The organism is Streptomyces sp. NPDC003247 (assembly GCF_042888135.1).
Classification (GTDB): domain Bacteria; phylum Actinomycetota; class Actinomycetes; order Streptomycetales; family Streptomycetaceae; genus Streptomyces.
The window spans coordinates 393,451-442,166 of sequence record NZ_JBIAPF010000006.1 but is presented as its reverse complement, the minus strand read 5'-3'; the positions used below and the strand labels follow the sequence as shown (position 1 = coordinate 442,166).

Here is a 48,716-nt window from a genome sequence, read left to right as displayed (position 1 = left end):
GGGGCGGACGGCACCGTGTGGGGTGTCAACTCCGCCGGGAACATCTACCGCTACACCGGCGACCAGGACGCCGGCCACTGGAAGCAGATCAGCGGGGCGCTGGTTCGGATCGCCGTGGGGTCCCGGACGAACGTGTGGGGCGTGAACGCGGGCGGGAACATCTACCGTTACACCAACAACGACGCCAGTCCGTGGGTGCAGATCCCCGGTGCGCTGACCGACATCGGTGCGGGGGCGGACGGCACCGTGTGGGGTGTCAACTCCGCCGGGAACATCTACCGCTACACCGGCGACCAGGACGCCGGCCACTGGAAGCAGATCAGCGGCGGGCTCAAGGCCATCTCGGCCGGGTCCCGCACGTCGGTGTGGGGCGTGAACGCGGGCGGGAACATCTACCGCTTCACCAACAACGACGGCAACCCGTGGGTGCAGATTCCCGGTGCGCTGACCGACATCGGTGCGGGGGCGGACGGCACCGTGTGGGGTGTCAACTCCGCCGGGAACATCTACCGCTACACCGGCGACCTGCCCGGCTGACCCGGCCCGCTCACGCAGTCACGCGTGCGCCGCGCAGCGCCGTCAGCGGCACCGCGGCGCACGCTCCGTACCGGCGGACGGCCGGCTGACGGAGGGTCACCCCGTGCGCCGGCCGGAGGGCGGTCCGGTGGCCGTGTCCGCGAAGTCGGTCGACCGCCGGCCGGTTCGGGGTGTGGTGTCGTGAGCCGGCCGGTCAGGCGCTGCCCGTCGGGCGGCGCCGTCGCGGCTCGGGCAGCGCGGCAGGGTGACGGTGACGGTGAGCCCTCCGCCGGGACGGGGCCGGGCGTCCACGCGCGCCTGATGCGCGTCGGCGACGGCGGCGACGATGGACAGTCCGAGTCCCGCGCCCTGCGCGGGCCCGGTCCGCGGCGGGTGCAGACGGCGGAACGGCTCGAAGAGCTCGGGTACGCGGTCGGCGGGGATGCGGGGGCCGGTGTTGCTCACCGACAGGCCGGCAGCCGGTGAGGTGCGGATCCGGACGCTGCCGCCCGGGTGGTTGTGGCGGATCGCGTTGTGCACGAGGTTGGCGATCAGCCGGGTCAACAGGACCGGATCGCCCAGGACAAGAGTCGGCTGGAGTACCCGGTCGAGGGTGACGCCTGCCTCGTCGGCCGCGCCGCGGTGCTGGTCGGCGACCTCGTGCGCGAGATCGCGGAGGTCCACCGGTTCGCGCCGTTCGGGACCGTGCCGGCCCTCGGCCAGCGCCAGCAGCCCCTCGATGAGCCGCTCGGTCCGCACATTCGACCTGAGGAGTTCCGCACGCGTCCGGGCCAGCTGGGCGGGCGTGGGGTCGTCCAGGCCGATCTCGATGGCGGCGCGCTGGATCGCCAGCGGGGTGCGCAGCTCGTGGGAGGCGTTGGCCGCGAACCGCCGCTGGCTGTCGGCGGCCCGCTCCAGGCGCTCCAGCATGGCGTCGAAGGTGTCGGCCAGTTCCCTGAGCTCGTCGGGAGGACCGGTCAGGGCGATCCGCTCGTGCAGATCGGACAGCGACAGCCGCCGCGCGGTCGCGGTGATGCGGTGCACCGGCCGCAGCACCCGGCCGGCCAGCCACCATCCCACCGCCGCTCCGACCACGGCGAGCACCGCCACGGCGACCCAGATCAGCAGCCAGTGGTAGGACTCCACGGCGATCTGCGCGTCCCCGGCCGCCGTCGTCGGGTGGTCGGGCAACCCGGCGCCCGACGAGCCCTGTCCCGCGGGCACGGCGGGCGGCCCGGCGGACGCCGTGGCCCCGGGCGTGTCCGGCCTCGCCGCCGCCAGGCTGCCGGCCTTGTGCTCGAACAGCCGTTGCGCCAGCAGGTCGACGGCGATCAGCACTGCGGTCGAGGTGGCGACGAACAACGCGGCGTACAGGGCGGTCAGACGCGCCCGTACGGTCGACAGCCGGCGCTTCACAGCCGGTACCCGCCGGGCACCGTGGTGATCACCGGCGGTTCGCCCAGCTTGGCCCGGAGTTTGCTCACCGTCGCCTTGACGACCGTGGTGAACGGGTCGGTGCGCTCGTCCCACGCCCGCTCCAGCAGTTCCTCGGTGGTCACCACCGCCCCCCGCGCGCGCATCAGCACCTCCAGTACGGCGTACTCCTTGAGGGACAGCGGCAGATAGCGCCCGTCCCGGTGAGCCTGCCGGTGAGCCCCGTCCAGCGTGACGCCCGCGCGCTCCAGCAGCGGGGGCAGCGGTGCGGCGCGGCGGCGGTGCAACGCGCGGACCCTGGCCAGGAGTTCGGCGTACGCGAACGGCTTGCACAGGTAGTCGTCGGCTCCCAGGCCCAGACCGGCGGCCCGCTCGGTGACCGTGCCGGCCGCCGTCAGCATCAGGATGCGCACCGCCGCCCCGCCCTGGGCGAGTCGCCGGCACACCTCGTCGCCGTGCACCTCGGGCAGGTCCCTGTCCAGCACCAGTACGTCGTAGTCGTCGGCCGCGAGGCGCTCGAGAGCCGTCGCGCCGTCGTACGTCACGTCGACCGTCATCGCGTGCCGGCGCAGCCCGTCGGCCAGCAGGTCGGCGAGTGCCTTCTCGTCTTCGGCCACCAGTATCCGCATGGCTCCTTCTAACCCGCGCCCGGTAAGAGGGCGGTCAACGCTTTCGATCACCCGGAGCTGACGCCGTGCCGACCAGCCTGAGGGGGCAGTGCCCGAGCACCTCGCCCACCACTCTGTCCACGGAGGACGTCTTGAGCGACACCACGGCAACGTTCCGGATCCGACGCAGGCGCTCCACGGGCGGTACGTCCGTGCGGCGCGTCCCGAAGTGGGGCCTGGCCCTGGGCATCTCGGCCCTCGTGGTCGGAACCGGCTCGGCGGCCGACGCCGGCACCGTGAGCCGGGCTCCGGCGCGGTCCGACGCGCCCGCGCTGTGCCGGGAACTGCCCGGCGACCAGGACCCCGCCGCGCTGCCGGCGTCGACGCCGACCACGGTCACGACACTGCACCAGGTGTACCGGTGCATCCTCGACCACCACTACAGGGGCTCGCGGCTGGACACCCGGGTGCTCCTGCGGGACGCCTTCGCGGAGTTCACCGTGGAACTACAGCAGCGCGGCCTCGACCGGCCCGAGGCGACGCTCGGTGGCCTCACCGGACACCGGGACCGCGACTGGGCCTCCTTCGCCACGGCGTACCGGGGCGTGCTCGACGCGCTGTCCGCCGACGCGGACCTGCGGGAGATCCTGGCGGGCGCCGTGATCCGGGGCATGCTCGGCAGCCTCGACGACAACCACGCCGCCTGGGACAGCCGCCCGACACCGCCGGCGGAGACACCCACCCGGTACGGCTACGGCATCCTCGACGCCTCCTCGGGCAGCAAGACCCCCGCCAACATCAAGGACGCGACACCGCCGCTCTACGTCAAGCTGACGGTGCCCGGCTCACCCGCCGACGAGGCGGGACTGCTGCCGGGCGACATCATGGTCGCCGTCAACGGTGTGCCCGTGGCCACCGGCGGCATCCTCAACGCGGGCTCACTGGGCGCCCTCCGCCCGGCGTCCGGCGAGGACACGCTGCGGCTGACGGTCGAACGCCCGGCCACCGGCAGGACCTGGACGGTCGAGATGCGGCCCGAGGTCATCACCTCCGGAACCACTGCGGCGACGAGCGTCACGCTGCTGCCCGGCGACATCGCCAAGGTCGTACTGCCCTCGTTCTACCTGCCCGACGTCGCGGACGACGTCCTGGAGGAGATCGCGAAGCTGCGCGAGACCACGGAGCTGCGCGGCGTCGTCTTCGACGTGCGGGGCAACATGGGCGGGCGCGTCGAGCAGACCACCGAGCTGATCAGTTCCTTCGTGCACGGCAAGCTGATGAGCAAGGACTGCGACCTCGACAACCACTGCACGGAGAACCGCACCGACGACTCGGTGCCGCTGCTCAACCTGCCGCTGGCCGTCGTCACCGACGGCGACTGCGCTTCCGCCTGCGAGGACTTCGTCGCCAACGTGAAGTACCTCGGCCTGGGCGAGGTGGTCGGCGAGCGCACCAGGGGCGAGGCCTCGGGACTCCAGGTCGGCTACCGGCTGGACAACGACACCGTGCTGCTCCTCCCCAGGCTGTACCGGACGTTCGCGCACGGCGAGCAGGTCGACGGGATCGGCGTCCCGGTCGATCACCGGGTCCCGCTCACCGCGGCGGACGTCTCCGACGGCCGCGACCCCGCCGTCGACAAGGCACGCGAGCTTCTCGCCTCCCAGGAGTGACGGACGGCGGCGGCGCCGGACGGCCGGCTCCGGGAGGGAGCCGGCCGAAGCGCTGATCAGGACGCGTATCCGGAACCGCCGCTCCGTCTTTCCACGGCAGAAGGACGCAATCGTCCACCCACGGCACGTCATTGTCCACAACCGTCGCACTAGTCTCACAGCGAGCCGACCGCGCGGCCCCGGTGGTGCACCCCCCACAGCACGACACCTCTCCCCAACCCCACGGACGGAGATCCACATGCGCAGGACGAGCGCACGGTTCACCCTGGCCGGAGCCACCGCGGCGAGCGCCGCGGCGCTGGCCCTGATCGGAGCCACCACCGCCAGCGGGTCCACCGCGGCCGAGGAGCCGACGGCGATCGCGGCCGCCGGACCCGTCGGCTTCGGCGCCGCCACCACGGGCGGGGCCGGCGGCAGCACGGTGACCGTCACCACCGCCTCCGCCTTCATCTCGGCGGTGCAGAGCAGCACCACCCAGACCGTTCGGGTCAACGGCACCATCGCGTTGACGTCGATGACCAAGGTCGCCTCGAACAAGACCATCGTCGGCGTCGGCACCGCCGGCAAGATCACGGGCAGCGGACTCAACGTCGCCAGCGTGAGCAACGTGATCATCCAGAACCTGACGTTCACGGGCTCCAACGACGACGCCATCAACGTCCAGTACTCGACCAACGTCTGGATCGACCACAACGACATCTCGGACGCGTACGACGGAGCCGTCGACATCAAGCGCGCCTCGACCAACATCACGGTGTCCTGGAACCGCACCCACGACCAGGACAAGAACATGCTGCTCGGCCACTCCGACGACAACTCCAGCGAGGACACCGGCAAGCTGAAGGTGACCTACGACCACAACTGGTTCGACGGCACCACCCAGCGCAACCCGCGCGTCCGCTTCGGCAACCCGGTCCACGTGCTGAACAACTACTTCAGCGACATCGGCTCCTACGGAGTGGCCTCGACCGAGAGCGCGGGCGTCCTCGTGGAGGGCAACTACTTCGAGAACACCGACGACACCTACCACCTCGGTGAGGGCGACTCCGACGAGGGCTCGCTCGTCGCGAAGAACAACTGCTTCGTCAACTCGACCGCCGGACAGACCGGCGGGTCCGTGGCGTCGATCCCGTACAGCTACACCGCGGAGTCGGCGTGCAACGTCAAGGCGACGGTGACCGCGGGCGCCGGTGTCGGCAAGATCTGAGCCGCACCACCGCACCTGACCCGCACCACCGCACCTGACGACCCGCAACCACATCAGACCCGCACCACCGCACGAGGGCAGGACCGGTGACCGCCGTGTCACCGGTCTTGCCCCATGGCACCTCCTCCTCTAGGTTCCCCCGTGCCCCGTCGGCGCCGGCGCCGCGGGGGACCCCGGCGGAGGGCGAGCGAAGGGGCGCGGATGGCCGCAGACCTGTGCGCCGCCGACCCGCCGCGCGGACCGGACCGGCCGCTCACCGTGGGACTCCTCACCGCCAACATCCACCTGGGCGTCGGCGCCACCCTGTGGTCCGGTGTCTGCGCGGCGGCCCGGCGCAACCACGTCAACCTGGTCTGCTTCCCCGGCGGGAACCTGCTCCACGGCGACGTGGACCGCAGCGAACTCTACGAACTGGCCGGACCCGCCCGACTCGACGGCGTCGTGTGCTGGAGCTCCACCCTGGGCCTGCCCTCCGGCGGCCCCCGGGCCCGCGGTCTGCTGCGGCGACTGGCCCACCTGCCGCTGATCAGCCTCAACCAGCCGCTCAGCGACCAGACCGACGTGCTGTCCATCGACTCGCACGCGGGCATGCGCAAACTGGTCGGACACCTCGTCGTACGGCACGGCCGCCGACGGCCGGCCTGCATCCGCGGCCCGCTCGCCCACCCCGTCTCCGAAGAGCGCTACCGCGCCTACGTCGACGCCCTGCGCCACCACGGCATCCGGCACGAGCACACCCTCGTGGGCGCCGCCGTCGACTTCGCCGCGTCGGCGGGCGCCTCGGCGATGAGGGCACTGATCGAGGCGCGCGGGCTGGTCCCGGGCGTCGACTTCGACGTGGTGCTGGCGTGCAGCGACGTCCTCGCCGCGGGAGCGCTGCGCTACCTGACCGACCGCGGGGTGCGGGTTCCGGAGGACGTCGCGGTGGTCGGCTTCAACGACTCCCCCGAGGCCCGGCTCGGCGACCCGCCCCTCACCTCGGTCGCCCTGCCCTTCGCGGAACTGGGCGCGCTGGCGGTGGACACCCTCGTCGCCCGGTTGCGCGGCACCCGGCCACCCGACCGCACGACCATCCCGGCCACCCTGGTACCGCGCCGTTCCTGCGGCTGCCCCTACTCCTCGGCGTACGGCACCTCACCGCCGGTTCCCGCGGCCCCGTCCCCGGGGCCGGCGGCCCCGCACGCGCGGGCGCCGCACGTCGGCTGGGCGGCCCTCGACTCGCTTCTGCCGTCCGCGGGCGCCCGGCTCGCCTCGGCCTTCCACGCCGAACTCCCCTTCCACACCGAGCTTTCCTGCGCCGGGGGACCCGCCTGCGCCGGGGAACTCCCGTGCGACGGGGGCGAGTCGGTGCCGGCCGCCGAAGCGCCGGCCGACCGTGCGGCCGCGAGCGGGGACGCGGACCCCGGTGACCGGCCCGGCGCCTTCCTGACGCTCGTGGAGCAGTTGCTGCGCGGGCACGCCGGCACGCAGGCCGAGGTCGACCGCTGGCACCAGGCGCTGGAAGGAGCCCGCCGCGACGTCGTGGACGCGCTGCCCCGGCCGCACCGCAGGGCCGGTGAGCTCCTGTTCGGACGGGCCCGCCTCCTCGCGGCCGAGCGGTCGCGCGCGCTGCTGGAGTACGAACGCTGGTCCCAGACCCGACGCGCCCGCAGGCTACGGCAGTTCGGCACCGCCTTGACCACGGTGGTGGACCTGGAAGGGCTGTCCGACGTCCTGGAACGGCACCTCACCGAACCCGGCGTCCCCCACTGCCGGATCGTCCTGTACGAGCGGGCCCACGACTCCGCCGACCCGGCCGTGCGCGGCATGGCGCGCACGGTGCTGAACCGCGCGGGGGAGCGGACCCCCGCGGTCTCCGGCGCGCTCGGCGAACCCGCGTTCCCGGCCGGCCTGCTGCTGCCCGACGCGCTGCTGCCGCGCGAGGACCGGTACACACTCGTCCTGGAACCCCTGCACATCGGTGACGAACACCTCGGTGTGGCCGTGTTCGACGCGACCCGCACGGAGGCCGTGGACCACGACGGCGCCCTCTACCGGGAACTGGGCGACCAGATCAGCGCCGCCCTGAAGGCGATCGGCCTCTTCGACGAGGTGCGCCGGGCCCGCGACGCGGCCGAGCAGGCCAGCCGCTTCCAGGCACGGCTGCTGACCCATGTGACGGACGAGGTGCGCACCCCGGTGGAGGCCATGCTCCAGCACGGCGGCGATCCGGGGACGGCGCTCACCGGCGTCCGCCAGGAGGCGGCCCGGCTGCTGCACCTCATCGAGAACCTGCTGGACCTGGCCCGCTCGGAGGCCGGCGACCTCGTGCTGTCCCGGCGGCTGCTGGACCCGCTGCCCGTCCTGGCGCGGGCCTGCGCGACGGCGGCGGGCGCGCGGCCGGCGGCCTTCCGCTGGCGGCTCGACCTGCCGCAGCGGCTGCCGTCCGTGTGGGTGGACGAGACACGGCTGCGGCAGATCCTGCACAACGTCCTGTCCGCCGCCGCGGACCGGGCCGGGGTGTGCCCGCCCGAGGTCACCGCCGTCCTGACCCCCCGCGGCATACGGATCACCGTGGCAGTCCCCGACGCCCGCGCACCGTGCCCGCGCCCCGGTCAGCCGTCCGACGTCGGGGTGACCACGGCCCGCCGGCTGGCCATGATGCACGGCGGGGCACTGACCCTCTCCGGCACCGACCGCCGCCCGGAGTACGTCCTGCACCTGCCCCTGCCGGCACCGGACGGGCAGGCACACCTGACCGGTGGCGGTGCCGCGCCACTCCTCGTCCTCACGCCCGGCCCGCTCGCCCCGGACGTGGCGGAACTCGTGGCCCGGCACGGACTGGAGGAGTCCCGGCCCGACTCCCTGCCCGACCTCATCCGCTCGGTCGAACACCGCACCCCCGCGGCCGTCGTGTGGGACGCGCTGCCCGACCGCCCGCAGGAGTGGCGGGCGGTGCAGCGACTGCACGACCATCCCGCGCTGCGGCACACGCCGTTCCTGCTGTTCGGCGCGCACGGCACCGATCTGCGGCAGGTACTGCGCGCCCTGCGGCCCGAAGGGTTCGCGGCGCCCGTGATCGTCGCCGGCGGCTCGCGGGAGTCCCGGGAGACGATGCGCCGGCTGGCGGAGGCCGCGCTGCCCGACCACCCCACGCGGGTGGTCGCCGACGCCACGGCCGTCCTGGCCCTGGTCGCCGAGGAGCGGCCGCGGCTGGTGGTGCTGGAGCGCGCCCTGCCCGATCTGCGCGGGCTGGACGTCGTGGACCGGCTGTACGACGGTGCGGGCCGCGCCCTGTGCCCGGTCGTCGTCGCCGGGCACGAAGGGCTGACGGCGGAGGACGCGCGCCGGAGCCGCCCGCACCCGGCGCTGCTCATGCTCGACCTCGACGTGTTCGCACCGCACGAGGCGGCGGCGCTCGTCCGCGACCTGGCCGGGCAGGGCGGCCTGCCGCCGTCGCGGTCCCGGGAGGTCCTCGACGAGGCCCTGGTCTTCCTCTACGAGCACTGGCGCCGGCAGATCTCCCGCTGGCAGGTGGCGCAGGCCGCCGGCGTCAGCCCCGACCACCTCGGCAAGCTCTTCCAGCAGCGCTACGGCCTCACGGTGTGGGAGTACCTGACCCGGGTGCGCATCGGCCGGGCCGCGGAGCGCCTGCGCCTGAGCGACGACAGCGTCCAGAGCGTGGCCCGCGCGGTGGGCTTCCGCGACCGCGCGTACTTCAGCCGGGTGTTCCGCAAGGTGACCGGAGTGGCCCCGCGCCTCTACCGCGAGGAGTCGGCCGGCGGCCCGGAACCGTGACGCGGACCTGACGGCCGGGGCGGCCGGGCCGACCGGAACCAGGCCCGCGGGGGAGCCCCTCGCCGGCCGGGAACAAGGCCGGCCGGGGGCCCCGCGGGCCCGTACCGAGGTTCCGGACGCTCTCGCGCGGGGTGGGCGGTCAGGCGGCGAACGGCGACTCCGCGCCGGCCGCGACGACGGCGCCGCCCTGGACGACACCGGCCACGTTCCGGGGGTCGGCCAGGAAGCCGATGTCGGTCAGCGGGTCGCCGCGCAGGACGACGAGGTCGGCGTACGCACCCGGCGCCGTCGTCCCGATCTCTCCCTCCCGGCACAGCAGCCGGGCGGCGGTGCTGGTGGCGGAGCGGATCACGTCCAGGGGGCTCTGCACCTCGGCGCGCAGCCGGAACTCCTCGTTCTGGTGGTGGTGCATACCGCCCAGCAGGTCGCTGCCGTAGACCGTGCGGACCCCGCCGCGAACGGCCCGTTCGAGAGCGGCGAGCCCCTCGCCGAGCACCTCGTCCACCTTGCGGTGGCTGTCCGCGGGCAGCCCGTACTCCGGCCCCTCCTTCTTCAGCGCCCAGTAGGTGACGAGCGTGGGCACGAGGAACGCGTCGTGGTGGGCGAACAGCCGGACGCTCTCGTCGTCGAGCAGGTTGCCGTGCTCGATCGAGCGGATGCCCGCCTCGAGGGCGCGGTTGACGGCGCGGGCGGTGTAGGCGTGGGCGGCGACGTACCGGTTGGCCGCCGTGGCCTCCTCCACGATCGCGCGCAGCTCGTCCATGGAGTACTGCGTGGAGTCGATGCGGTCGGTCGGCGAGGCGACCCCGCCGGACGCCATGACCTTCAGGTGGTGGGCGCCCTTGCGCAGTTCGTCGCGGGCGGCGGCGCGGACCGCGTCCACCCCGTCCGCGACGCGGCCGAGGCCGGCGCAGCACGGGTGGTCGTCGCTGACCCGGGTGCCGCGTCCGCGGGTGTCGCCGTGGCCTCCGGTCTGGCTGAGGGCGCGGCCGCAGAACAGCAGCCGGGGGCCGCGGACGAGGCCTTCGGCCTGGGCGTCGCTGAGACCGTAGTCGGCCCCGGAGGCGTCGCGGACCGTGGTGAAGCCCCGGTCGAGCATGCCGCCCATGATGCGGGCGCTGTGCGCGGCGATGTAGCTGGGGGAGGAGTGGGGCAGCGCACCGAGGTCCGCGGTGGCGGCGGTGACGTGGACGTGCGCGTCGATCAGGCCGGGCAGGACGGGCGCTCCGGCGAGGTCGACGACGCGGACGCCGTCCGGGGCGGTGAGCCGCGACCCGGTCTCGGCGATGCGCCCGTCGGCGCAGCGCACGTCGCGTTCCTCGTAGGTGCCGGACTCCACGTCGAGCAGGAGGGCGTTGCGCAGCAGCAGGGACAAGGGGGTACTCCTCGGTACGGCGGCGGGAGGTGGCGCGCGCGGGTCGCGGTGTGCGGGCGGTGGGGTACGGGCTGTGGTGCCGCGGCCGGTCGGCGACGACCACGGCACCGGGGCGGACCGGTCCGGTCCGCCCCGGTGATGTCATCCGGGCGGCAGCGCGCCCCGGGTGAGGGCGCGCAGGGCGGGCACGGCACGGTCGGCCAGGGCGGCGATCGTGCGCAGGGCCTCCTCGTCGTAGCTGCCCTCCGCGTCCAGGGCGTTGAGGACGCCCAGAACCCGTCCGGCGTCGACGACGGGTGTGTTGACGACGGCGCCGCAGCCGAGCGCGTCGATGACGCGGTGGTCGGCGAAGACCTCCCGTACCGCGGCCCGGTCGGGGCCGAGGTACGGCAGCTGCCGGCTGATGCAGTGCTCCAGCCAGCCGCCGGAGACCTCCACGGACTTCTCGCCGCCGACCGGGTACTGCACCGGGTGGCTGGAGTGGACCCGTCGCAGGGTGGTGCGCTCGGGCAGCCAGGCCAGCACGGTGAACAGGCGCACCCCCACGGTGGCGCGCACCTCCTCCTCCAGCGCGGTGAGCGTCGCGGCCGGGTCGGACGCGGGGTGAACGGTCATCGCCCGGCCACCTCCTGCCGCGCGGGCCCCTCGGCGGGCGTGGACGCGGGCGTGGGGGCGGTCGGCTCGGTGAGGTCCTCCAGGGAGCGGCCCGCGGTGCTGACGCCGAACAGGACGGTGCACAGCACGCCGACCGCCAGGACGGCCGTGGTCAGGCCGAACACCCCGGCGAAGCCGAAGCCGGCGGCCGAGACGCCGATGATGATCGGGGCGAGGATGGAGCCGACGCGGCCGAAGGCGCTGGACAGGCCGGTGCCGGTGGCCCTGATCCAGGTCGGGAAGACCTCGGGGGTGTAGGAGTAGACGCCGGCGTAGGTGCCGTTGAGGAAGAACGACAGGACCGCGCCCGCCAGGGTGATCGACACGGGCGTGGACGTCTGGCTGAGCCAGAAGGCGCTGACGGCGGAGCCGCTGAGGTAGAGGGCGATGACGTTCTTGCGGTCGAGCCGCTCCGACAGCCAGGCCGCCGAGAAGTAACCGGGGATCTGCGCCAGGTAGATGATGATCGAGAACTCGAAGCTCTTGGTCACCGTGATGCCGCGCTGGACCAGCAGGGTCGGGATCCAGGAGAAGAAGCCGTAGTACGAGAACGTGATCACGAACCAGATGAGCCAGGTGATCGCCGTACGCCGGGCCATGGCGCCGCTCCACAGGTAGCGCAGCGCGGTCGGCAGGCTCGGTGTGGAGCGGACCGGTGCGATCGCGGCGGCGTCCTGGGCCGGTACGGGCGGCAGGGGCTCGCCGGTCGCCGCCCGCACCCGGTCTTCGAGGTCGGCGACGATCCGTTCGGCCTCCTGGTGGCGGCCGCGGGCCATCAGGTAGCGCGGGGACTCGGGCAGCGTCCGGCGCCACCACAGCAGCATGACCACCGGAAGCGCGGTGATGACCTGGGCGACGCGCCAGCCCTCGGGCACGGTGGGCACGACGAACCGGCCGATGAGGGCCGCGGCGACGAAACCGAAGGAGAAGAAGCCGGCGAGCGCTCCGACGAACCAGCCGCGGCGGGCGGCGGGCACGAACTCCGAGAGGAACGGGGCGATGATCGCGCTCTCGGCCCCCGCGCCGGCGCCGGCCAGGACCCGGGCGCCGAGGAAGACCTCGTAGTTCGGCGCGACCGCGGCCACCAGGGAGAAGAAGGCGTAGAAGGCGAGCGCCCACATCATGACCTTGCGGCGGCCGATGCGGTCGCCGAGAATGCCCGCGAGCGCGGCGCCGAAGAGGAAGCCGAACGGCGAGGCGGAGCCGATCAGGCCGAGCGCGCCGTTGCCGAGGTCCCAAGCCTCCTGGGCGCTGGGCATGAGGAAGGCGACGACCGCCGAGTCCATGCCGTCGAACGTGTAGCCCAGCCCGCCGATCAGCAACAACGCGTAGTGAGGTCTGCTCAGGGGCAGACGGTCCAATCTTGCCGTCAGGGACATGGCCCGCACCTCCGTGGATCGAGATGCGAGCAACGTATTCTGCACTTCCTTCAATCTGCAATAGCTGTTGCAGATTTTTCTGTTCGTTACGCCGGTAGCCTGACCCCGTAACACGCAGCGGGAGACTGGAGGGGGCTCGGTGACTTCGACGGACGCGGACGCCGACACGGGGGACGGCTTCGAGGCGTGGCTGCGCGGCCGGCTGCCCGCACGCGGGCTGCGGACCAAGGGCGCGGCGGTCCTCGACGTCCTGCTCACCCAGCCGCGCCGGGCGTCGTTCGCCTCCACGGCGGAGCTGGCGGCCCTGGCCGCCGTGAACACCGCGACCGTCACCCGCACCGCACAGGCCCTCGGGTTCGCCGGCTGGCCCGCGCTCCAGCAGGAACTGCGCGCCCGCTACCTGTCCGCGCTCAGCGCCCCCGACGTCGCCGCCGAGCACCACGCCACCGACGCCGCCGGGGAGGCGTCGCTGCGCCGGGACCTGGACAGTCTCGCCCTGCTCACCCGCCGACTGGACGCGGACGCGGTCCGCCGGGTCGCCGAGGCCGTCGCCGCGGCCCGGCACACCGTCGTCGTCGCGGACGGCAGTTACGCGGCCACCGGCATCTCCTTCGCCCACAACGCCCGCCTGGCCGGCTACGCCGTCACCGCCGTCACCGGCGGCGACGCCCAGCTCGCCAACGTCGTCTCCGCCATGACCGGCGAGGACACGCTGATCGCCATCAGCTTCTGGCGGCTGTACGCCAGTACGGTGCTGGCCGCCGGGGAGGCGCACCGCCGCGGCGCCAAGGTCTACGCCCTCACCGACGCGGCGAGCCCCGCCCTGGCCGAGGCCGCGGACGAGGTCCTGCTGGTCCCGGCCGAGGGCGTCTCCTTCTTCCCCTCCCTCACCGCCGGCACCGCCCTGGTGCAGGCGATCGTGGCCGAACTGGCCACCGTGGACGCCGAACGCACCCGTCGCTCCATCGAGGCCGCGGAGGCCCAGTGGGACCGCTTCGGCCTCCTGCACCGCCGCCCCCGCCCCCGCCCCGAACCCGGCACCCACCAGGCCTGACAAGGCCCGGAGCCGATTCAGCGCGGAGGCGCCTCGCGCGCCGTGATCCCATCCGGTACGGGACGGAACGCGACCTCGTCCGGTACCGGGCGGAACGGGACCTCCGGAAGGTCCTCGCCGGTGCGGGTGGCGTCGACGCGGGAGCGGATGTAAGCGCCGGCGCGGTGCTGCGCGTCCTGGGACTGCCGGGCCTGCTCGTGGGAACGGTCGTCGTCGGCGCGGCCACCGCCGTCGTCAACGTGCTCATACCGGTTCTGGTACGCAAACGGTTCCCGCGCGAACGCGTCGGCACCATGATGGGCGTCTACGCCCTCTCGATGGGCGCCGGCTCGGCGCTGGTCGCCGCCCTGGTCGTCCCGGTCGCCCGGGCCACCGGGGCCTGGCAGTGGGCCGTCGGCCTGGCCGTCGTCCCCGCCGTCCTGGCGGCGGCCGGCATGACCCCGCAGCTGCGCCACCGGGCGCCCCGCCCCGCTCCGGCCGCCGGAACCGCGCGGGCCGGGCGCCCCCACGTGGCGCGGACGGCGGTCGCCTGGAGCCTCACCGCCTTCTTCGGGGTGCAGACCCTCGCGTTCTACACCACGCTCGCCTGGCTGCCGTCCGTCCTCGTCCAGGCCGGGCTCGGCAGCGGCGCCGCCGGCACCGGCCAGGCCCTCCTCATCTGCGGCGTCGCCGGCGGCGGCTTCGCCGCCCCCGTCCTCGCCGCCCGGCACGCCGACCAGCGCCCCCACATCCTGGTGACCGCCCTGGTCTGCGCGCTGGGGCTCGGCGGGCTCCTGCTCGCCCCGACCGGCACCTCGATGGTGTGGGTCGTCGTCCTGGGCGTGGGCCTGGGCGCCGGACAGGCACTGCCCGGCGTGCTCTACGCCCGCCGGGGCGGCGACCACGACCACGTGACCGCCCTGTCCACCATGGCGCAGACCTGCGGGTTCCTCCTCGCCGCCACCGGCCCGGCCGTCGCCGCCGCCCTGCACACCGCCACCGGCACCTGGACCGCGCCGCTCACCATGCTCTGCGTCACACTGCTCCTGGGCGCGGCGGCGAGCCTGCGCGCCGGCCACGACGCCGGGCGACTCCGGCGGTGACCGGGCGCCCGTAGCCCCAGCCGCTCCTGCGTCCCGTGCGCCGGGAGCCCCGAGCGGGGCGGGACGCAGGCGCTCGACGGAGGGCCTCCAAAGAACGACTTTGATGTTCTCAAAGTGCAAGTGTTAATTTCTCTGGGTGAAGACAGAAGCCGCCCACCACGCAGCCGCCGCCCGAGGCGCCGGCCGCTCGGTCGTGAGCGTGCCGCTCGTGGCTCGTCTGCACATCGACCTCTGCCGCCGCATGTCGGCGGCCTGTCGCCCCTGATCGGCTGATCGGCGATCTCGCCGAGATCCGGGGCGGCGTCGTCGGCGCCTCCGCGCCGTCGCCGCCCCGCGCCTGCCTTCCCCTCGCTCGTCCCCTCCCGTTCCTCCCCGCGCGTCCTCACTGGAGTGTGTCCGTGTCCGCGAACACCGCCGATCCGAAGCCCGCGAAGCCCGGCTTCCGGATACCCCTGCCGTTCTGGGCCCAGGTCCTGCTCGGCCTCGTCGTCGGCCTGGTGCTCGGTTACGTCGCCCGCACCTACGACGTGTCCTGGCTCGCCACCACCCTCGACAAGGTGGGCGGCATCTTCGTGCAGCTGCTGAAGCTGGCCGTGGCCCCGCTGGTCTTCTTCGCGATCACGGTGTCCATCACCAACCTGCGCAAGGTCAACAACGCGGCCCGGCTGGCCGGCCGCACCCTGCTCTGGTTCATGGTCACCTCGCTGATCGCGGTGGTCATCGGCCTCGCCATCGGCCTGGTCTCCAACCCGGGCTCCGGCTCCGACCTGACCCCGGCCGACGGCGCCCAGCCGGACCACGCCGGCAGCTGGCTGGACTTCCTGACCGGCATCGTCCCCACGGACGTGATCACCCCGTTCACGGAGCTCAACGTCCTCCAGATCGTCTTCATGGCGGTCGTGGCCGGCATCGCCATCCTCAAGATCGGCCCGAAGGCCCAGCCCGTCCTGGCCCTCTCCGAGTCCGTCCTGGAGCTGCTCCAGAAGGCCCTGTGGTGGGTGATCCTGCTGGCCCCGATCGGCTCCGCGGGCCTCATCGGACGCGCGATCGTCCAGTACGGCTGGGACCTGATCGGCAACTACGCGACCTTCACCGCCGACATCTACGTCGGCTGCGCGCTGGTGCTGTTCGGCGTCTACCCGCTGCTGCTCGCCTTCGTCGCCAGGCTCAGCCCGCTGCAGTTCTTCAAGGGCGCCTGGCCCGCCATCCAGCTGGCGTTCGTCTCCCGCTCCTCGGTCGGCACCATGCCGGTCACCCAGCAGTCGGTGATCCGCCTCGGCGTCCCGAAGGACTACGCCTCCTTCGCCGTGCCGTTCGGCGCGACGACCAAGATGGACGGCTGCGCGGCGATCTACCCGGCCATCTCCGCGATCTTCGTGGCCGAGATCTTCGGCGTGGACCTCGGTGTCAGGGAGTACCTGCTCATCGCGTTCGTCTCGGTGATCGGCTCGGCGGCGACCGCGGGCCTGACGGGCGCGACCGTCATGCTCACGCTGACCCTGTCCACCCTCGGCCTGCCGATGGAGGGCGTGGGCCTGCTGCTCGCCATCGACCCGATCCTGGACATGATGCGCACCGCCACCAACGTCGCGGGCCAGGCCCTCGTCCCGGTCCTCGTCTCCGCCCGCGAGAAGATCCTCGACCGGACGAAGTACGACACCGCGACGGCTTCCCCCGTCGACGACGTGGAGAGCGTCCACGCCGAACCGCAGCCCGCCGCCGCTCCGGCGGCCGGCTGACGCCCCGCCCCGCCCCGTCGCCCCCGTCCCGCCGCGTCAGGGACGCGGACGCGACACCTGCCTCCGCCCCGCCGGCCACAGCCGACGGGGCGGAGTGCTGTCCGCGGTCGGGCGGACACGGGCGGTCCGCCCCTCTCCGCGGCAGGGCCGGCCGGAAGCGGTGGCTGAAGCCGCTCGGCCACCGCGGCCTCGCCGTGGCCGGGCCGCCTCGCTCACCGCCGGGCGAGGATCGCGGCCAGGCCGAACTCGAAGCGCTCGTCGAAGGCGGTGGAGGCGAGGTGGCCGAGCGCGCGGTGGAGGGCCGGGTGGCTCGTCCGCGAGACCGCGTCCGCCAGGCGGTCGCCCAGCGGCTGCCGCCCCGCCGCCTGTTCCTCCTGGGTGAGGCCGAGGGTGAAGTACATGATCGTCCATGTGGTCCAGGCGGCCTCGCGCTCGTTCCGTCCGTCGTCCAGGAGCGCGGCGACGAGGGTCTCGGCGAGACGCAGGGTGTGCGGCTCGGCGGCGAAGGTGCCGACGACGAGTGCGGCGCCGTCGCGGTGGGCGAGCAGGGCGCGCCGGTAGCGGCGGGCCAGTTCACGGGCGCGCCGGTCCGGTGAGGCCGGCAGGTCGTCGAGCGGGATCTCGCCGACGACCGCGTCCGCCATGAGCTCCAGCATCCGGGCCTTGGTCTTCACGTGCCACAGCACGGTGTTCATCCGTACGCCGAGCCGTTGGGCGACCGCCCGTGTGGACAGCGCGTCCAGGCCCTTCTCGTCCAGCAGTTCCAGCGCGGCACGGATCACGGTGCCGGGTTCGAGACGGTCTCCCGTTTGCCTATTGGTCACTGACCTAGTTTACTGCGGACCCAGGTTATTGGTCACCGACCAAGAAGGTGGGTTCATGAACAGGCACCACGTCGTCATCGCCGGAGGCGGCCCCGTCGGCCTCTGGCTCGCCGCCGAGCTGCGGCTGGGCGGGATCTCCGTCACCGTCGTCGAGGAGCGCGGGGAGATCGACGAGCGCTCCAAGGCGCTCACCGTCCACCCGCGCACCATCGAGTGCCTGGCCACACGGGAGGCGCACCGGCCGTTCCTCGCCGAGGGCCTGCCGATCCCGACGGGCCACTTCGCCGTGCTCGACGACCGGCTCGACTTCGGCGCACTGGACACCCCGTTCCCGTACACCCTCGCCCTGCCCCAGTCCCGCACCGAGGAACTGCTCCAGGAACACGCGCTCGGGCTGGGCGCCACCATCGAGCGCGGGCATCGCGTCACCGGGTTCACCGAGAGCGCGGAGTCGGTGACCGTGCGGGTGGAGGGGCCGGAGGGACCGTACGAGATCGAGGCGGCGTACCTCGTCGGCTGCGACGGCACCCGAAGCACCGTCCGCACCACCGCCGGTGTCGACTTCCCCGGCACGCCCTCCACCGTCCTCGGCTGGCTCGGCGACGTCACCCTCGACAACCCGCCGCGGCCCGGCTTCAGCACCTTCACCCTCCGGGGCGGGGTGATGGTCGCGCCGCTGCCCGGCGGGCGGTTCCGCATCGTCGGGGTCAGCCCCGACAGCCTCACCACCGAGTGGCCGGGCGACCTCACCCTGGAGGAGCTGCGGCGGAAGACCGTCGCCGCCGCCGGCGACGACTTCGGCATGCGCGACCCGTCGTGGCTCTCCCGCTTCGGCAACGCCACCCGGGTGGCCGCCGCGTACCGCCGCGGCCGTGTCCTGCTGGCGGGCGACGCCGCCCACCAGCACTTCCCCGCCGGGGGAGTCGGGATGAACGTCGGCATCCAGGACGCGCACAACCTCGGCTGGAAGCTGGCCGCGACCCTGAACGGCTGGGCCCCGGACGGCCTGCTGGACACCTACCACGCCGAACGCCACCCGGTCGGCGTCCAGCTCGCGGAACACAGCCGCGCCCAGACCGCCCTGATGTCCACCTTCACACCCGAGGGCCTCGCCCTGCGCTCCCTGCTCAGCGGGATGCTCGCCGACCAGCCGGCGTTCGGCCGCGCCCTGTCCGAACGGCTCACCGCGCTCGCCGTCCGCTACCCCACCGCGGACCCGGCAGCCCACCCCCTCACGGGCACCCGCTCCCCCGACCTTTCCTTCACCGGTACGCACAGGAGCCTGTTCACCCTGCTGCGCCCGGACGCGTACCTCCTGCTCGACCTCACGGCCGACGGCGCACTCGGCGACCGGGCGCTGCCGGGGCTCGCCGTCCACACCGGTACGCTCGACCGTCCCCCGGCCGCCTGGAGCACCGTGCGCGCCGCCCTGATCCGCCCCGACGGCCACGTCGCCTGGGCCGGGACCGACCTGGACGGCACCGCACTGTCCGCGGCCGTGGACCGGGTCGTCGCCGGGCGTCCATGACCGGGGGAGTCACGGCCTGACGGCACGTCAACCGCCCAACGGCAGGGAGCAGACCGGCTCCTGGCACAGGTGTCCCGTGCCGTAGCCGGTGTGCGGGCCGGTGGCGTGGGGAGGGGGGCGTCAGGAGCGTGCGGGTACGGGGGTGCCGCGCAGCAGGCGCAGCAGGCGCTCGGTCTCGGCCGTGACGGCCTCGCGGCCCGCGCTCAGATAGCGGCGCGGATCCACGGAGTCCGGGCGGGCGTCCAGGTCGGCCCGTACGGCGTGGGTGAAACGGGCGTTGAGATGCGTCGAGACGTTGACCTTCGTCATGCCGCACGCCACCGCCTCGACCAGGCCCGCGTCCCCGACCCCGGACGAGCCGTGCAGGACCAGCGGGACGGGGACGGCCGCGCGCAGCGCGCGGATCAGCGCGAAGTCGAGCACGGCGTCCCGCGCGAGCATCGCGTGGGAGCTGCCGACCGCGACCGCGAGGCCGTCGACTCCGGTGGCGGCGGCGAACGCGGCCGCCTCGCCGGGATCGGTGCGCACGCCCGGGGCGTGGGCGCCGTCCTTGCCACCGATCTCGCCGAGTTCGGCCTCCACCCACACCCCGTGCCGGTGGCACCGCTCCACCAGGGCGGCGGTCGCGGCGACGTTCTCCGCGTACGGCAGAGCCGCGGCGTCGAACATCACCGACGGCAGGCCGAGTGCGACGGCCTCCTCCACCAGGCCGGGCGAGGTGGCGTGGTCCAGGTGGACCGACACCGGCACCCGCGCGCCCTCGGCGGCGGACAGGGCGGCGTTCGCCAGGGGGCGCAGGGAGCCGTGGTAGCGGACGGTGTTCTCGCTGATCTGGAGCACGACCGGTGCGTCCGCCGCCTCGGCCGCCGCGACGATGGCGGTGACGTGTTCGAGCTGGATGACGTTGAAGGCGCCGAGGCCGCGGCCTTCGGCGACGGCCGCTTCGGCGAGCGGTCCGGTGCTCACGAGGGGCATGGACGAGATCTCCTTCTGAGTGCGGGGACGCGGGCGTGCCGCCGCGCCGGGTCAGGGGGGAAGAGGAAGCGCGGGGGAGGGGAGGCGGGTGACCTCATCCCAGGGGCGCTGGCGTCACGGTGGTCCGGGGCAGGAGCTCGCCGTAGACGGAGGCGTCGAACTCCCCGGCGAGCGGGGCTACCACGGCGGCGGCGGACAGTGCCACGGCCGTACGGACGCGCTCCGGCCACGGCCGGCCGTGCCGCAGGCCGGCGCTGAGCGCGGCGACCGCCGCGTCACCGGCGCCCGTGGGATTGCCGGCCAGCCGGCACGGCGGCCTCGCCCGCCAGGCGCCGTCGGGGGTGACCGCGAGCAGGCCGTCGGCACCCAGGGACACCGCCACGGACCGCGCCCCGGCCCGGCGCAGCGCGTCGGCTCCCGCCCGGACGTCCTCGGTGCCGAGGGTCTCGCACAGTTCCCGGGCGTTGGGCTTGACCAGGGCGGGACCGGCCTCCAGCGCGGCCAGCAGGGGCGGGCCGGAGGTGTCGAGGACGGCCGGGACGTCCGACCGCCGGGCCAGCGCGACGAGTTCGGCGTAGGCGTCGTCCGGCAGTCCGCCGGGCAGGCTGCCGGACAGCACCACCACGGCCGACGGCCCGAGCAGCCGACGGTAGTGCGTCCTGAACTCCCGCCATTCCGCCGCGCTCACCCGGGGGCCGGGCTCCAGGAAGACGGCGGCGTCGCCGACCGCCTCCTCCACCACGGTCACCGTCTGCCGGGTGGTCCCGGCGATCGTCAGCAGCGCGTCGCGCATCCCGGAGGCGGCCACGTCCCGGCGTACCGACTCGCCGGGCGGCCCGCCCACCAGCCCGGTGACCAAGGTGGTGTGCCCCAGGGCCGTCAGGACCCGGGCCACGTTCACCCCCTTGCCACCCGCCCGGTGCCGGGCGGCGGCGAGCCGGTGGCTGCCGCCCGTGCGGATGCGGTCCACGGTGTACGTGACGTCGACGGCGGCGTTCAGCGTGACGGTGGTGATCACGGAAGGACCGCCTCCTCCCGGGCGGCCCCGCCGCTGCGTCCGGCGGCCCGCTCCCCGGCCAGGTCCAGGGCGAGCAGGGCGGCGCCCCGGCAGCCCGCGCGGTCTCCGAGTTCGGCGAGCAGCAGCTCGGGCGGCCGGTGGAAGGCCAGCCGGTCCGCCAGGGCCCGGCGCAGCGGATCGGTCAGGTCCGCGCCCGCGCGTGCCAGACCTCCGCCGAGCACGACCGCGCCGGGTTCGCAGAGCACGGTGTACGCGGCGAGACCGTCGGCCAGGGCGTGCACGGCGGACGCCCAGATCCGCGCGGCCACCCGGTCGCCCGCGCCGGCGCGTTCACGGACCTGCTCGGCCGTGACACCGCCGTCCGGTCCGTTCCCGCGGTCTGGTCTGTTCCCGTCGTCTGGTCTGTTCCCGTCGTCCGGTCCGTACCCGTCGTCCGGTCTGTTCCCGTCGTCCGGTCCGTTTCCGCAGCCCAGCCCGCTTCCGCTGTCCGGCCCGTCCGATCCGTCCGCCCCGGGGGATCCGTTCAGGGCGCCGGTCGCCCGGGCGTACCGGCGGGCGATCGCGGACGCGGAGGCGACCGTCTCCAGACAGCCCTGCCGCCCGCAGCCGCACCGCGGCCCGCCCCGCCGGACGGTGAGATGGCCGAGTTCGCCTGCCCCGCCACGGACGCCCTCCCGCACCCGGCCGTCGTGCACATGGGCCGCGGCGATGCCCGTGCCGAGGGCGACGAAGAGGAAGTCGTCGTGCCCGCGCCCCGCGCCCAGCCTCCCCTCGGCCACCGCTCCGGCCCGTACGTCGTGGCCCAGGGCCACGGGCAGCGCCAGCCGTTCGGAGAGAACGGCGCGCAGCGGCACGTCGCGCCAGCCGAGGTTGGCGGAGTAGCGGGCCACGCCCCGGGCCGTGTCGACCAGGCCGGGCACGGCCACCCCGACGGCGAGCGGTGCCCGCCCGGTCAGGGCCCTGCTCTCGGCCGCGAGGGCGGCGGCGGTGTCGGCCACCGTGTCCACGACGGCGCGCGGGCCCCGCTCCCGGTGCGTGGCCCGGTGCACGGAGCGGACGACGTCGCCGTCGCCGGTCACCAGCGCGGCCTTGATGCCGGTGCCGCCGAGGTCGACCGCGACCACCTGGCCGGGCGGCGGGCTGCTGCTTGTCATCGGGGGGCGTCCTTCCGGGGAGGCGGTCAGGCGGGTGGGACGGGGGAGGGAGCCGCATCCGGCCGCGGCCGCTGCCGGGGCGGGGCCGGATGCGGGGCCGGGTGGGTGTGTGTCGGCGGTTGGGTCGTGTTCGGCCGGGGACGGGTGGGTGTGTGTCGGCGGTTGGGTCGTGTTCGGCCGGGGACGGGCGGGTGTGTGTCGGCGGTCGGGTCGTGTTCGGCCGGGGACGGGTGGGTGTGTGCCGGCGGTCGGGTCTTCTCCGGCCGGGGCCGGGTGGGTGTGTGTCGGCGGTTGGGTCGTGTTCGGCCGGGGACGGGTGGGTGTGTGCCGGCGGTCGGGTCGTGTTCGGCCGGGGACGGGCGGGCTTGTGCCGGCGGCCGGGGCGTCCCCGGCCGGGGCGCGGTCAGCTGAGGACGACGGAACGGGTGAGGTTGCGCGGCCGGTCCGGGTCGAGGCCGGCGGCCTCGGCGCGGGCCACGGCCAGCCGCTGGGCGCGGATCAGGTCGGCGAGCGGGTCGAGGTCCGTGTGCACGAGCGTGGCGCCGGTGCGGGCGATGTCGTCGGCCAGCCCGGCGGGCACCCGGCCGAAGACCCACACGGCCCGACCGGGGGCGGCGATGCTGATCGGGCCGTGCCGGTACTCCATGGCCGGGTAGCTCTCCGTCCACGCCCCGGCCGCCTCCCGCATCTTCAGCGCGGCCTCGTCGGCGAGTCCGCAGGTCCAGCCGCTGCCGAGGAACGTCACCTGCCCGGCCTCGACCAGCCCGGGGTCCACGGGGGCGAGGAGGGCGCGGCGCGCGTCCGCGACGGCGGCCGTCAGGTCCTCCCCGAGATGGGCCCGCAGCAGCGCCAGGGCGGTGGTGGCGAACCGGGTCTGCACCACGGACCGTTCGTCCGCGAAGGGCAGCGCCACGACCCGGCCGGCCGCCGCGGCGACGGGCGTCGCCGGGTCCGCGGTGATCGCGGTGATCCGCTCGGCGGGCGTGTCCGGGACGGCACCCCTGACCAGGTCGAGGACCTCGGTGGTGGTGCCCGACCGGGTCAGGGCGACGATCCGGTCGTAGCGGCGGCCGGTGGGAAACTGCGAGGCGGCGAAGGCGTCCGTGCGGCCGTGGCCGGCGCTCTCGCGCAGGACGGCGTAGGACCGGGCGATGTACAGCGAGGTGCCGCAGCCGACCACGGCGACCTCCTCGCCGGCCGAGGGCAGCGCGTCACCGAGTCCGGCGGCGGTCTCGGCGGCACGCAGCCAGCTCTCCGGCTGGGTGGCGATCTCGTCCTGGGTGAACGACACGTGAGGTCCTCTCTTCTCGGCTCTTCCCGGCGTACGACGTGCGGCGTTCGGGGCCGTCCACGTCGCCGGGGATGGATGGCGTCCGTGACCGTGCCGGCGTGGGCACGGGCGTACGCGGGTCAGCCGACGGGCACGTCGGCCGCGTCGGACAGCAGGTGCCGTTCGCCCGTGGCGCAGGCGGCGTAGACGCCCGCGACGGCGGTCACGACCTGCCGTCCGTGGGCGGCGGGGACCGCGCAGGGCCGTTCGCCCCGGACGGCGGCGGCGAACGCGGCGAGCTGGTCGCGGAAGGCGGCCGGCACGTCGTCGTCGGACTCCCCGGCCAGCAGGACCGGGTCGGTGCCGTCGTCCGGGTGGAGCCGCGCACCGGTGCCGCGGGACACGCGGAGGGAACCGCGTGATCCGATGACGGTCAGTTCGTCGCGGGCGGGCAGCAGGGCGCTGGTGACCGTGATGTGGCCGACGGCTCCCCCCTCCAGCTCCAGCCGGGCCAGTACGTCGGTCTCCACCGGCAGGTCACCACGGTGGGCCGCCGTCGCGGTGACCGCCGTCGGGCGCCGCCCGGTGATCCACAGCAGCCGGTCCACGCAGTGGGTGCCGATGTTGATGAAGACGCCGCCGCCGGAGACCGCGGGGTCGAAGAACCAGGAGGGCCGGCTGCCGGGGCGGTAGTCGGTGCCGCGCCAGTCGTGGACGGCGAGGACGTCGCCGACGGCTCCGGCGTCCACGGCGGCCTTCGCGGCGGCCATCGGCGGCAGGAAGTGCTGGATGTGCCCCACGAAGAGGGTCACGCCGGCCTTCTCGCAGGCGCGTTCCATGGTCAGGCAGTCCCGCACGGTGGTGGCCATGGGCTTCTCGACCAGGACGTGCAGACCGGCCTGCGCGGCGTCGACGACGATGTCGGTGTGCAGGGCGTGCGGGGTGTTGACGACGACGGCGTCGACCAGGCCGGAGGCGATGAGGTCACGGTGGTCGGCGAAGACCTCGGCGCCCGCCGGTCCGGCCACGCGGTGCGCGGTCGCGGCGACGAGGTCGCAGACGGCGGTCACCCGGACACCGGGGGTGGCGCGGGCGGCCTCTGCGTGCAGGGCCCCGACGGCGCCGGCGCCGATCAGGCCGAGCCGGATGTCGGTCACGGGGTGTTCTCCTCGCATGTCGTGGATCCGGCGGGCACGGACGTCGCTCCGCAGGACTGCCGGACGGTGATGGTGGGACGCAGCAGGATCCGGCCGCGCGGTACGGCGGGGTCGTCGAGCCGCTGGAGCAGCGTCCGCGCGGCGATCCGGCCGAGCTGGTGCTTGGGCGGCGCGACCGCGGTGAGCGGGATGTCGGCGAGGTCGGCGATCTCGTCGTCGTAGGCGACCAGCGCCAGGTCGCCGGGGACGGAGAGTCCGGCCCGGCGGGCCGCGCCGAGCAGCAGAGCGGCCTGCCGGTCGCCGAAGCACACGGCGGCGGTGGCGCCGGCGGCGGTCAGCGCGGCCAGGCAGCGGTCGGCCGCGGCGGGGGACCACTCCTCCCGGTCGGCGCGGAACTCCACGTGCCGCGCGCCGAGTTCGGACACCGCCTGGTGGAAGCCGTCGGCGACCGGAGCGGTGGTCGGGCTCTGGTCGCGCAGGACCAGGCCGAGCCGGTGGTGGCCGAGGCCGGCGAGGTGGCGGACCGCGTCGTAGGCGCCGGCCTCGTGATGGGTGCACACGGAGGTGTTGGCGGCGGCGAGGGAGGGGTCGCGCCGTTCGACCAGGACGGTCGGCACGGGCAGCGACGCCAGCCGGGCCAGGACCGTCAGGGCGGGCTCCGGTCCGAGCAGCGTGGGGACGACGAGCAGTCCGTCGACGCCCTCCGCCAGCATGTCCCGCAGCTCCTTCGCCTCGCGGGCCTGGTCGTAGCCGGAGCAGGCGAGCAGCAGCCGGGCGCCGGCGGCGGACAGGGTCTCCTCGATGCCCTGGAGCACCTTCGGGTAGTAGAACGCGGTGTCGGGCACGAGGACGCCGACCAGCGCCCGCCCGGGAGCGGGTGCGCTCGGCGGCACGACGAAGGTGCCCGAGCCCTGCCGGCGCACGACCAGTTGCTCGGCGACCAGTTCGTCCACGGCGCGGCGGACCGTGCTCACCGAGGTGCCGCTGGCCTCGGCGAGCGCCTTCTCGGTGGGCAGCCGGCCGCCGGCCGGCCAGGTCCCCTGGAGCACCTGCTGCCGCAGTTCGGCGGCGAGTTGACGGAATTTCAGATCGCGGGCGCCGGTGTTCATGGTCGTGGTTCCCCCTGTCGTGTGGCTCACTTGACGGAGCCGACGGTCATTCCCTCGATGATCCGTCGTCCCAGCCACACGTAGCAGGCGAGCACCGGAAGGACCACGATGGTCACCCCGGCGAACAGGCCGCCCCAGTCGGCGCCGTTGTACTGCATCTGCTGGAGCAGGCCGAGCAGGGCCAGGGAGAGGGTCTGGTGGTCGGTGGTCTGGAGGAAGACCAGCGCGAACACGGTCTCCCCCCAGTGCTGGATGACGTTGAGGATCAGTACGGTGACCAGGCCGCCCCGGGCCATCGGCAGCATCACCTGCCAGAACGTGCGCAGCGGTGAGGCCCCGTCGAGGGCGGCCGCCTCCTCCAGTTCCGCCGGGAGGGTGGAGAAGAAGCCGGTGAGGAAGAACACCGCGAACGGCAGCGAGGTCGCCACGTAGACCACGATCAGCCCGAACAGGCTGTCGACCAGCTGGAGCTGGTTCATCACGACGAACAGCGGCAGCATCACCACCTGCGCGGGAATGCCCAGGCCGAGGGCGAAGAACAGGGTGAGCGAGCCGTTGAAGCGGGTGGTGACCCGGCTGAGGACGTACGCGGCGGGTGCGGCCAGCAGCACGGTGACGACGGCGGTGCCCGCCACCACCACGACGGTGTTGACGGCGGCCTGCCCGAAGAGTCCGCCGGTCCAGGCGCGGGCGTAGTTGCCCCACTGCGCGGTGTGCGGGATCCGCCAGGGCGAGCTGAAGATCTCGTCGGCGGTCTTCAGGGACGACAGCAGCAGCCACAGTCCGGTCAGGACGTTGAAGGCGGCGAAGAGCCAGACGAGGGGGACGCCGGCGATCCGGCCCGCGGTGAGCCGGGACAGCCGGCGGGCGAGGGGGCCGGGGCGCCGGCCCGGGCTGACGACAGCCATCGGGGATGACCTCCGGGTGGGTAGGGGGCCGGGGGCGGCGGATGCCGCTCCCGTGCGGGTCGTCGGGTGTCAGTACTGCACGGTGTCGCGGCGCATGACCCGGCGGATGAGGACGACGAGCACGCCGACCAGGGCGAGCATCACCACGGCGCTCGCGGCGGCGGAGCCGTAGCGGGGGACGCCGCCGGAGGCGAAGGCCTCGCCGTAGGTGTAGAGGGCGGTGTTCCAGACGCCGGTGTCGGGCATCTGTCCGGCGGCGCCGGCGAAGGCGTAGATGAACTCGAAGACCTTGACCGCGGAGATGGTCCACAGCACGGCGCACACCCCGACCACGTCCCACATCAGCGGGAGGGTGACGTGCCGGAACTTCTGCAGCGCGTTGGCGCCGGCCAGTTCGCAGTCCTCGTACAGCTCGGGCGGGATCTGGTCGACGGCGGCCATCAGGATGGTGGTGTAGAAGCCGGTCGACGTCCACACCAGGCCGACCATGATGACGGAGAACAGGTGTTCCTGGCCGAGCCAGTTGGGCGGGTCGTCGACGCCCGCCAGCCGGGCGACGGCGTCGACCAGGCCGTCGCTCTGGAAGAGGAACCCCCACAGGATCGCCAGCACCACGCTGGGCACGATGTTGGGGAAGAACAGGATCGACCGGGCCGCCTTGCGGCCCTTCATGTCGCGCAGGAACATCGTCAGCACGAACGAGACCAGGAAGGTCAGCCCGCCCACACCGAGGATGATCCACAGAGTGTTGGCGAAGGCGTGGTGGAAGGTCGGGTCCTGGAACATGCGGCGGTAGTTGTCCAGGCCGACGAAGGTCATCGGGCCCGCGCCCGCCCACTCGTTGAGGCTGAGCCACAGCGTGTACAGCGAGGGTCCGGCGAAGAAGACGACGTACACCAGGACGGCCGGCAGCAGCAGCGGCCAGAACAGTTTCCGGCGCCGCGCGGCCAGGGGGCTGGGCCGGGCGCCGGTCCGGCCGGCGCCGGTCCGCCGGCCGGGGCGGGAACGGGTGGCCGCGCCGACGCGGGCGGTCTCGGCGGCGGTCACGACGCCGTCTTCCAGTAGCCGGCGGAGTCGTGCGCGAGCCGGGTGGCGAAGGCCTTCGCGGTGAGACGGCCGGTGATGAAGCTGGTGTTCAGCGGCTGGAACACCTTGGTGTACCAGTCGGCCGCGCTCTCCTTCACACCGTCGAGCGTCTTGACGACCTCGCGCGACTCCAGGGCCTTCTGCGCGTCGGCGAGTTCGGCGGGGGCGGCGATGTCGGCGCGCGGGGTGAGGTTCTTGGCCTGGGAGGCGATGCCCTGGAGGTGCTTCTTGGCGAGGAAGTAGGCGATGAACTTCTGGGCGGCGGCCGCGTTCCTCGCCTTCTTCGGGATGGAGAAGCCGATGAGGGAGATGTCCTGGGAGGTGTCGCCGCCGTCGGTGAACGCGGGGAACGGGAAGGACCGGTAGGTGAAGCCCGACGGGGCGAACGCGGCGGTCTCGCTGGGCGCGAAGGTCCCCAGCAGCAGGAAGTCCGACGTGCCCTTGGCCCACTTCTGCTGCACGGCGGGCCACTTGGAGCCGTCGTAGCCCTTGGTGAAGTCCTTCGCGGCGACGAGGTCCTCGATGTGCCGGAGCGCGTCGACGAACCCGTCCGCCTTCAGGAGCGCCCCGCTCCTGTCCTTCGCGGCCTTGCCGAAGGCACCGGGACCCAGGCCGCGCAGGACGGCGTAGTACGTCCAGTAGGCGGCGTAGTCGGGGATGTCGCCGTCGAGGGCGAGCGGACCGTCACCGCGCTCGCCGCGGCGGGCGGCCAGCAGGTCGGTGAACTCGGCCCAGGTGGCCGGTGGTTGCGAGGCGACGTCGGGCAGGGCGTGGCCGTCGAACCACAGCTGGGTGGTCAGCACCTCGTAGGGGATCTGCCACAGCGTCCTGTCCGTGGTATTGAGATCGGTGTACTTGGCCGGGATCACGCTGCCGACGGTGGCGCCCGACTCGCCCGGTATCGGCAGGTCCAGCACGGGGGTCAGGTCCAGGGCCTGTCCGGTGGCGTGCAGTTGGGCGTAGGCGAAGCGGTCGGCGGAGTCCACGAGGTCGGCCGGCACGTTCGCGGTGTTCAGGGTCGGCGCGAGCTGCTGGACGACCTGCCGGCCCTTCCACTGCACGGACACCTTGACGCCGGTGTCGCGGGTGAACTGCTCGATGGCCGCCTGGAGGACGGTGGCCTGGGGCTCGTTCTGCTTCCACATCGACCAGTAGGTGAAGGACGAGTCCCCGTCGCCGCCGGCCGCGGATCCCGTCCCGCACGCCGTGGTCAGCCCGGCCGTGGTGGCGAGGGCCGCGGCGAGCACGGCGCGACGGGAGAGGGGGCGGCGGTGCTCTCCGGTGGCCGCCGGTGTTCTGGCTGAGAACATACGTGCGCTCCTGTGGTGGTGGCCTGAATCGGGAGGTGAGGGGAGAGGAAGTAACCAAATGATTGAGCGCCCTTCATAGGGGAGTCAACGGCCCTTTGGCGTAATGAATTACGTATGACTCGACATTCGTCCGCAGTATTTCCCGCTGGTTACACGACCCTCGAGTGATTCATCTGCCAGTCATAGGGCGTGAGCGGTTGACTTGGCGGGGTGCTCGCCTCAATGATGCGGAGCGTCGACGTGACCGGATCCCCGCCCCTCGTCCCCGCTGGGCCCGGCTCCGGTGTGGCCGGACAGGTGCGCTCGCTGCGCCGGTGTGCCCGCACACGGCAGCGGCGCCCCCGTTCCCCGGAGGAACGGAAGCGCCGCTGTCGTGTCTTTCGAGCCGGCCCGTGGTGGTCAGCCGTGGTAGTTGATGTAGCCGTTGCCGTCCGGGTCGTTGGCGCGCTTGGTGTAGGAGTGGACGTCCGCGCGGGCGCCGGTGGGCTTGAGGAGGTAGATGGTGTCCTTGTCGTTGTTCCAGATGAAGTTGCAGTTCTGGCGGTAGACGACGTTGCCGGCGTCGGAGTCGGTGCCCTTGCCGCCACGCAGCTTGACGTAGTCACCGGGCTCGAGGGTGTGGCCGGCGGTGAAGGTGAACCTGTTGCCCGCGGCGTCCTTGACGACGTAGCCCTTGAGGTTGACCGTCTTGGTGCGCGAGTAGTTCTTGATGGTCAGGTACTCGTTCTTGGTGTTGCCGCCGGAGCAGCGGTTGGAGTCGCTGCCCGGGGCGTCGTACTGCACGCCCTTGACCTTCAGTGCGGACGAGTACTCGGCGGCCTGGGCCGGGCCGGCGGTGACGGCGGTGATGGTGCCCGCCACGGCGACTGCGGTCAGCGCAAGGCGTATACGCATGAGGAAATCCCCCCTCAGTGGTGCGAATGGAGCGCCTGGAGCATATACCGAATGTGACTTCCATATGTTCATACCGTGTGCTTGGTGTGGCCGGACGAGGTCGTGGCCGACCGGGTCCGGTGCGCGGCCGGACCGCCGCCTCGATCCGTGTCAGGAGCTGAAGGGGTAGTCGGTGTAGCCGGTCTCCCCGCCCACGTACATCAGGTACTTGTCCCGGACCGGATTGACCGGAGCACCGGTGCGGAGGCGTTCGACCAGGTCGGGGTTGGCCAGGAAGGGGCGGCCGAGGGCGATGAGGTCGGCGTCGGCCGCCAGCAGTCGTTCGGCCGCGCGCCTGCCGCCGTCGGCGGGGATCTGGTCGGCCGGCAGCACCGGGTTGGCGATGAGCGTGCCCGGCCACCGCTTGCGGATGTCCTGGTAGACGATGGAGTCGGGGTCGGCCCACACCACGTGGAGATAGGCGAGCCCGCGGTCCGCCAGTGAGGAGACGAGCGCCCGGTACAGCGCGCCCGTCTCCTCACCCTCGTCGATGCCGTTGACGGTGTTCCCCGGGGAGATGCGCAGACCGGATGATCGGTGACCTGCAACGGTCCCGGGCGGCGCTGGACGATGTGATCGACGCTGCCGCGACAACCGGCGCGGATACGTGAGTGCCCTCGGAACCCGGTGACTTCTGGCAGGCCTGGCACCCCGCTCGCCCCGCTCGTCGGTCCACGTCGACACGGAGGTGTCAGGACGTCCCGCCGGGTGGCCGGAAACGGTCGGTAGCCGCCAACACGGCCTGGGTCGTGGCGTCCCCCGACAATCCGTGTCCCTCCTCGCCGATCAGTACGAGCTCCGCGTCCGGCCACACCTGGGCCAGCCGCCACGCGACGTCCGGGGGCCCGCTGATGTCCATCCGGCCGTGGACCATCACGCCGGGGATGCCGGCGAGTCTCCCGGCGTCGCGCAGGAGGGCCCCGTCCTCCAGGAAGCCGGCGTGCCGCCAGTAGTGCGTGACGAGGCGGGCGAAGCGCATCCGGAAACGCGGGTCCTCGAAGCGGGGATCGGGCCGGTGTCCCCGGTGGGTGGACACGTGCACGTCCTCCCACCGGCACCACTCCCGCGCCGCTCGCTCCCGTACGGCCGGATCCGGGTCGGCGAGCATCCGGGCGTACGCCTCCACCAGGCTGCCGTGGCGCTCCCGCTCCGGTGCGGTGTCGCGGAACCGCGCCCATTCCTCGGGGAAGATCCGCCCCATGTCCCGGGTGACCCACTCGACCTCGCGGCGGGTGGTGTGGGTGACACTGAACAGCACCAGCTCGGTCACGCGCCCGGGGTGCTGCTGGGCGTAGGCCAGTGCGAGGGTCACGCCCCAGGAGCCGCCGAGCACCAGCCACCCCTCGATGCCGAGGTGCTCGCGCAGCAGTTCGATGTCGGAGATCAGGTGCGGTGTGGTGTTGGCGGCGAGCGAGGTGTGCGGATCGGCGGCGTCGGGCGTGCTCCGCCCGCACCCGCGCTGGTCGAGGAGCACGACGCGGTACGCGGCGGGGTCGAACAGCCGGCGCCAGAACGGGCCCGCGCCGGACCCCGGTCCGCCGTGCAGGACGAGGGCGGGCTTGCCCGCGGGATTCCCGCAGGCCTCCCAGTACACGCGGTTGCCGTCGCCGACGTCCAGCAGGCCGTCCTCGTACGGCTCGACGAGGGGGTGGAGCTCGGTCATGGGAGACGGACCCTTCGAGATCTGACAGTGCTGTTAGATTAACGTCATGAGGAACCATCCGGACCCGGTCGCCGTGGGGACCCTGCTCCGCCACGTCCTCGAACTGCTCGACGGCGACGTGGCCCGGGTCTACGAGGAGCAGGGCCTCGCCGACTACCGGCCCCGCTACTCCCCGGTCGTACGGGCTCTGCTGGCCGAAGGCCCGCTCCCGGTCCGTGACCTGGCCGCGGCAGTCGGTGTCACGCACTCGGCCGCAAGCCAGACGGCGGCCCAGATGGCCCGCGCGGGCCTGGTCACCCACACCCCCGACCCGCGAGACGCCCGCCGCCGTCTGATCCGGCTCACGCCGAAGGCCCACGCCCTGCTGCCCCGGATCGAGGCGGAGTGGGACGCGACGGCGGCAGCCATGGCGGAGCTGGACACGGAACTCTCGATGCCACTGGCGGAGCTGCTGACGGAGGTCGCGGACGCGCTGCGCCGGAATCCGTTCCGGGCACGGATCGCGGCGGCGTACCGGCCCTGACCACTGGACGGCCTGCCCTGGGACCGCGTGCGCCGGATGCCGCGGGTGCCGAGGCGCGCTGGTTCTCGCCGCTTTCATGGCGGGGCCGGGCCTTCGTGGCCTCGGCGGGCCGGGGGTGTGCGGGCGAAGTGTCGCCCGTGGGCGGTGCGGGCGCCAGCGAGGGGACGGGGAAGACCGCCGCCTGAACCCCACATCACCCGTTCGGGCCATTTCGGTTCACCCTCGCAGGGTGAAGGGGCGTTCACTCGTAGGGAGGTACGAGGCCCACCAGGGGTTCACCGCCTCGCATTCCGACGCTCAGCAGGAGACAGCACCCTACGCCTCGGCGAAGGAGTCGTTCATGGACGTGAGGCTCAAGCTGACCGTTTCCGCCGCGCTGAGCTGCGCGCCGACCGCCCCGACCGCCACGGTCGGGAACGTCGCCTCCGCGGCAGCCTTCCCACGGCACGGCCGCCGCGGTGACGGCGCGTGGAGGGGGCCCGGTCACCGTCACGTGGCCGCCGGCGGATCCTGCTGATCACCGGCCTCCCCCTAGGGAGCCGGTCCCGTGCGCGCGTGTCGCAGCGCCGTCGGCCCCGCAGAGGTGCGCCGACCGGGGAAAACCGGCCCATCGCGTTCCTGTCCGGCAGAGTGAAAGGTTCCGTCCCATGCCCGTTCTGTGCCGTCCCGCCGTCAACGTCCCCGAGCACATCATCACCGCGGAGCAGACCCTCGCCCTGGCGGAGCGTCAGCACGCCGGCCACGATCAACTCGCCCTCGTGCTCCGGCTCATCCGCAACACCGGGGTCAGCAAGCGCCACATCATCCAGCCCATCGAGGAGACCCTGCGCCACCCCGGTTTCGAAGAACGCAACCACATCTACGAGGTGCAGGCCAAACAGCGGGTGCCCGACGTCGTGCGGCGCGCCCTGGACCACGCCGAGCTGGAGCCGGACGAGATCGACGCCATCATCTACGTCTCCTGCACCGGCTTCATGATGCCGTCGCTGACCGCCTGGCTCATCAACCGCATGGGCTTCCGTCCGGACACCCGGCAACTGCCCATCGCCCAACTGGGCTGTGCGGCCGGCGGCGCGGCGATCAACCGGGCCCACGACTTCTGCGTCGCCCACCCCGGCAAGAACGTCCTCATCGTGTCCTGCGAGTTCTGCTCGCTGTGCTACCAGCCGACCGACCTGGACGTCGGATCGCTGCTGTCCGACGGGCTGTTCGGCGACGCGGTCGCGGCGGCGGTCGTACGCGGCCACGGCGGCCGGGGGCTGGACCTGGAGCGCAACGCGTCCTACCTGATCCCCCACACCGAGAAGTGGATCTCCTACGCCGTCAAGCCGACCGGGTTCCACTTCCGGCTGGACAAGCGCGTACCGACCACCATGGAGCCCCTCGCCCCGGTGCTGCGCGATCTCGCCGCCGCACACGGCTGGGACGCCTCACGCCTCGGCTTCTACATCATCCACGCGGGCGGCCCCCGCATCCTCGACGACCTGTGCCGTTTCCTGGACGTCGAACCGCAGGCCTTCCGCCACAGCAGGGCCACGCTCACCGAGTACGGGAACATCGCCAGCGCCGTCGTCCTGGACGCCCTCGGCCGCCTGTTCGAGGAAGGCGGAGCCCCGGACGGAGCGCCCGGCATCATCGCCGGCTTCGGCCCCGGCATCACCGCGGAGATGGCCGTGGGCCGGTGGGTCGACGCACCGGTGCCGGACCTCGCGACCCGCTACGCGACCGGGCGGCGGACCGCCGCGATGCCGGCGGCCCGGCGCGTCGGGCCGAGGGCCCCGCAGACGGCCGGCCGCTGGCCCGTGCCCCAGGCCTGACGTGGCGTCGGCGGTGATCCGCGCGCCGTCGCCCTTCCGGCCGGGCGGCCGGTACGGGGGCGCTGAGGCCGGTGGATCACCGTAGAAGCGGCCCGTCCGCGTGGCGTACTCACCGACGACGCCACGCGGGCGGGCCGCTGTCCGCTGTCCGCTGTCCGCGGAGCGGCCGGCCCGTGCCGCCGTCCGGCCCGGCGGTATCGGCCCCGGCTCCGGCCCGTGTTCCGCCCTAACCGCCGGGTGCCCGGTCGGCGCGCATCCGGCCCGTGGGGGGCGGGCCGCCGGGCAGGAGGTCGGCCCGCGGTGCGGGAAGGCCGTACAGGGCGTACAGGCGGCGGCGTACCGGCTCGGCCGGGTACTGGTCGCCGTAGACGGCGGTCTTGAAGACCACGCCCTCCAGGACGCTGCGCAGCAGCACCTCCTCGACCGCCGGGTCCTCGGCCCCGCGGGCGGCGAACAGCGCGCGCAGTCCGTCCTCCAGGGCCACCACCCGTTCCTCCTTGCGGGACTCGGCCGCCGCGAACAGGGGATGCGTCGCCGGGTTGATCACCAGACTCAGCGTGATCCGCTGGACGGGCACCGTGGCGACCGCCAGGGCCATGACCCCGTCGATGATCGCGGCCAGCCGCTCGTCGGGCGTGCCGGTCACCTCCACCAGCGCGGAGACCCCGTCCAGGTAGCGGTCGAGCAGCTCGTCCACCAGGTTCTGCTTGCCGGGGAAGTAGTACGTGAGCAGACCGCGGGAGACGCCGGCCCGCGTGGTGATCTCCGAGATGGTGGCGTCGTGGTACCCCTTCTCGGCGAAGACCTCCAGGGCCGCCGCGAGGATCCTCTCCCGCGACTGCGCCCGCAGTTCCTCGTTGGCCTCCGCCGACCGTGGCGACACGTGCCACCCCACTCCCGCTCGTTCCTGGTCCCGCGCCGGGCTGGTCCACCCCGGCACGACCATTGTCGCCGTCCCGCCCCGGAACCCCGTCACCGGTCCGGACCCCGGCCCCCGTGACCTGCGCGCACGGCCGTACGGCCGGTGGCCCGCCGACCGGGGCGGGACGGTTGAACTACGCCTTCGGGCAGGGCACTTGGGATTGGGTGTTTTGGTTGGCTAGCTGTACAGTCAACGCGGGTTCAGCCACCTCGCGGTCAGCGCGGGCCGTGCTGCCCACGGCTGCCCGGTGCCGTACGGGTGTCGGCACAGGGCTGCCGTCTTTCGGTTCACGAGGAGGAGTGCACACAGTGGTGAGCAAGGAACAGCTCAAGGCGGAGATCCACGCGGCCTTCGACGCCGCCGTGCCCGACGGTGCGGGCTACACCAAGGTCTACGCCTCGGACATGAAGGAGCGGAACTTCATCGTCTACCGCAGCACCACGGTCTACAACTACGCCGTGGGCTTCAGACCGGGCAGCACCGAACTCGTCATAGTCCCGGTCGACGAGGACAACGGCCGGGTCTCGGCGGGCACGCCGGTCGTCATCACCGACGCGAACCGCGGTGCCGTGAAGAAGCGCGACCTCCAGGGCCGTTTCCACATCTCGACGACGGACGGCCAGAAGTTCCGCCTGTCCGTCATCCCGTCGGTGCCGAAGATCACGGCCGGCTTCTACCAGCTGCCGGTGGACCAGAAGGCCGAGTACGACGCCTTCCAGGAGGTCAAGAACCTCATCTGCGCCTGACGGCGGGTGCCCTCACCGGGCGCACGCCTCGGGCCGGCGGGACGTCGGCCGGGGCGGGGTCACAGGACCTCCCCGGTCCGGTCGCAGGGCTGGTGGACGTGGTGTCCGGTGAGGAGGGCACGGACGGCCGCTACCTGGCCGGGCGTCGAGCGGTCGGGGTGCCACAGCCGTACGCGGGTGATGGCCGCGGCGTCCGCGGTGCGGCCGTCGAGCGTGAGGGAGCCGGCCCGGTGGGGAAGGCCCGCTGTCCAGGTGCCCTCGTCCGCTTCGTACTCCCAGACCAGGGAGCGGACGAGGATGCCGGTGAGGGGGTGGTCGAGGCAGTAGCGGGCCCATTCGGCGTGCGGCCACAGGCGGTTCTCGTCCCTCAGCGCGTACAGGCGGCGGCGCTCGGCGCTCAGGGTCTCCTCGATACCGCGCGCCAACCGCCTGGTGCCGTCGACGTTGTGGGACAGGCACCTGGTCTTGAAACCGAGGTGCCGGCCTGCCCGAGGTGCAGGACGAGTGCGGTCAACTCCGGTGACGGACGGGTCACACGGTCCCGGATCCGTTCGGCCCAGCCGTTGCCGGGCTCCAGCAGGTCTTCCACGCGTTCGGCCATGCCGTGATCTTCGCAGGAGGCACTGACAGTCGGTCCTCGACCGTGCGCGGCACCGGCGAATGCGCTCGGCCGGGAATGGTTGCAGTGATGCGCAGTGACATCCGTCACGTGGCGTTCTCGTATCAACGTTGCCCGGTAGTACATGGAGCGTGGGCGACATAGGCGGATGTGGACTACTGAAACAGACATTCGGCGCACTGGGTGCGGCGCCGGAGATCTGATCCGGATGCTGCGGGCCGCCCGCTCGACAGGGGCGGCCTGCTGGCGGGGTGTCAGGCCGCGTCGCCGTTGCGGTGAAGGTGGGCCAGCACACCCGCGCGCTGGATTCAAGGGGGTCGGGCGACTACGAAGGAAGGTAGTGGCGACCTTCGTTGCCGCTCGCTCACACAGGTTCAACAATGACGGCCCCAGGCGGCGTCACCGCAGGTCAGGCACAGCGTCCAGGCAGTGCCGAGCCTGCCGGGGGCGCCTGGAGACGACCGAGCGAGGGACCGTATGAGCAAGCACCGCAGGACGACGCGCCACCGCCACATAGCCATCGCTGCCGTCGCACTCAGCGCGTTGGCAGTACCGACCGCCGCCATGGCGTGTCTGGACGACCAGAGCGCCGAGGCCACCGAGAGCGCCGCGTCCTCCGGGCAGTGGACGAACGGGACGAACGCGTCCTGGAACCAGCGGTGGACGTCCGACGATCCGACCGCACAGCCGTCGGCTTCCGCGTCCGCTTCCGAGGCGGCCACCGCGCCGGCCTCGACGACGGCCGCCGACCCCGCCGCGACCGCCACCGCGTCCGCGAACACCTCCGACGCGGCGGCCACGGCGTCCGACGCGGTGACGCGCGTCGTGGCCCTCGTCAACAGCGAGCGCAGCAAGGCCGGCTGCTCCGCGCTCACCCTGAACGCGAAGCTCACGAAGGCCGCCCAGGACCACAGCGCGGACATGGCGCTCCACAGCAACATGTCGCACACGGGCTCCGACGGCTCCGACCCCGCGGAGCGCCTCACACGCGCCGGCTACAGCTGGAGCTCCTACGGCGAGAACGTCGCCTACGGATACTCCAGCCCCGAAGAGGTCATGGCGGGCTGGATGTCCAGCCCCGGTCACAAGCGCAACATCCTGAACTGCGATTTCAAGGAGATCGGTGTCGGACTCGCGCAGCCCGGCAACTATTGGACGCAGGACTTCGGTTCGGCCCGCTGACCGCTCGGCGCGCTGACGGCTCGGCCCGCTGACCGCTCGTGGGTGACCGTCTGTCCGTGACCGCCCGTGCGTGCCGCCTCGTCACCGCTGCCCGTCGCTGTCGGCTCCCGCCATGCGGGACAGGAACAGCGAGAGCCCCGACTGCATGCTGGCGTAGTCGGCGCTCGGACCGGCCGGGATCTTGAACACATGGTCGCGTACCGGTTCGAGCAGCTGGTCCAGGGAGCGCTTGGCGGCGCGGATCGCGGCGGGAGGATGCTCCGTGATCGCCGCGAGCAGGCGGTCGGTGGCGGTGCGCAGTTCCGCCGAGGGCACGCTGAGCGTGGCCAGCCCCATGCCGACCGCCTCCGCACCGCCCACCAGACGTCCGGTGTAGAGCAGGTCCCGCGCCCGGGCCGGACCGGTCAGCAGTGCCAGCCGCGCCGCGAAGGCAGGGGGCACCAGGATGCCCCAGCGCGCGATGGGCATGCCGATGCGCGCCTCGTCCGCGACGACACGCAGGTCGCACGCACAGGCCAGTTGGCAGCCGGCGCCGACGGCCGCCCCGGACACCCGCGCGATGGCGGGCACGGGCAGGCGCTCCACGGCGCGCAGGGCCTCCTCCATGGCGGCGAAGGCGTCGTCGATCCGCTCCGGATCGGCGCCGAGCCACTCGCGCATGTCGGATCCGGCGCTGAAGGTCGCCGTCCCGCCCCCGGTGACCACCACCGCGCCGAGGGAAGGGTCCTGGGAGAGGCCGTCGAGGAGTTCGGTGAGGGCCCGCCAGTCGCCGACGCCCAGCGCGTTGGCACGCCGGCCGTTGCCCACCCTGATGGTCGCCACGGGCCCTTCGCGCCGCAGGCCGATGCTCGCGGTGCCGGTCATCGGACGGCCCCGGCGGCGCGCAGCGCGGCGATCTCGGCAGGGGCGTATCCGTTCTCGGCGAGCACGTCGTCGGTGTGCTGGCCCAGCAGCGGCGCGGCGGTCCGCAGGCGGACCGGGGTGTCACTGAGCTTGAGGGGTGAGCCGACCGTGCGCAGCCGGCCGAGGGTGGGGTGGTCCAGCTCGGTGACCATCGAGCGGGCCTCCGCCTGCGGGCCGGCCAGTGCCTCGGCGACGGTGGCGATCGGTGCGCAGGGCACGCCCGCCGCCTCCAGCAGCTTGGCCCACTCCTCCCGGCCGCGCTGCCGGAGAGCGGCCTCGAGCAGCGGGACGAGCTGGTCCCGGTTGCGGACCCGGTCGGGGTTCGTGGCGAACCGCGGGTCGTCGGTCAGGTCGGCGCACCCCACCGTCTCGGCGAACAGCCGCCACAGCTTGTCGTTGCCCGCGGCCACCATGAGGTGTCCGTCGGCGGTGGGCAGCGCCTGGTAGGGCACGATCGTGGGGTGGGCCGAGCCGTGCGGGCGGGGCGCTTGCCCGGTGGCGAACCAGCCCTGGGCGACGTAGGTGAGCCAGGAGAGCTGCCCGTCCAGCAGCGAGACGTCCACGAGCTGTCCCTGCCCGGTGTGCCGACGCGCCTGGAGCGCCGCGAGGATGCCGATGACGGCCCACATGCCCGCGCCGATGTCCGCGGTCGCCACACCCGGCCGGACCGGCGGCTGTCCCGGCTCACCGGTGATGCTCATCATGCCGCTCTGCGCCTGGGCGATGGCGTCGTAGCCGGGCCGCGACGCCCACGGCCCGGTCTGGCCGTAGCCGGAGATCGACGCGTACACCAGGCGTGGGTTGCGCGCGGCCAGTTCCCGGTAGCCGAGGCCGAGGCGTTCGGCGGTGCCGGGGCGGAAGTTCTCGACCAGTACGTCCGCCCGGTCGGCCAGACGGCGTGCCACCGCCAGGCCTTCGGGGGACTTGAGGTCCAGGGCGATGCCGCGCTTGTTCCGGTTGGCGGAGAGGAAGTAGGCGGCCTGGTCGCCCTGGAAGGGCGGACCCCACTGGCGGGTGTCGTCTCCGGTCCGGGTGTTCTCGACCTTGATCACTTCGGCTCCGAGGTCGGCCAGGACCATGGTGGCCAGCGGACCCGACAGGATGCGCGACAGGTCGAGCACCCGGATGCCGCGCAGTGCGCCGGACCCCGTCGTGCCGTCGCGGTCGTCGTGCGGTGACACGTCGCCGTCGGGCTGCGACATGTCGTCGTAGCGCCGGACCGCGCCGTCGTCGTGCCGGACCGTGCCGTCGTGGTGCCGGACCGTGCCGTCGTGGTGCCGGACCGTGTCGTCGTGGTGCCGGACCACGCCGTCGTCGTGCCGGGTCATGCCGTCGTCGTGCCGCGTCAGGTCGTTGTCGTGCGAGGGGGCGGAGGAGGACATGGTGGAGGAGCCCTTCGTGCGCGTGCTGGTGATGCGGTACGTGCCGTGCGGAGCCGGGGAGAGCCGGCGGACGGTCAGTGGGCGGGCAGCGGCTGGGACGCGGCCAGGCGGTCGACGAAACCGGCGGCGAGTTCCGCCGCCCGGCCGGCGGCGCCGGTGCCGTAGACGTGGAAGTCGGGACGGATGAGGACCACGTCGGCCGCCAGGTCGTCGAGCCAGGAGGCGTAGGTGCCGTCCACGTCCTCCACCACGCTCACATCGGCGTTCCCGACGCCGTGGAGGGCGACGCGGCTGACGCCGAGCCGGTCCAGGCGGCGGTGCAGGTCCTGGGGGAGCGCGGTGAGCGACGCGGCGTGACGCGCGACGACGGCCGCCGGCCCGTCGAAGGCGTCGTCGAACAGCACCGGGGCTCCGGAGCCCCGCCGGACACGGCCCTGGCGGGCGAGCGAACCCCCGGCCGGGCCCTCGTGCAGGCCGGGGCCCAGTCCGGGGCGGGGCGGCGCCGGCGGTTTCATGCCCAAGTTCCAGTCGGCGGTCATACGGGCGTCCCGTGCCGCGGCCGCCTCCGGGTCGGTGAGGCAGATGATCCTGCCGAGCTCCATGGAGAACTCCACGAACGCCCGGGCGTGCCGGAGGCGTTCGGATCCGTAGGTGTCGAGGATCCGTTCGCCGGCCAGGCCGCGCAGGACGGCGTCGAGCTTCCAGCCGAGGTTCATCGCGTCGCGGGCGCCCGCGCCGAGTCCCTGCCCGGCGAAGGGCGGCATCAGATGGGCGGCGTCCCCGGCGAGCAGGACGCGGCCGGCCCGCCATTCGGTGGCCCAGCAGGCCTGGAAGGTGTAGACGGAGTGCCGTTCGAGCTCAGCCGTGGCCGGGGTCAGGCCGTACGGCGCCAGCAGCTTCCAGGCGGTCTCGGCGCTGTTGAGCGACTCCCTGCTCTCCTCGGGCAGCCGCATGAACTCCCAGCGGCGGCGTCCGGGGCCGCCCGGCACCATCGTCGAGGGCCGGCGGGCGTCGCAGCTCTGCGCCGCGATGTGGGGGAAGCGCAGCTCGGGGCGGGGTTTCACGTCGACGACCAGCCAGTCGTAGAAGTAGCCCTCGTCGTGCCAGTCGAGGCCGGCCCACCGGCGCACCCTGCTGTTGGCGCCGTCCGCGCCCACCAGCCACGCCGACCGCACCGATCGTTCCGTGCCCGAGGCGTCGCCGCGCACCGTGAGCGTGACGGCGTCGGCGTCCTGGTCCAGGGCGACGGCTTCCCAGCCGCGGCGCACGGTGACGTTCGGCATCCGGGCGATGAGGGTGTCGAACGCGTCCTCCAGCGACGGCTGGTGGAAGAAGTAGGTGTTGTACCAGCCGGATTCGCCGCGCCCGCTCCAGTCCACCTCGACCAGGGTCCGGCCCTCGCCGTCGCGCCAGACGTACATGTCGTCGTAGGGCTGGGTGATGGCGGGAACGGTGTCGGGCGACAGGCCCACGGACTGGAGGATGCGGGCGAAGTCCGAGCAGTGGGTCACCGCGCGGGGCAGTGGATAGCCGGCGGTGTTGCGGTCGACGACGAGGACCTGGTGGCCGCGCCGGCCCAGGTGGATGGCGAGCAGCTTCCCCACGGGGCCGAAACCGACGATCGTGACGTCGACGGCCGGAGGGAACGCGTCTTCTTCGACAGCGTGCACTGCGGTCTCCGTTCTGTGGCGCGTCCGGGACGGACGGCGGCGGCTGCGGGAGTGAGCCGGCTGCGGAGCCGGGAACACCGCCGGGACGGTGGCCTTCTGCGCGGGGCCGCGGTTGCGGCTGTGGCAGGGGCGGGCGGACACGAGGTGTGGGCAGAGCGCGGCTCGACTTCCGCCGTACGCCCCGGAAGGGGCGGTGCGGCGGGGGACCGGTTCCCGGTGCGGCTCCGGAATCCGTCTGCGTCCCGCGGAAGACGCTACGGAAGCAGCCCGGGGGCGTGTCCTGCTTCTGTCCCGGATTCCGGGACAGAAGCAGGACGCGCGTACGCCCCGCTCCCCAGCATGTCGGCACCTTGGAGCGCCCACGGCGCCCGAACATCTGGAGAGCCGCATGCATGTCCCCGCATCAACCGGATCCCAGGCATCAACCGGATCACCCCAGGCATCAACCGGATCACCCCAGGCATCAACCGGATCACCCCAGGCACCGGCCGGATCCCGGGCATCCACCGGATCCCCGTCCGAGGCGGAGACCCGATCGCACCCCGCGGTCGTGGCGCTCTGCATGATCATCACGGTGATCGAGGGCTTCAACCTCATCGTCTTCGGTTCCGTCGTCCCGCTGCTGCTCAAGGACGCGTCCCTGGACATCACCGACTCGCAGACCGGCCTGGTCGGCGGACTGGTGTACATCGGCGCGATCGCCGGTTCCCTGCTGGCACCGGTGATCGCCGAACGGGCCGGCCGCAAGCACGTCCTGGTCCTCGCCATCGCCCTGTTCGCGGTCGGGGCGACCCTGACCGCCGCCTCCGTCGGGGTGGCGACGCTGGCGGCGGCCCGCTTCCTCACCGGCGTCGGGGTGGGCTGCGCGCTGACCACGGCGATGACCCTCGCCCGCAACAACGCGGCCGCGCGGCGCGCCTCGCTGGTCGTCACCATCACCATGGCGGGCATTCCGCTGGGCGGGGTCGCGGCGTCGCTGCTGGCCGTCCCGGTCCTGCCGGCGCTCGGCTGGCGGCCGATGTTCCTGATCGGCGCCGGCGCCGCGCTGGTGATCCTGCTGGCCGTCGTGCGCACGCCGATCCCCGCGGACACCCCGCAGGAACGCGCGGCACGGCGGTGGACCGGGCGGCAGAAGACGGCGGCGCTGTTCACCGGGCGCGGCACGGCCGTGGCGCTCGTGGTCGCCCTCTGCGCCATCGCCAACATGGTGGCGTGGCAGGGCCTGAACGTGTGGGCCGCGGAGGCGATGACGGACCTCGGGTACTCGCTGCGGGCGGCCCTGCTGTTCACGTTCACGCTCACCGGCGCCGCCGTGGCGGGCTCCTTCGCCGGCGCGTGGGCGGCGGACCGGTACGGGGCGGCCCGGCTGTCGGTGGTCACCGGCGCCTGTACGGTGCTCGGTCTGGGCGGGGCGCTGGTGCTGCCGGTGTCGGTCGCCACCACCACGCTGTGCGTGGCCCTCATGGGGATCGGCGGTCACACCACCATGAACCTCGTGCACACGACCGCCGCCGACATCTACCCCCTGCCCGTCCGCGCCGCCGCCCTCGGGTGGTCCAACGGAACCTCCTGCATCGGCGCCTTCCTCGGCCCGACACTGGGCGGCACGGCGATCGCCGCGGGCGGCGCGCGGGGCGTGTTCGGGACGTTCGGGGCCGCCGCCGCGGTCTGTCTCGTCGCGGTGTTCCTGCTGTACCGCACCGACCGGGCGGTCAGCCCCGGAGACTTCCGCACGCCGGAGACCCTCCACGCCGGTGGTGCGGGCCCGGCGTCACCGGAGAGCGTGTGACGGCACGGCGGGGAGGCCGGGGGTGCGCACCGCACCCCCGGCCTCATGGCCGTACGGCCCACGCGGGGCGTCCGGGATCAGGTCACCTTGCACTGCCGCAGGGCGAGGCGGGTGTCCACGAGCGGATTGAGCCGCCGCAGACTCTCCACGGCCAGCGGCGCCTTGGCCCGGAAACGATGGGTGGGCATGACGACGGCGACGGCCTGAAGGGCTCCGGTGGGCCCGGTCATGCCCGTGGCGAGGGCGCAGATCCCCACGTCGTGTTCCTCCAGGTCGACCGCCACGCCCGACCTGCGCACGGTGGCCAGGGCGTCCAGCACGGCGTCGCGGTCGGTCACCGTGTGGTCGGTGAACCGCTTCAGCCGCTCGGGCAGGACCTGGACCACCCGGGTGTCGGGGAGCTGCGCGAGCAGGGCCATGCCGATGCAACTGGCGTGCAGGGAGAAGCTCTTGCCGACCTGGGTGACGCCCCTGAGGCGTTCCGGGGACGCGATCTGGTCGACGACCACCACCTCCCGTCCGCTGAAGACGGCCAGTTCGGCGTTCTCCCCGACCTCCCGCGCCACCGACGCCAGCTGGGTGCGGTTGGCGGCCAGCAGCCCCAGGTGCGCGTTCATGCCGAACTTGAGCAGACCGGGGCCCAAGATGTAACCGGGGCGCTCCGGCGCGGCCACGACGTACAGCTCGTGCTCCAGCGCCTGGATCGCCCGGTGCACCGCCGAGCGGGGGATCCCGGTCCGGGTGGACAGGTCCGTCAGGGTGAGCGGCCACCGGCTCTCGGCGATCGCGTCGAGCACGGTGGTCGCCCGGCCGATGTCCGTCACCCGCCGTCCTCCGTCCACGTCCGGGTGACGGTCAGGGACCGCACCGTCCAGTCCGCCTCCGCCACGAGCAGGGAGTACGCGCCGAGCGTGTGCACCCTGGGCGACGGATCCAGCAGCCACCTCGTGTAGTGGGCCCGCGCCTCCCACGTTCCCGTGCCGTCCGGGCCCGGCAGCACCACGAGGTTGGAGACGTCGTGCCGGTGACCGCCGGGGAAGTTCCACAGCCGGCTGAAGAACGCCTCGGCGCCGGCGGGGGTGTCGAAGCCGTCCGAGGGGAACCGGACCCGCGCCCCGCCCAGGACGCGGACCGCGGCGTCGACGTCCTTGCGGTCCGCGGCCTCGGTGTAGGTGTGCAGGACGTTGGCGATCTCGTGCCGTGCGGTCGCGGCCGCCGCCCGTGTCCCGGTCACCGGTGCTCCCCCCGCTGCCACTGCCGGACCCAGGCCCGGCCGTAGTCGTTGCCGTGCGGCGTCCGCAGCACGGTGTGGACGTGGAACGGCTGGGGGGAGTCGTAGTCGAGGAACACGCCGCAGTGGTGGTCCAGTTCGGCGATGATCACCGGTGACTGGACGCGGTAGTAGAACACGTCGTCGGGGCCGTGGCCGCCGATCCAGCAGAACCACGTCTCGTCCAGGTGGGCGCGCACCTCCCGGAGCCGGGCGGCGCGCGGACCGGCCGGCAGGGGGCGCACGAACTCCTCCACGACGGCCATGACCGCCTCCCGCGCCCGAGGGGGCAGGTCGGGCACCCGTACGCCCTCGAAGGGGATGACCCGGTTGTCCTGGAAGGCGCCGGCGAGATGCCGTTCGTCGCCGGGGTGCACCCGGCCCTCGGGCATCGCCGGGTCGACCATGTGCGCGTATACGGTGGCGGCTTTCCGCTGCCGCGGGTCGAGGGCGGCCATGACCTGCCGGCCGAGCGTGATCCGTTCGGTGAAGGCGGTGGTCCCGGCGTGCGGGCCGGCGTCGATCTCGTTGGGCTCCGCGCCGAGGAAGACCGGCCCGAGCGTCATGCGTCCGTCCACGACGAGGCAGTTGACGGCGCAGTGGTGGCCGTACAACTGCCAGCCCCACGCGCCGCGCGGGTCGGGCTCGCCGTACAGGGCGATGTTGTAGCTGAACTCGTTGAGGATGCCTTCCAGGCCGACGACCTCCCCGAGGAAGCCGTTGATCCGCATCATCGTGCGGACCTCGTCGTACCCTTCCGGGCTGAGGGACGCCTCGACGAGGGCGAGCGCCGCGCGGCGCACCTCGGGCGGCTGGAACTCCAGGCGCAGCCCGGTGTCGAACTGCATGAACTCGGGATTGGCCCAGGTCTGCCACTCCACGGCGTCCACCGGATGGCAGATCCTGGCCCGGCCCTCCTCGTCCAGCGTGCCGAGCAGTTCCCGCGCTGCGGCGACCATGGCGGCGGTGGGCGCTTCCTCACCCGGGCTCGCCGGGACGAGGGGATGGACGTCCCGGCGCAGGGTGCCGTCCTCGGTGACGCCCACGAAGTCGTTGCGGTACAGCGGTGTCCAGCCGCGGATCAGTTCACCCGTGAACGTGCCCTCGGCCCGGGCGGTCTCACGGTAGGTGTAGGCGTCCACGCCCTTGAGGTCGGCGATGCGCGGGTGGTCCGGGGGGTAGAGGTACCTGCGGAATGCGGCGGATGACATGAGGCGTCCCTCTCATGCGGTGGTGCTCGGCTCCGGCTGACGTGCGGTGTGCGGTGTGTGCGATGTGCGATGTGCGATGTGCGATGTGCGATGTGCGGTGAGTGGTGTGTGTGCGGTGCGTGTGCGGTGGTGATCGGACCGGTACGGGCCCGACTGCCTACGTGGTGGTGTTGTGCCGGGCCACGGCGGCGCGTACGGCGGCTTCGTCGCCCGCGGCGATGGCCTCGACGAGGTCCGCGTGCACCTCGCACCGCTCGGCCCGGTAGCGCCCCGACGCCTCCGCGTCGTCGTCGAACCGGGACGAGGCGGAGCTGAGGTGCCCCAGGGTCCCCGCGTACACGGCCGCGGCCATGCGGTTGGGGCAGATCCGGGCGATGCGTTCGTGCAGCGCCCAGTTGGCCCGCATGAACGCGTCCCAGTCCGGTGCGGCACGCAGCCGCTCCACGTGCTCGCGCAGTTCGGCGACGTCCGTCCCGGTGCGGCAGCGGGCGGCGCCCACGTCGACGAGCACTTCCAGGTGGTCGCGCAGTTCGATGGCGTCGGCGACGGTGGCCGGCTCGTCCTGGACGTCGAGCAGCGTGTGCCGCAGGCGCACCACCGGCCCGCGGTCGGCGACGAAGAGTCCGCCGCCCCGCCCGGGACGGATGTCCAGGACCCCGCGGTCCCGCAGCACCCGCACCGCCTCGCTGACCGTTGAGTAGGCGTAGCCGGTCTCCTCCCGCAGGGACTCCAGCGTCCCCACGGGGTCGCCGGCCCGCAGGCCGAGGGACCTGATGCGGTCGTCGAGGGCGGCGGCCAGTTGCTCGGCGCGGGTGCGCCCGGGGGAGGCGGCGCCGAGGCCGGAGAGCACCGCGCCGCCCGGCGTCGAGCGCCGCGGTCGCATGTCTTGTCCGTCGGCTGGTTCCTGAGGCATAGTCGCCATCGAAGCACAAACCTCCGAACCTTTAAAGGGTTTTGAGGTTTCCTCGGGACGTGACGGACTGGGAGCTGCGCATGCGCATAGTGGGTATCCGGCGGCAGGGAGAAACCGGGACGGAGGTGGCCGGACTCTCGCCCGACGGACGCGAGATCACGGTGCTGGCCCCGCTGGAGGAGTTCTGGGCGGACCCGTCCGGGCACCTCGCCCGCGGTGGCGGGGGGCCCGCGCTCGCGGCGTCCTCGGTGACGTTCGTCCCTCCGGTACGGCCGGACGCCCGGGTCATCTGCGTCGGCCTGAACTACCTCAAGCACGTCGCCGAGGGAACCTTCCGCGACCAGGAACTGCCGCCGCACCCGACGCTGTTCGCCCGCTGGACCCAGTCACTCACCGTCGACGGCGCCGAGGTGCCCGTACCGGCCGGCGAGGACGGGCTGGACTGGGAGGGCGAGGTCGTCGCGTGGATCGGCGCCCCGCTCGTGGACGCCACTCCCGAGGAGGCACTGGCCGCCGTCGTCGGCTACTCCACCTTCAACGACCTCACCTCGCGGCGGGCCCAGAAGCTCACCTCCCAGTGGATCCTCGGCAAGAACGGCGACCGCTCCGGCCCGCTCGGCCCCATGGTCCCGGCGGCGGACGTGGGGGACCTGCGGGACGGACTGCGCGTCGTGACCCGGGTCAACGGCGAGGTCGTGCAGGACGGCCGCACCGACGAGATGGTGTACGGCGTCGGCGACACCCTCGCCCACATCTCCCGTACGTTCACGCTGCGCCCCGGCGATCTGCTGGCCACCGGAACCCCCTCCGGTGTGGGCTACGCCCGGACGCCACCGTGGCTGCTGGGACCGGGCGACGTCGTGGAGGTGGAGGTGGAACGCCTCGGCCGGCTGCGCAACACCGTGGTCTCCAACGAGGCCCGCCGCTCGGCCGTACGTGCCTCCCGCGCTCCGGCACACTGAGCCGCGCGGCGGGCGGCGCGCGGCGCGACCGCCGTCCCGACCCCGGAGCACCTGTTCGCCGTCCCGGCCCCCGGAGCGCCTGTTCGCCGTTCCGGCCCCCGGAGCGCCTGTCCGCCGTCCCGGCCTGCGGAGCGCCTGTCCGCCGTCCCGGCCTCCGGAGCGCCTGTCCGCCGTCCCGGTTCTCGGGGCGCCTGTCCGCCGCCCGCCCCGTGCGGCATCTCGGCACCAGCACCACATCGGCGACACCCACCTCCCGAAGGGGAACCGCCCGTGCAAGCAACCCCGACGGCGCCGTCAGGTCCCCGTGACCACGCGCCCGCCATGCTGCCGTTCCTCGTACTCACCGCTCTGATCGCCCTGTTCGAGGGCTACGACCTGTCGGTCTACGGCGCCACCGTGCCGTCGCTGCTGGCGGCACCGGACTGGCACCTGTCCAAGGGAGAGGCCGGCGACATCGGCTCCCTGGCGGCGCTCGGCATGCTCATCGGCGCCGGCGTCGCCGGGGCGACCGGCCGCCGCGTCGGACCCCGCCGGCTCCTGCTGAGCGGCCTGTCCTTCTTCTCCCTGTGCATGCTCGCCTCCGGCGCGGCCGGCGGGCCCGGCACCTTCGCCGCCTCCCGCCTGCTCGCCGGCATCGGGCTCGGCGTCGTCCTGCCCACCCTCACGGCCGTGGTCGCCGAGATGTCCCCCGCCGGGCAGCGCGCCCGCAACATCGGCATCGTCATGGCCGCCTCGAGCCTGGGCTCGCTGGGCGCGCCGCTGCTCGGCGCCTGGCTGCTGCCCGACGTCTCCTTCCGCGTCCTGTACTTCGTGGGCGCGGCCGCGCTGATCACCGTGGTCCCCTGGGCCCTGGCACGGCTGCCGGAGAGCCCCCTGCACCTGCTGCGCACCGGCCGCGGCGACCAGGCGGCGCGCGTCACCGCACGGTTCGGCCTGCCCGAGGCGCAGCTTCCCGCCCAGGCCCCGAGGGACCGCCTGCTGGGGCTGGGCCTGCTGCTGACGCGCCGGCTGGCCGCCACGACCGTGCTGTTCTGGCTGATGGCGTTCTGCGGGCTGCTGCTGACCTTCGGTTTCAGCACCTGGCTGCCCACGATCATGCAGACCGGCGGGTTCTCCACCGGCACCGCGCTCACCCTGACCTGTCTGTCCTGGGTCGGAGCGAGTGTCGGCCTGGTGCCCGGCGGCCTCCTGGCGGACCGCCTCGGTCCCCGCCGCGTCGTGGCGGGCGCCTTCCTGGCCGGCGGCGCCGGCCTCCTCGTGATCAGCCGGGGCCCGGCCATGTGGCTGCTGTACCTGTGCCTGCTGGTGTGCGGCCTGGGACTGCTCGGCGTCCAGGCCCTCGTCAACGCCTACCTCATCGACCGCATGCCGGCCGAT

At 73.4% G+C, this 48,716-nt stretch carries 41 protein-coding genes and 1 pseudogene (1 of these 42 running past the window's edge); 15 read left to right on the top strand and 27 right to left on the bottom strand.

All coding sequences use genetic code 11. The annotated features are described in order from the left end of the window. Nucleotides 1-537 (top strand): tectonin domain-containing protein (locus ACFYWQ_RS22775; RefSeq protein ID WP_389518694.1); only part of this gene is annotated, 537 nt, incomplete at its 5' end. A 96-nt stretch (nucleotides 538-633) separates the two neighbouring features. Here the strand turns inward: ACFYWQ_RS22775 and ACFYWQ_RS22770 are convergent. After that, nucleotides 634-1,932, bottom strand: a complete 1,299-nt coding sequence (locus ACFYWQ_RS22770; RefSeq protein ID WP_389518693.1) for a sensor histidine kinase — start codon at nucleotides 1,930-1,932, stop codon at nucleotides 634-636. Beyond that, complete coding sequence (locus ACFYWQ_RS22765) at nucleotides 1,929-2,579, bottom strand: response regulator transcription factor (protein ID WP_389518692.1); 651 nt, start codon at nucleotides 2,577-2,579, stop codon at nucleotides 1,929-1,931. Before ACFYWQ_RS22765 ends, ACFYWQ_RS22770 begins: the two co-directional genes overlap by 4 nt. A gap of 131 nt (nucleotides 2,580-2,710) precedes the next feature. Here ACFYWQ_RS22765 and ACFYWQ_RS22760 point away from each other — a divergent pair, with 131 nt between their 5' ends. The 3 genes from ACFYWQ_RS22760 to ACFYWQ_RS22750 all read left to right on the top strand — a co-directional run bounded on the left by ACFYWQ_RS22760 (nucleotide 2,711) and on the right by ACFYWQ_RS22750 (nucleotide 9,212). Then, nucleotides 2,711-4,228, top strand: coding sequence for a S41 family peptidase (locus ACFYWQ_RS22760; RefSeq protein ID WP_389518691.1), 1,518 nt, complete (start codon nucleotides 2,711-2,713; stop codon nucleotides 4,226-4,228). A 238-nt stretch (nucleotides 4,229-4,466) separates the two neighbouring features. Beyond that, a complete protein-coding gene (locus ACFYWQ_RS22755) occupies nucleotides 4,467-5,435 on the top strand; it encodes a polysaccharide lyase family 1 protein (RefSeq protein ID WP_389518690.1) in 969 nt (322 codons plus the stop codon). A gap of 201 nt (nucleotides 5,436-5,636) precedes the next feature. Then, the gene (locus ACFYWQ_RS22750; protein ID WP_389518689.1) at nucleotides 5,637-9,212 is read left to right on the top strand and encodes a substrate-binding domain-containing protein; all 3,576 of its coding nucleotides are present in this window, start codon (nucleotides 5,637-5,639) and stop codon (nucleotides 9,210-9,212) included. 139 nt (nucleotides 9,213-9,351) lie between these two features. Here the strand turns inward: ACFYWQ_RS22750 and ACFYWQ_RS22745 are convergent, their stop codons facing one another. From ACFYWQ_RS22745 to ACFYWQ_RS22735, 3 genes are all read right to left on the bottom strand, one after another. Then, nucleotides 9,352-10,587, bottom strand: coding sequence for an amidohydrolase family protein (locus ACFYWQ_RS22745; RefSeq protein WP_389518688.1), 1,236 nt, complete (start codon nucleotides 10,585-10,587; stop codon nucleotides 9,352-9,354). A gap of 141 nt (nucleotides 10,588-10,728) precedes the next feature. Beyond that, complete coding sequence (locus ACFYWQ_RS22740; RefSeq protein WP_389518687.1) at nucleotides 10,729-11,202, bottom strand: GAF domain-containing protein; 474 nt, start codon at nucleotides 11,200-11,202, stop codon at nucleotides 10,729-10,731. After that, a complete protein-coding gene (locus tag ACFYWQ_RS22735; RefSeq protein ID WP_389518686.1) occupies nucleotides 11,199-12,620 on the bottom strand; it encodes an MFS transporter in 1,422 nt (473 codons plus the stop codon). The genes ACFYWQ_RS22740 and ACFYWQ_RS22735 overlap by 4 nt, the downstream gene beginning before the upstream one ends. Nucleotides 12,621-12,759: 139 nt before the next feature. Here ACFYWQ_RS22735 and ACFYWQ_RS22730 point away from each other — a divergent pair, with 139 nt between their 5' ends. The 3 genes from ACFYWQ_RS22730 (at nucleotide 12,760) to ACFYWQ_RS22720 (ending at nucleotide 16,495) form a co-directional block, all read left to right on the top strand. Beyond that, nucleotides 12,760-13,674 carry a MurR/RpiR family transcriptional regulator gene (locus ACFYWQ_RS22730; RefSeq protein ID WP_389518685.1) on the top strand — a complete coding sequence of 305 codons (915 nt, stop codon included), beginning with the start codon at nucleotides 12,760-12,762 and terminating at the stop codon, nucleotides 13,672-13,674. A gap of 164 nt (nucleotides 13,675-13,838) precedes the next feature. Next, on the top strand, nucleotides 13,839-14,756 hold the full coding sequence (locus ACFYWQ_RS22725; RefSeq protein ID WP_389518684.1) for an MFS transporter: 918 nt from the start codon (nucleotides 13,839-13,841) through the stop codon (nucleotides 14,754-14,756). A 398-nt stretch (nucleotides 14,757-15,154) separates the two neighbouring features. Next, nucleotides 15,155-16,495 (top strand): dicarboxylate/amino acid:cation symporter, encoded by a 1,341-nt coding sequence (locus ACFYWQ_RS22720; RefSeq protein WP_389518683.1) that lies wholly within the window; start codon nucleotides 15,155-15,157, stop codon nucleotides 16,493-16,495. A 212-nt stretch (nucleotides 16,496-16,707) separates the two neighbouring features. On the opposite strand, the gene ACFYWQ_RS22715 is transcribed toward ACFYWQ_RS22720, so the two are convergent. Further along, the gene (locus tag ACFYWQ_RS22715) at nucleotides 16,708-17,319 is read right to left on the bottom strand and encodes a TetR/AcrR family transcriptional regulator C-terminal domain-containing protein (protein WP_389518682.1); all 612 of its coding nucleotides are present in this window, start codon (nucleotides 17,317-17,319) and stop codon (nucleotides 16,708-16,710) included. Between the two features lie 55 nt (nucleotides 17,320-17,374). Between ACFYWQ_RS22715 and ACFYWQ_RS22710 the strand changes: the two genes are divergently transcribed. Then, complete coding sequence (locus ACFYWQ_RS22710; RefSeq protein WP_389518681.1) at nucleotides 17,375-18,847, top strand: FAD-dependent monooxygenase; 1,473 nt, start codon at nucleotides 17,375-17,377, stop codon at nucleotides 18,845-18,847. Nucleotides 18,848-18,967: 120 nt separating this feature from the next. On the opposite strand, the gene ACFYWQ_RS22705 is transcribed toward ACFYWQ_RS22710, so the two are convergent. The 12 genes and pseudogenes from ACFYWQ_RS22705 to pip form a co-directional block, all read right to left on the bottom strand. Continuing rightward, nucleotides 18,968-19,822, bottom strand: a complete 855-nt coding sequence (locus ACFYWQ_RS22705; protein WP_389518680.1) for a ketose-bisphosphate aldolase — start codon at nucleotides 19,820-19,822, stop codon at nucleotides 18,968-18,970. A 94-nt stretch (nucleotides 19,823-19,916) separates the two neighbouring features. After that, entirely contained in the window at nucleotides 19,917-20,840 is a 924-nt protein-coding gene (locus ACFYWQ_RS22700; RefSeq protein WP_389518679.1) for a 1-phosphofructokinase family hexose kinase, read from the bottom strand. Then, on the bottom strand, nucleotides 20,837-21,994 hold the full coding sequence (locus tag ACFYWQ_RS22695; protein WP_389518678.1) for an ROK family protein: 1,158 nt from the start codon (nucleotides 21,992-21,994) through the stop codon (nucleotides 20,837-20,839). Before ACFYWQ_RS22695 ends, ACFYWQ_RS22700 begins: the two co-directional genes overlap by 4 nt. A gap of 403 nt (nucleotides 21,995-22,397) precedes the next feature. Then, nucleotides 22,398-23,285, bottom strand: coding sequence for an SIS domain-containing protein (locus ACFYWQ_RS22690; protein ID WP_389518677.1), 888 nt, complete (start codon nucleotides 23,283-23,285; stop codon nucleotides 22,398-22,400). Between the two features lie 119 nt (nucleotides 23,286-23,404). Continuing rightward, nucleotides 23,405-24,421 (bottom strand): Gfo/Idh/MocA family protein, encoded by a 1,017-nt coding sequence (locus ACFYWQ_RS22685; RefSeq protein WP_389518676.1) that lies wholly within the window; start codon nucleotides 24,419-24,421, stop codon nucleotides 23,405-23,407. After that, the gene (locus tag ACFYWQ_RS22680) at nucleotides 24,418-25,530 is read right to left on the bottom strand and encodes a LacI family DNA-binding transcriptional regulator (protein ID WP_389518675.1); all 1,113 of its coding nucleotides are present in this window, start codon (nucleotides 25,528-25,530) and stop codon (nucleotides 24,418-24,420) included. The genes ACFYWQ_RS22685 and ACFYWQ_RS22680 overlap by 4 nt, the downstream gene beginning before the upstream one ends. A 26-nt stretch (nucleotides 25,531-25,556) precedes the next feature. Further along, on the bottom strand, nucleotides 25,557-26,438 hold the full coding sequence (locus tag ACFYWQ_RS22675; RefSeq protein WP_389518674.1) for a carbohydrate ABC transporter permease: 882 nt from the start codon (nucleotides 26,436-26,438) through the stop codon (nucleotides 25,557-25,559). Between the two features lie 69 nt (nucleotides 26,439-26,507). After that, nucleotides 26,508-27,485, bottom strand: coding sequence for a carbohydrate ABC transporter permease (locus tag ACFYWQ_RS22670; protein WP_389518673.1), 978 nt, complete (start codon nucleotides 27,483-27,485; stop codon nucleotides 26,508-26,510). Further along, nucleotides 27,482-28,834 carry an ABC transporter substrate-binding protein gene (locus ACFYWQ_RS22665; protein WP_389518672.1) on the bottom strand — a complete coding sequence of 451 codons (1,353 nt, stop codon included), beginning with the start codon at nucleotides 28,832-28,834 and terminating at the stop codon, nucleotides 27,482-27,484. The genes ACFYWQ_RS22670 and ACFYWQ_RS22665 overlap by 4 nt, the downstream gene beginning before the upstream one ends. A gap of 399 nt (nucleotides 28,835-29,233) precedes the next feature. Further along, nucleotides 29,234-29,728 carry a lamin tail domain-containing protein gene (locus ACFYWQ_RS22660; RefSeq protein ID WP_389518671.1) on the bottom strand — a complete coding sequence of 165 codons (495 nt, stop codon included), beginning with the start codon at nucleotides 29,726-29,728 and terminating at the stop codon, nucleotides 29,234-29,236. Between the two features lie 150 nt (nucleotides 29,729-29,878). After that, nucleotides 29,879-30,310 (bottom strand): annotated as a pseudogene (locus ACFYWQ_RS22655) (alkene reductase); the annotation flags it as partial. Between the two features lie 148 nt (nucleotides 30,311-30,458). Further along, the gene (gene pip, locus ACFYWQ_RS22650; RefSeq protein ID WP_389518670.1) at nucleotides 30,459-31,430 is read right to left on the bottom strand and encodes a prolyl aminopeptidase; all 972 of its coding nucleotides are present in this window, start codon (nucleotides 31,428-31,430) and stop codon (nucleotides 30,459-30,461) included. A 46-nt stretch (nucleotides 31,431-31,476) separates the two neighbouring features. Between pip and ACFYWQ_RS22645 the strand changes: the two genes are divergently transcribed. Both ACFYWQ_RS22645 and ACFYWQ_RS22640 read left to right on the top strand, forming a co-directional pair. Further along, nucleotides 31,477-31,953, top strand: coding sequence for a MarR family winged helix-turn-helix transcriptional regulator (locus ACFYWQ_RS22645; protein ID WP_389518669.1), 477 nt, complete (start codon nucleotides 31,477-31,479; stop codon nucleotides 31,951-31,953). Between the two features lie 647 nt (nucleotides 31,954-32,600). Then, nucleotides 32,601-33,770, top strand: a complete 1,170-nt coding sequence (locus tag ACFYWQ_RS22640) for a type III polyketide synthase (protein WP_389518668.1) — start codon at nucleotides 32,601-32,603, stop codon at nucleotides 33,768-33,770. Between the two features lie 226 nt (nucleotides 33,771-33,996). On the opposite strand, the gene ACFYWQ_RS22635 is transcribed toward ACFYWQ_RS22640, so the two are convergent. Beyond that, nucleotides 33,997-34,653: a TetR/AcrR family transcriptional regulator gene (locus tag ACFYWQ_RS22635; protein WP_389518667.1), complete on the bottom strand. Its 657-nt coding sequence runs from the start codon at nucleotides 34,651-34,653 to the stop codon at nucleotides 33,997-33,999. Nucleotides 34,654-35,003: 350 nt separating this feature from the next. Between ACFYWQ_RS22635 and ACFYWQ_RS22630 the strand changes: the two genes are divergently transcribed. After that, nucleotides 35,004-35,438, top strand: a complete 435-nt coding sequence (locus tag ACFYWQ_RS22630; RefSeq protein WP_389518666.1) for a hypothetical protein — start codon at nucleotides 35,004-35,006, stop codon at nucleotides 35,436-35,438. A gap of 59 nt (nucleotides 35,439-35,497) precedes the next feature. Here the strand turns inward: ACFYWQ_RS22630 and ACFYWQ_RS22625 are convergent, their stop codons facing one another. After that, nucleotides 35,498-35,863: a DUF4132 domain-containing protein gene (locus ACFYWQ_RS22625; protein WP_389518665.1), complete on the bottom strand. Its 366-nt coding sequence runs from the start codon at nucleotides 35,861-35,863 to the stop codon at nucleotides 35,498-35,500. A gap of 671 nt (nucleotides 35,864-36,534) precedes the next feature. Between ACFYWQ_RS22625 and ACFYWQ_RS22620 the strand changes: the two genes are divergently transcribed. Further along, nucleotides 36,535-37,239 (top strand): CAP domain-containing protein, encoded by a 705-nt coding sequence (locus ACFYWQ_RS22620; RefSeq protein WP_389518664.1) that lies wholly within the window; start codon nucleotides 36,535-36,537, stop codon nucleotides 37,237-37,239. An 81-nt stretch (nucleotides 37,240-37,320) separates the two neighbouring features. Here ACFYWQ_RS22620 and ACFYWQ_RS22615 read toward each other — a convergent pair whose 3' ends face one another. The 3 genes from ACFYWQ_RS22615 to ACFYWQ_RS22605 all read right to left on the bottom strand — a co-directional run bounded on the left by ACFYWQ_RS22615 (nucleotide 37,321) and on the right by ACFYWQ_RS22605 (nucleotide 41,194). After that, complete coding sequence (locus tag ACFYWQ_RS22615) at nucleotides 37,321-38,103, bottom strand: enoyl-CoA hydratase/isomerase family protein (protein WP_389518663.1); 783 nt, start codon at nucleotides 38,101-38,103, stop codon at nucleotides 37,321-37,323. Continuing rightward, nucleotides 38,100-39,524, bottom strand: a complete 1,425-nt coding sequence (locus ACFYWQ_RS22610; protein WP_389518662.1) for a CaiB/BaiF CoA transferase family protein — start codon at nucleotides 39,522-39,524, stop codon at nucleotides 38,100-38,102. The genes ACFYWQ_RS22615 and ACFYWQ_RS22610 overlap by 4 nt, the downstream gene beginning before the upstream one ends. A 74-nt stretch (nucleotides 39,525-39,598) precedes the next feature. Beyond that, a complete protein-coding gene (locus tag ACFYWQ_RS22605) occupies nucleotides 39,599-41,194 on the bottom strand; it encodes a bifunctional 3-(3-hydroxy-phenyl)propionate/3-hydroxycinnamic acid hydroxylase (RefSeq protein ID WP_389518661.1) in 1,596 nt (531 codons plus the stop codon). 562 nt (nucleotides 41,195-41,756) lie between these two features. Here ACFYWQ_RS22605 and ACFYWQ_RS22600 point away from each other — a divergent pair. Next, complete coding sequence (locus tag ACFYWQ_RS22600) at nucleotides 41,757-42,983, top strand: MFS transporter (protein ID WP_389518660.1); 1,227 nt, start codon at nucleotides 41,757-41,759, stop codon at nucleotides 42,981-42,983. A 77-nt stretch (nucleotides 42,984-43,060) separates the two neighbouring features. Here the strand turns inward: ACFYWQ_RS22600 and ACFYWQ_RS22595 are convergent, their stop codons facing one another. The 4 genes from ACFYWQ_RS22595 to ACFYWQ_RS22580 all read right to left on the bottom strand — a co-directional run bounded on the left by ACFYWQ_RS22595 (nucleotide 43,061) and on the right by ACFYWQ_RS22580 (nucleotide 46,347). Continuing rightward, nucleotides 43,061-43,807, bottom strand: a complete 747-nt coding sequence (locus tag ACFYWQ_RS22595) for an IclR family transcriptional regulator (protein ID WP_389518659.1) — start codon at nucleotides 43,805-43,807, stop codon at nucleotides 43,061-43,063. Then, nucleotides 43,804-44,217: a nuclear transport factor 2 family protein gene (locus ACFYWQ_RS22590; protein WP_389518658.1), complete on the bottom strand. Its 414-nt coding sequence runs from the start codon at nucleotides 44,215-44,217 to the stop codon at nucleotides 43,804-43,806. The genes ACFYWQ_RS22595 and ACFYWQ_RS22590 overlap by 4 nt, the downstream gene beginning before the upstream one ends. Continuing rightward, nucleotides 44,214-45,464, bottom strand: coding sequence for a DUF3500 domain-containing protein (locus tag ACFYWQ_RS22585; RefSeq protein WP_389518657.1), 1,251 nt, complete (start codon nucleotides 45,462-45,464; stop codon nucleotides 44,214-44,216). Before ACFYWQ_RS22585 ends, ACFYWQ_RS22590 begins: the two co-directional genes overlap by 4 nt. 157 nt (nucleotides 45,465-45,621) lie before the next feature. After that, nucleotides 45,622-46,347, bottom strand: a complete 726-nt coding sequence (locus ACFYWQ_RS22580) for a FadR/GntR family transcriptional regulator (RefSeq protein WP_389518656.1) — start codon at nucleotides 46,345-46,347, stop codon at nucleotides 45,622-45,624. Between the two features lie 89 nt (nucleotides 46,348-46,436). On the opposite strand from ACFYWQ_RS22580, the gene ACFYWQ_RS22575 reads away from it, so the two are divergent. Both ACFYWQ_RS22575 and ACFYWQ_RS22570 read left to right on the top strand, forming a co-directional pair. Further along, nucleotides 46,437-47,339 (top strand): fumarylacetoacetate hydrolase family protein, encoded by a 903-nt coding sequence (locus ACFYWQ_RS22575; protein WP_389518655.1) that lies wholly within the window; start codon nucleotides 46,437-46,439, stop codon nucleotides 47,337-47,339. 270 nt (nucleotides 47,340-47,609) lie between these two features. Continuing rightward, a protein-coding gene (locus ACFYWQ_RS22570) for an MFS transporter (protein ID WP_389518654.1) crosses the window boundary here: on the top strand, nucleotides 47,610-48,716 show its 5' portion. Its footprint extends 246 nt past the window's final position; only the first 1,107 of its 1,353 coding nucleotides appear in the window; the start codon lies at nucleotides 47,610-47,612; its stop codon lies off the right edge, out of view.

What these genes read in the sequence shown, in the direction of transcription:
- ACFYWQ_RS22765 (WP_389518692.1), bottom strand. Translation starts at nt 2,579, where the DNA reads ATGCGGATACTGGTGGCCGAAGACGAGAAGGCACTCGCCGACCTGCTG.
- ACFYWQ_RS22755 (WP_389518690.1), top strand. Translation starts at nt 4,467, where the DNA reads ATGCGCAGGACGAGCGCACGGTTCACCCTGGCCGGAGCCACCGCGGCG.
- ACFYWQ_RS22750 (WP_389518689.1), top strand. Translation starts at nt 5,637, where the DNA reads ATGGCCGCAGACCTGTGCGCCGCCGACCCGCCGCGCGGACCGGACCGG.
- ACFYWQ_RS22740 (WP_389518687.1), bottom strand. Translation starts at nt 11,202, where the DNA reads ATGACCGTTCACCCCGCGTCCGACCCGGCCGCGACGCTCACCGCGCTG.
- ACFYWQ_RS22735 (WP_389518686.1), bottom strand. Translation starts at nt 12,620, where the DNA reads ATGTCCCTGACGGCAAGATTGGACCGTCTGCCCCTGAGCAGACCTCAC.
- ACFYWQ_RS22710 (WP_389518681.1), top strand. Translation starts at nt 17,375, where the DNA reads ATGAACAGGCACCACGTCGTCATCGCCGGAGGCGGCCCCGTCGGCCTC.
- ACFYWQ_RS22705 (WP_389518680.1), bottom strand. Translation starts at nt 19,822, where the DNA reads ATGCCCCTCGTGAGCACCGGACCGCTCGCCGAAGCGGCCGTCGCCGAA.
- ACFYWQ_RS22695 (WP_389518678.1), bottom strand. Translation starts at nt 21,994, where the DNA reads ATGACAAGCAGCAGCCCGCCGCCCGGCCAGGTGGTCGCGGTCGACCTC.
- ACFYWQ_RS22680 (WP_389518675.1), bottom strand. Translation starts at nt 25,530, where the DNA reads ATGAACACCGGCGCCCGCGATCTGAAATTCCGTCAACTCGCCGCCGAA.
- ACFYWQ_RS22675 (WP_389518674.1), bottom strand. Translation starts at nt 26,438, where the DNA reads ATGGCTGTCGTCAGCCCGGGCCGGCGCCCCGGCCCCCTCGCCCGCCGG.
- ACFYWQ_RS22665 (WP_389518672.1), bottom strand. Translation starts at nt 28,834, where the DNA reads ATGTTCTCAGCCAGAACACCGGCGGCCACCGGAGAGCACCGCCGCCCC.
- ACFYWQ_RS22660 (WP_389518671.1), bottom strand. Translation starts at nt 29,728, where the DNA reads ATGCGTATACGCCTTGCGCTGACCGCAGTCGCCGTGGCGGGCACCATC.
- pip (WP_389518670.1), bottom strand. Translation starts at nt 31,430, where the DNA reads ATGACCGAGCTCCACCCCCTCGTCGAGCCGTACGAGGACGGCCTGCTG.
- ACFYWQ_RS22645 (WP_389518669.1), top strand. Translation starts at nt 31,477, where the DNA reads ATGAGGAACCATCCGGACCCGGTCGCCGTGGGGACCCTGCTCCGCCAC.
- ACFYWQ_RS22640 (WP_389518668.1), top strand. Translation starts at nt 32,601, where the DNA reads ATGCCCGTTCTGTGCCGTCCCGCCGTCAACGTCCCCGAGCACATCATC.
- ACFYWQ_RS22620 (WP_389518664.1), top strand. Translation starts at nt 36,535, where the DNA reads ATGAGCAAGCACCGCAGGACGACGCGCCACCGCCACATAGCCATCGCT.
- ACFYWQ_RS22615 (WP_389518663.1), bottom strand. Translation starts at nt 38,103, where the DNA reads ATGACCGGCACCGCGAGCATCGGCCTGCGGCGCGAAGGGCCCGTGGCG.
- ACFYWQ_RS22610 (WP_389518662.1), bottom strand. Translation starts at nt 39,524, where the DNA reads ATGTCCTCCTCCGCCCCCTCGCACGACAACGACCTGACGCGGCACGAC.
- ACFYWQ_RS22600 (WP_389518660.1), top strand. Translation starts at nt 41,757, where the DNA reads ATGATCATCACGGTGATCGAGGGCTTCAACCTCATCGTCTTCGGTTCC.
- ACFYWQ_RS22585 (WP_389518657.1), bottom strand. Translation starts at nt 45,464, where the DNA reads ATGTCATCCGCCGCATTCCGCAGGTACCTCTACCCCCCGGACCACCCG.
- ACFYWQ_RS22580 (WP_389518656.1), bottom strand. Translation starts at nt 46,347, where the DNA reads ATGCGACCGCGGCGCTCGACGCCGGGCGGCGCGGTGCTCTCCGGCCTC.